This window comes from Arthrobacter sp. NPDC056493 (assembly GCF_042795115.1).
Lineage (GTDB): Bacteria > Actinomycetota > Actinomycetes > Actinomycetales > Micrococcaceae > Arthrobacter.
On the sequence record NZ_JBHTSL010000031.1, the window covers coordinates 1 to 55871 of the forward strand.

The following is a 55871-nucleotide window of genomic DNA, read 5'->3' on the forward strand; positions in this document are numbered from 1 at the left end:
CCTTTAGCCATGGGCTCGGCGTCAGTCAGCTCGGAGCCGGTCAGCCCGGAGCCCGTTTGTCCTACAGTTCCGAGGCCGGTACTCCGACGCCCAAAATGATCGGCTCGCTGGCCGACTGCGAAGCCGCCGGAGCCGCCGGCGCGTTGGCCGCCGCAGGCGCCTTGGCCTCGTGCGAGTGCCCGGCGGCAGCAGCCGGCGAAACTTCGTGGTGTTCCACGGATGTCTCGTTGGCTGCACCCTGGGCACGGCTGGCACTGCGATTGCGGCGCGGCCGTCGGGCGCGGGACGGAGCAGCGGGGCTTTCCACAGGCTGGCCTGCGGCGGGCTGGCTTGCCGACTGCTGCTGCCCTTCCTGGAGGCGGGCCGGCGCGGGAACCTCCCCGGGCGCCTCCTCCTCGGGGGCAACGGGGGCACCGAGGTGGGCGAAGGCTTCCTCCAGGCGGTCCAGCGTCAGGGCCGGCGCTTCCTTGACCGGCTCGTCGCTGTGATCGACAAACGGAAGAACCACTTTTTCGCCACCGAACGTGAGCACTGCGCCAGGCCGTCCGGAGACGCTCTCCGTCTCCGGAGTGCGGTGCACCACGGGGCTTTCCGGTGCAGCGGCCGCGGGCGCGGCAGGCCGGGCAGCCTCACCCGCCGCCGCGGCGCTGTGCGCTGCGTCCTCATGCAAGTGCGCGGCATGGGCCGCTGCCGCGATATTGGCGAGGGCAGCACGGGTCGCTTCAGCCTTGGCGTGGCGTTCTGCTTCCGACGGCTCCGGGTGGTGCGGTGCAGCAGGGGCGGCCGGAGCTGTCTCGGAGGACGGTTGTCCGCCCTTGCCGCGGCGGCGCTTCCGCTCTGTCCGGGCAGGCGGCTGGACCTCGGCACGGTGCACATGGTGCTCTGCGGCCACGGTGTTGGCGCGGCGGTGCTCCACCGGCTCGTCATGGGTGACGACACCCCGCCCGGCACATGCCTCGCACTGCTCGCCGAAGACCTCCAGGAGCCCGGTGCCCATCCGCTTGCGCGTCATCTGCACGAGTCCCAGCGATGTCACTTCGGCCACCTGGTGCTTGGTCCGGTCACGGCCCAGGCACTCCACCAGCCGCCGCAGGACCAGGTCGCGGTTGGACTCCAGCACCATGTCGATGAAGTCGATGACGATGATGCCGCCGATGTCGCGCAGGCGCAGCTGCCGGACAACTTCCTCGGCTGCTTCAAGGTTGTTCTTGGTGACAGTCTCTTCGAGGTTGCCGCCGCTGCCGGTGAACTTGCCGGTGTTGACGTCGACCACCGTCATGGCTTCGGTCCGGTCAATGACGAGGGAGCCGCCGGACGGCAGGAATACCTTGCGGTCCAGTGCCTTGTGGATCTGCTCGTCGATGCGCCAGGCGGAGAAGATGTCCTCGTCCCTGGTCCACTTTTCGAGCCGGCCCACCAGGTCCGGGGCAACGTAGGTGACGTAAGCCTCGATGGTGTCCCACGCTTCGTCGCCGGAGACGATCAGCTTGGAGAAGTCCTCGTTGAAGACGTCGCGCACAACCTTGATGGTCAGGTCCGGTTCGCCGTAGAGCACTTCCGGGGCAAGGACCTTGGTGGACGTCGCCTGGCTCTCAATGCCCTCCCACTGGGCACGGAGGCGATTGATGTCGTGGGTCAGCTCCTCCTCGGAGGCGCCTTCGGCGGCCGTGCGAACAATGACGCCCGCGTCCTCGGGGAGGCGGTCCTTGAGAATGCGCTTGAGGCGGTTGCGTTCGACGTCGGGCAGCTTGCGGGAGATGCCCGTCATGGATCCGCCGGGGACGTACACGAGGTACCGGCCGGGCAGCGAGATCTGGCTGGTCAGCCGCGCACCCTTGTGGCCCACCGGATCCTTCGTGACCTGGACCAGGACGGAGTCGCCGGACTTGAGCGCGTTCTCGATCCGGCGCTGCTTGCCCTCGAGGGTGGCTGCGTCCCAGTTGACTTCACCGGCGTAAAGCACCGCGTTGCGGCCGCGTCCGATGTCGACGAAGGCAGCTTCCATGGACGGCAGGACGTTCTGGACCTTGCCCAGATAGACGTTGCCGATCAGGGAATCCTGCTGCGTCTTGGAGACGAAATGCTCGGCGAGGACGCCGTCTTCCAGGACACCGATCTGGATTCTGTCGTCGCGCTGGCGGACGATCATCTGGCGGTCCACGGATTCCCGCCGGGCCAGGAACTCGGCCTCGGTAATGACGGTGCGGCGGCGGCCGGTGTCCCGCGATTCGCGGCGGCGCTGCTTCTTGGCCTCCAGGCGGGTGGATCCCTTGACGCTGGTCACGCGGTTGCTCGCCGGCGCCTCGCTGATGGCCCGGGGGGCGCGGACGCGGGTGACCGTGTTGGGGGGATCGTCTTCTCCCCCGCCGGTCAGTTCCAGGTCCTGGTCACCGCGGCGGCGGCGACGGCGACGGCGGGACGTCACGCCGTCTTCCGGCTGCCCACCTTCGTCCTCGAGGGCCTCGTCGGAATCGTCTGTTCCCTCATCGCCGTCTGTGATCTCGCGGTCGGTCCGGCTGCGGCCGCGGCGTCCGCGGCTGCGCCTGCGGCGCCGGCCGCCGTCGTCCTCCAGCTCGTCCTCGCCCTCCTCGGCGGCCGCCTCCTCTTTGGCGGGAGCCGCAGGACGGACGGCTGTGCTCAGGTCAGGCGCCTGGAAGATGATCGACGTCACTGATGCCGGTTCCAGGAACAGCGAACCCAGGGGCGACTGCCCGGCGGCCTCGTCTTCAGCCTCTTCCTCGGCAGCGGCTTCCTGTTCAGCGGCTTCCTGTGCAGCGGCTTCCTGTGCAGCCGCCGGTTCGGCGGGGGCTGCTTCGGATGCAGGTGCCGGGGCAGCGGCGGCCTCGGCGGGCGTTTCGGCCTGCCCGCCGGACGGCAGTTCGCTGGCCGTTACGGCAGCGGGCGCCTCTACAGTTTCCGGTGACTCAGCGGGGCTTTCGGCCGGTTCGGTGGCTTTCGGCTTTGTTGCCCGGCGGCGGCGCACAGGCTTGGATTCGGCGGCCGGCGCCTCGGCTGCGGGCGCCTCGGCGGCCGGCTCAGTGGCGGCAGCCTCCGCGTCAGCTTCCGGCACATCGCCTTCCGCCACGGCGGCTTCCGCAAACGCGGGGAGCGGTTCTTCGGCGACCTTCTTCCGGGCGCGGGTCCGGCGGACCGGGGCCTTGGCCGGTGCTTCTGCGGTTTCGGCGGCCGGCTCCGGCACTGCGGCTTCGGGCACGGCGGTTTCAGGCACAGCGGTTTCAGGCACTGCGCCTTCAGACGTCAGTGGCTCCGTGTCCGCTTCCTTAACCTTGGGCGCGGCCTTGCGCCGGGTCCTGGTGGCTTTCTTGGGAGCCTCGGCGGTTTCGCCGGCGGCAGCCGAATCTTCATTAACGGCTATAACCTGGTCATTATCCATATGTGGCAACACTCCTGCCCCTGACGTGCCGCCACATTCGGCACCCATTGGGGCACATATTGTCAAAACCCGCAGGCATTGACAGAAGTCAATTGGATACCAGCAGGCTCGCACCGGCAGTGGGGTGCGGCAGGCCTGACAGGCCGGCGGGATTGTTACTGGAACCCGTTGTTTCTAACAGCCACAACCAGGTGCCGTCCAATGGAAGGTGGGAGGCTGGATCTCTTTCCGAAGCCTGCACCACTGCTCATTGGCGGTCTTGGGAACAAGCCACCGGACTGGAGTTCGAATGTGGTTCGCGCTCCAGCCACGTTTATTCTCTCATATTGCCGTTCAAATAAACTGTAATTGTGTGACAAAGCCGGTCATGCCGCCGTGGGCCCCGGGTACAGGCGGCGTCAAGCTGGCGGCGATACAATCTGGGCAGGAGCACCCCCAGACAAAGGACGCCATCCCATGCCACGCACTTCGCCTTCCACGGGCACGGACTACGAACAGGACCACCAGGCCGGCGCCGGGCCCGCCGCGGCTACGGCCCGTGCCGCCGTACCGGCCACGACACGCGACCGCCCCTTCGGCTGGCTGCTGGTCATCACCGGCGTGGTGGGCTGGCTGGCATCCGGCATCCTGGTGCTGGAAAAGCTTGAGGTCCTCAAGGATCCCAACCACGCCACCGTCTGCGACGTCAACCCCTGGATTTCCTGCGGCCAGGTCATGCAGACGTGGCAGAGTTCAGTCTTCGGCTTCCCGAACATGTTCATCGGGATTGTCGCCTTCGCCATCACGACCACCGTGGGAATGGCCCTTCTTGCCGGTGCCAGGTTCGCCCGCTGGTACTGGCTTGCGCTGCAGGCGGGGATCACCCTCGGCTTCATCTTCGTGGTGTGGCTGTGGTCCCAGGCGCTGTACTCCATCCACATCCTGTGCCCGTTCTGCATGATTGTCTGGGCAGCGATGATCCCGCTCTTCGTCTGGGTCACCGTGCGGAACGTCGTCCACGGCGTGATTCCGGCGCCGGCAGGCCTGGCCCGGATCCTGGGCGACTCCGGCTGGATCATCTCCGCACTGCTGTATGTCGCCGTGATCGCCACGATTTTCTTCGCATTCATCCAGGTGTTCGCCGGCACCTCAGGCTTCTAATCCGAAAGAAAAAAGCGCGAACTGGCAGTCAATGCCCTCAGAATCAGCTTTTGAGGGCGTTAGCTGCCAGTTCGCGCTTAACCTGTCGGAAAGATCAGGCCTGGAACCAGATCTTGATTTCGCGTTCGGCCGAGTCCACCGAGTCAGAACCGTGGACCAGGTTCTGCTGCACCTTCAGGCCCCAGTCGCGGCCGAAGTCGCCGCGGATGGTGCCGGGGGCCGCCGTCGTCGGGTCTGTAGTGCCGGCCAGTGAGCGGAAGCCTTCGATGACCCGGTGGCCTTCGAAAATCGCTGCCACTACGGGACCGCTCAGCATGAACTCCACCAGCGGCTCGTAGAACGGCTTGCCCACGTGCTCCTCGTAGTGCTGCTCGAGCAGTTCCCGGCTGGCGTTGGTCTTCTTGAGTTCGGCCAGGGTGTAGCCCTTGGCTTCGATCCGCCTGAGGATTTCGCCCGTCAGGTTGCGGGTGACGCCGTCCGGCTTGATCAGGACAAGGGTGCGCTCAATGCTCACAGTTGCTCCAATGAGGTTGGTTGTGGGTTTCCCGGTAAGTCTACGGGGTCTGGCCTGAACCTTCAGTGCCAGCGCCTTCAGTGCCAGCGCCTTCATTGCCGGCGGCTTCCGGATGCGCGGCGTCCCATTCAGCCTGCTCGCGTACCCGCTGGGCGGATTCGCGGTCAATCCGGATGCCGGCCCTGATGCCGTACCACCAGGCCAGGGCGAAGAGCGCACCCACGAGGAACATCATGGGCTCCACGAAGCCCGAAAGGATGAGCACCACCTGCAGGACCCAGCCAAGCGCCACGCCCCACGGTTTGGACAGAACGGCACAGGCCAGAATAAGAACCACGCTCAGCCCGATGCCCACGGCGAGGATCAGCGCCGGGGAGATCTCGGCGCGGCGCAGGCCGAACACCGCCAGGGCGGCAAAGAAGACCACGAAGGCCTCCAGCAGCAGGACCGTCGAGGCGAACATGACCTTGGTGGACCGCCGCTTCTTGGGCATGCCCGGACGCCATTCACGCTGGGCCTTGGTGAGCCGCGCCATCAGGCGGCTGCCTTTCCAAGCAGGATGCGGGCGTCCGCCACCAGCGTGATGGAGCCGGTCACCAGCACGCCGCCGGCGAGGTCGTCGTTGGCTTCGGCGCGTTCCACCGCCCACTCCAGCGCGTCATCCAGCTTCTCGGCGATGTGCACATTTTCCTCGCCGAAGCCGAGGTCGACGGCGAGCTCCGCCAGTTCCGCGGCGGGCACCGCCCGCGGGGAGTTGGACTGGGTGAAGCAGAATTCCTCTGCCAAATCGCCCAGTGACTCCTTGAGCTGGCGCAGGATCTCCCCGGCGTCCTTCTCCTTGAGCACGCCCACCACGACCACCAGCTTGCTGAAGCTGAACGCCTCCTGGATTGCCTCGGCCGACGCACGGATGCCGTCCGGGTTGTGGGCCGCGTCCACGATGATGGTCGGGGCCGTCCGCAGGACTTCCAGGCGGCCCGGGGACGAGACGGTGGCGAAGGCCTCCTGCAGGACCTCCAGGGATAGCTCCTTCTCGCCGCCGCCAAGGAATGCCTCCAGCGCTGCCACGGCCACGGCTGCGTTCTCGGCCTGGTGGGCGCCGTGCAGCGGGACCATGAGGTCCGGGTAGCGGCCAGCGAGGCCCTGGACGGTCACCACCTGCCCGCCGACGGCGACCTGCCGGGATTCGACGCCGAATTCCACCCCTTCGAAGCGGAACGGCACCTGCACCTCCTTGGCCTTCTCCAGCAGGACCTGCGCGGCGTCCAGCGGCTGGGCCGCGCTGACGAGGAAGCCGCCGGGCTTGATGATGCCGGCCTTCTCGTAGGCGATCTCCTCGGTGGTGTCACCCAGCAGGTCGGTGTGGTCGAGGGAAATGGGTGTCACCACTGACACCTGGCCGTCGCCCACGTTGGTGGCGTCGGTGATGCCGCCGAGGCCCACCTCCATGATGGCCACATTGACCGGCTGGTCGGCGAACACGGCGAACGCCAGGATGGTCAGGCACTCGAAGTACGTCAGCCGGGGCTGGCCCTCGGCGGTGAGCTCGTCGTCGACGATCTGCAGGTACGGCCGGATCTCGTCCCAGATGCGCACGAACGTCTCGTCGGACACAGGCGCGCCGTCCAGGCTGATCCGCTCCGTCACCTTGGACAGGTGCGGGCTGGTGTAGCGCCCGGTGCTGAGGCCGTGGGCGCGCAGTCCCGCCTCGATCATCCGGGCCGTCGAGGTTTTGCCGTTGGTGCCGGTGATGTGGATGATCGGGTAGGCCTTGTTCGGCTCCCCCAGCACATCCATGGCGCGAAACAGCGGCGCAAGCCGGGGCTCCATCTTGTTTTCCGGCGCCCGGCCCAGCAGCTCGGCGTAGACGCTCTCCACGGAGAATTCGTCGGTCATGGCTTAGTTGGCCTTTACTTTCTCGACAGTGATCTGCAGCTCCGTGCCAGGACCCGAGGAACCGAGATCGAGTTCAACGGTCAGCGTTTCGGTGGTCAGGAGCTGTTCGTATGCCCGGACGGCGTCAAAGACATCCTTCGGAGCCTGAATGATGGTGCGGATCCGGTCGCTGACGTTCAGTCCGGCGTCCTTGCGGGCCTGCTGGACGGCACGGACCATGTCGCGCGCCATGCCCTCGGCCTCGAGCTCGGGAGTGACCTCGGTGTTCAGCACGACGAAGCCGCCGCCCGGCAGGACGGCCGCCGCGCGGGATCCTTCGCCTTCCGCGGCTTCCGCCACGACGGTTTCCAGCGTGTATTCCTGCGGCTCCAGCTCAAGACCGCCCGCGGTGACCACACCGGCGTCGGAAACGGACCAGTCGCCGGACTTGGAGCCCTTGATGGCCAGCTGCACGTTCTTGCCGAGGCGTGGACCGGCGGCACGGGCGTTGACCACGAGCTTCTGTTCGATGCCGAACTCCTCCGGAGAGGCGCTGGCAGCATCCAGCAGACGGACCGAGCGAAGGTTCAGTTCGTCGGCGACGACGGCGGCAAAGCCTTCCAGCGCATCTGCACCGGGTGCCACGACAGTGAGTTCCTGCAGCGGCAGGCGCACGCGGAGGTTGGCGGCCTTCCGCAGCGAGGAGCCGGTGGAGCAGATCTGTTGCACGCGGTCCATCGCCTCGACCAGGGCGGCGTTGGACGGGAACAGGTCCGCGTCGGGCCAGTCGGCGAGGTGGACGGAGCGTCCGCCGGTGAGGCCGCGCCAGATTTCCTCTGAGACGAGCGGCAGCAGCGGGGCGGCCACGCGGCACACGGCTTCCAGGGCGGTGTACAGAGCGTCGAAGGCGTCGGCGTTCTCGTCGAAGAAGCGCTGGCGGCTGCGGCGGACGTACCAGTTGGTGAGCATGTCCAGGTAGCTGCGGAGCTCGTCGCAGGCCCCGGAGATGTCGTAGGTGTCCAGCTGGGCTGTCATGTTCCGGGCAAGGTCGCCGGTGTTGGCCAGCAGGTACTGGTCCAACGTGTCCGTGTAGCCGTCGTACCGCAGCTTCGCGTCGTAGCCGGAGCCGCCGGCAGCGGCGTTCGTGTACAGCGTGAAGAAGCTGTACACGTTCCACAGCGGCAGGATGACCTGCCGGACGCCGTCGCGGATGCCCTGTTCGGTGACCACGAGGTTGCCGCCGCGCAGGATGGGGCTGGACATGAGGAACCAGCGCATGGCGTCGGAACCGTCGCGGTCCAGGACCTCGGAGACGTCCGGGTAGTTGCGAAGGCTCTTGGACATCTTCTGGCCGTCGGAGCCCAGCACGATGCCGTGGCTGATGACATTCCGGAAAGCCGGCCGGTCAAACAGCGCGGTGGACAGGATGTGCAGCATGTAGAACCAGCCGCGGGTCTGTCCGATGTACTCCACGATGAAGTCGGCCGGGTTGTGGGTGTCGAACCAGGCCTCGTTCTCGAATGGGTAGTGCACCTGGCCGTAGGGCATGGAGCCCGAGTCGAACCAGACGTCCAGCACGTCCTCCACGCGGCGCATGACCGACTGGCCCTCTTCGGGGGTGCGGGGGTCGTCCGGGTTGGGTCGGGTCAGCTCGTCGATGAACGGCCGGTGCAGGTCCACCTGGCCGTCCTTGTTCAGCGGCAGCCGGCCGAAGTCGGCCTCGATGTCCGCGAGCGAGCCGTACACGTCCGTGCGCGGGTACTCGGGATCGCTGGACTGCCACACCGGGATGGGGCTGCCCCAGTAGCGGTTGCGGCTGATGGACCAGTCGCGGGCGTTGGCGAGCCACTTGCCGAACTGGCCGTCCTTGACGTTTCCGGGGATCCAGTTGATCTCCTGGTTCAGCTCGGACATCCGGTCGCGGAACTTGGTGACCTCCACGTACCAGGAGGAGACGGCGCGGTAGATCAGGGGGTTGCGGCAGCGCCAGCAGTGCGGGTAGCTGTGCTCGTAGCTGGCCTGGCGGACCAGGCGGCCCTGTGTGCGGAGCACCTGGGTGATGGGCTTGTTGGCTTCGAAGACCTGGAGTCCGACGATGTCGTGCAGGTCGCCGTGGGCGAACAGGTGCAGGAACTTGGCGCCCTCGTCCACGGAGAGGACCACGGGGATGCCGGCCTCTTCACAGACCTTCTGGTCGTCCTCACCGTAGGCCGGGGCCTGGTGGACGATGCCGGTGCCGTCGGTGGTGGTGACGTAGTCCGCCACGAGGAACTGCCAGGCGTTGTGGGTGCCGTATTTTTCCGTGTCGGCGAAGTCGTGCCACAGCGGCTCGTAGGTGAGTCCTTCGAGTTCGGCGCCGGTGTGGGTGGAGGTGACGGCGGCCGCGGCGGCACCGGCGTCGTCGTAGCCGAGGTCCTTCGCGTAGGTGCCCAGCAGGTCTTCGGCGAGCAGGAAGCTGCCGGTGACGGGCGCCTCGGCGGAAGCGGCCTTGACGCCGTTCGGTCCGGCGGGCAGCACGGCGTAGCTGATGGCAGGCCCGACGGCGAGCGCCAGGTTGGTGGGCAGCGTCCAGGGCGTGGTGGTCCAGGCGAGCGCCTGGACGCCGGCCAGCTGCCGCGAGAGTTCCGATTCCCCCGCCTTGACCGGGAACGTCACCGTAACGGTCTGGTCCTGGCGGTTCTTGTAGACGTCGTCGTCCATGCGCAGTTCATGGTTGGACAGCGGCGTCTCGTCCTTCCAGCAGTACGGGAGCACGCGGTAGCCGTTGTACGTCAGGCCCTTCTCGTGCAGTTGCTTGAAGGCCCAGAGCACGGACTCCATGTATTCGACGTTGAGCGTCTTGTAGTCGTTGTCGAAGTCCACCCAGCGAGCCTGGCGGGTGACGTACGCCTGCCATTCGTTGGCGTACTTCATCACGGAGGCGCGGCAGGCGTCGTTGAACTTGTCGATGCCCATGGCCTCGATCTGGGTCTTGTCCGTCATGCCCAGCTGCTTCATGGCTTCCAGCTCCGCGGGAAGGCCGTGGGTGTCCCAGCCGAACCGGCGTTCAACGCGCTTGCCGCGCTGGGTCTGGTAGCGGCCCACCAGGTCCTTGGCGTAGCCGGTCAGCAGGTGGCCGTAGTGCGGCAGGCCGTTGGCGAAGGGCGGGCCGTCGTAGAAGACGAATTCGTTGCTGCCGGGGGCGCCGCCGGGAAGGTCGGCGCTGCGCTGGTCGATGCTTGCCTGGAAGGTGCCGTCCTGGTCCCAGTACTTGAGGATCCGCTCTTCGATCTCCGGAAACCTCACGGAGGCGGACACTCCTGCAGAGGAGCCCGGACCGGACGGGACTGCTGAGGCCTTGGGGTAATACGTCATCTCGACATCCTGGTTTGAGCTGGTGAACAAGTGGAACATTCAGGATGCGAGGACGGCGCGTGTGCAGTCATCCAACAGCGTTGGATAAAACACCACGGCACCGCGGTACCACCTCACTTACCGCCGCCCAGCCCCAAGGGAGTTCGACGACGGCCGCTCATTGCTGCTGTCACGGGCTTACCCGTCCGGTTCTACTGGCCTGGTCCCCTGCGATCGGTTGTCCGCAATGCGGGGCGGGTTTTCTTCCGGAAGCTCACCGGTGATGGCCGGGTCAAAGCTGTTGGCTCCAGTCTAACTGCTGCGGCCGCGGCGGCCATAACCATGCGGGCCCTCGGCCTAGACTCGAGCCATGACTGCTGCGGCCCGGGTGTTGGCACTCTGCATCCTCCTGCCGGTGGCGGGGCTTTCGGTTTTCCGGGCTGTCCCGGCCGAGTGGCCCACCCAGGTGGTCCAGCTGCTGTCCTTCACGCCGTGGCTGGTGATCCCTGCCGCCCTTGCACTCGCCCTGGCGCTGCTGGGCCGGCGGCTCCTGATCACGGCCGCTGCCGTACTGCTCCTGGGAGCCCAGCTTTTCTGGCTGTGGGCGCCGGACGCGGGCAGGTCGGATGCGGGCGGGGCGTTGGCGAGGCCCGCCGAATCCGGCAGCAGCGTTCCGCTGACGGTGATGAGCATCAATTCCCGCTTCGGCAAGGCCGACGCCGCCGAAATTGTCCGGTTGGTCCGGGACAACAGCGTGGAACTGCTCGCCATCCAGGAGCACACCCAGGCACTGGAGGACCGGCTGGCCGCCGAGGGCCTGGGGAGTCTCCTTCCCCACAGGATCAGCAGTCCTGCCGAGAACGGCTCGGGCAGCGCGACGTACTCAAAACACCCCATCCAGGCCATCGGTCTGATTCCCAACACTCCGTTCCAGATGCCGAGCTTCCGGCTGGCCCTGCCCGTTGCCGGTGGCGGCAGTACGGCCGCCACGCTTGAGGTCACGAACGTGCACACCCTCCCGCCGGTGGATGTCCGCGTGGGGCAGTGGCGAAGCGACCTGGAATCCCTGGGCCGGCTGGTGGCGCGCAACGGGGCGAACGCCGTGGGCAACCAGCTGCCACCCAATCAACTCTTACTCGGGGATTTCAACGCCACCTACGACCACTCGGAGTTCCGCAGGCTGCTCGACGGCGGCCCGGGCGGCCGGAAGCTGGTGGACGTCGGCACGGCGTCCGGGGCGCGCTTCACGCCCACGTGGCCGATGGACGGGCAGGCGCTGCCCGGCATCACGATCGACCATGTGATCACCAGTCCGCGCATTCCGGCGTCGGGCTACGCCGTGCACCGCGTCGCCGGAACGGACCACGCGGCCGTGCTGGCCACGCTTGACGTTCCGGTGGACGGCTAGCGGGGCCGGCCAACCGGCTCAGGCCTGCTTGCGGATCAGCTTGTAGGTCGACGCCTGCGCCACCGGGCGGATGACGATCTCGTCAAGGTTCACGTGGTGCGGCGCGCTCACGGCGTAGCGCACGACGTCGGCCACGTCCTCAGCGGTCAGCGGCTTCTCCACGCCCTGGTACACCTTGCTGGCCGCCTCGGCGTCACCCAGCCGGTTGAGGGCGAACTCCTCGGTCTGGACCAGGCCGGGGAGGATTTCAATGACCCGGACGTTGTGCTCGGCCTCTTCCAGCCGCAGCGCCCCGGTCAGGGCGTGCTGGGCGTACTTCGCGGCATTGTAGCCACCCCCTCCTTCGTAGACCGCCAGACCGGCCGTGGATGTCAGGTTCAGGACGGTGCCCTCACCGTTCTCGCGCAGCATCGGCAGGAAGGCGCGGGTCAGCTTCATGGTGCCGAGGACGTTCACCCGGTACATCCAGTCCCAGTCCTCCGTCACGGCCTGGCCCACCCGGTCCGCCCCGCGGGCGCCGCCGGCGATGTTGACCAGCGTGTCGATCCCGCCGGCGGAGGTCACCTCGGCCAGAAGGCGTGCGACGTCCGCGTCCTCGGAAATGTCGGCAGCGAGGGCGACGGCGCCGGTCTCGACTTCCAGCGCGGCCAGCCGTTCCTGGCGGCGGGCGACGGCGTAGACGGTCCAGCCGTCGGCGCGAAGCGCGCGCACGGTGGCCTCGCCAATGCCGGAGCTGGCGCCCGTCACGAGAGCCGCTTTGTTGGTGGACACGTCAGAGCTTGCGGAAACCTCAGTCATGGCACCACCCTAGCGCCAACGGTTGGCGGGCCGGCCCATTGTTTACTTCCGCGAACCGCTTACTCTCCCGGGCCCACAGCTGCCAGGAATTCCAGCAGGACCCTGGCATGGTTCACGTCCGGATCGCGGGCCGCGTACAACAGCGTCACCTTCCCGTGCCGTGCCGCCAGCTCCAGCAGCTGGCCGACGGCCGGGTTGGCGGCCAGTTCGTCCTCATACTGGGCACGGAAATCCTCGAACCGCTCCTGCATGTGGGCGAATTCCTGCCGCAACGGCGGCGACGGCGCGACTTCCTTGAGCCACAGCTCCAGCCGGGCCCGTTCCTTGCTGACCCCGCGCGGCCAGAGCCTGTCCACCAGAACCCGGCAGCCGTCGTCGTCCGCCGGTTCCGCATAGATGCGTTTGATCGCAAAGGAAGCGCCTGCTTTCGCCATAGGCCGCATGCTACTCCCGTCGTCGCGCTGCAGCGCCCGCCGCCGGGCAGGAAACAACTGCCCGGCATGAAACAATTGGGCCATGGCTGAATCAACGCAGGGTACAGACACGCCCGCCACCGCCCCCATCAACGTTCCCGACAAGCCGGCCCTGGAAGGCCTGGAGGCTGCCCTTACGCAGCGCTGGCTCGAGGAAGGAACCTACCGGTTCGACCCCGACACCACCCGGGAGCAGGTCTACTCGATCGACACTCCCCCGCCCACCGCGTCCGGTTCTCTCCACGTGGGCCACATGTTCTCCTTCACGCAGACCGACGTGCAGGCCCGCTACATGCGCATGACCGGCAAGAACGTCTTCTACCCGATGGGCTGGGACGACAACGGCCTGCCCACCGAGCGGCGCGTCCAGAACTACTACGGTGTCCGCTGCGATCCCGCCATCCCATACAACCCGGACTACCAGCCGCCGGCCCAGCCGGCGAAGAACCAGCGGGACTTCGACGTCGTCTCCCGGCAGAACTTCATCGAACTCTGCGAAGAGCTGGCCGTCGAGGACGAAAAGGTCTTCGAGAACCTGTTCCAGACCCTCGGCCTGTCCGTCGACTGGAACCTCACCTACCGCACCATCGACGACACCTCCCGAGCCGTCTCCCAGCGCGCGTTCCTTGCGAACCTGGCCGCCGGCGACGCCTACATGGCCGAGGCCCCCACCCTCTGGGACGTCACGTTCCGCACCGCTGTGGCCCAGGCTGAGCTTGAGGACCGCGAGGTGCCCGGCGCCTACTACCGCTACCCGTTCTTCACCGCCGACGGCGAGAAGATCTTCATCGAGACCACCCGTCCCGAACTGCTCGCTGCGTGCGCCGCCCTGGTGGCAAACCCCGACGACGAACGGTACCAGCCGCTGTTCGGCAAGACGGTGACGTCCCCCCTTTTCGACGTCGAATTGGAGGTCAAGGCCCACCCGCTGGCCAAGGTCGACAAGGGCTCGGGCATCGCGATGGTCTGCACCTTCGGTGACCTGACCGACGTCACCTGGTGGCGCGAACTCCAACTCCCCACCCGCGCGATCGTGGGCCGCGACGGCCGCATCCTCGCCGAGACTCCGGAGTGGATCAGCACGGACGCCGGCCGCGAGGCGTACGCCGCCATCGCCGGCAAGACGGTGTTCTCCGCCAAGGAAGCCGTGGTGGAGCTGCTCACGGCAGCGGACCTGCTCGACGGTGAGCCCAAGAAAATCACCCATCCGGTGAACTTCTTCGAAAAGGGTGACAAGCCCCTTGAGGTGGTCACGTCCCGGCAGTGGTACATCCGCAACGGCGGCCGGGACGAGGACCGCCGCGAACGCCTGATCGGCCGCGGCAAGGACATCGACTTCCACCCGCCCTTCATGCGTTCCCGCTATGAGAACTGGATTGCCGGCCTGAACGGTGACTGGCTGGTCTCCCGCCAGCGCTTCTTCGGCGTGCCGATCCCGGTCTGGTACCCGCTGGACGCCCAGGGCAACCCGGACTACGACAACCCTGTCCTGCCGTCCGACGACCTGCTGCCGGTGGACCCGGCGGCCGACGCGGCACCTGGCTATGACGAATCCCAGCGCGACGTTCCGGGTGGCTTCACCGGGGACGCTGACGTGCTGGACACCTGGGCCACCTCATCCCTGACCCCGCAGATCGTGGGCGGCTGGAGCCGGGACGAAGACCTGTTCGCCAAGGTGTTCCCGTTCGACCTGCGCCCGCAGGGGCACGACATCATCCGCACCTGGCTGTTCTCCTCCGCCGTCCGCGCCGACGCCCTGCAGGACGTCGCGCCATGGAAGCATGCGGCCATTTCCGGCTGGATCCTGGATCCGGACCGCAAGAAGATGTCCAAGTCAAAGGGCAACGTGGTGGTACCGACAGATGTGCTGAACGAATACGGCTCCGACGCCGTCCGTTACTGGGCAGCCTCGGCCAAGCTTGGCGCGGACACGGCCTACGAGATCGCCCAAATGAAGATCGGCCGCCGCCTGGCCATCAAGCTGCTGAACGCCTCGAAGTTCGTGCTGAACCTCGGCGCCACGGAGAACTCGGTGGTCTCCTCGGATCTTTCCGTCCTGACCAACCCCCTGGACCGCGCCCTGCTCGCGCAGCTCTCCGACGTCGTGGCCCAGGCCACCAAGGCGTTCGACAACTACGACTACGCCCGGGCGCTGCAGATCAGCGAGTCCTTCTTCTGGCAGTTCACCGACGACTACGTCGAGCTGATCAAGGACCGCGCCTACGGTGCCGCCGGCGAGACCGAGCAGGCCTCCGTGCTGGCTGCCCTTGCCACCACGCTGGATTCACTGCTGCGCCTCTTCGCCCCGTTCCTGCCCTTCGCCACCGAAGAGGTCTGGAGCTGGTGGCGGGCCGGTTCCGTGCACCGCGCCGCCTGGCCGGCGCCGCTGGAGATCACCGACGGCGACACCGGCATGCTGGGCACCGTCGGTATTGCGCTCAGCGGCATCCGGAAGGCCAAGTCCGAGGCCAAGGTCAAGCAGCGCACCGAGGTCCTGTCGGCGACGATCACGGCACCGGAGGCGCTCGTGGGCCAGCTTCAGGCAGGGCTCGGGGACCTCAAGGCAGCGGCCAACGCGCAGGAGATCTCGCTCAACACGGGCGAGGGCGAGCTCACGGTCAGCGACGTGGAGCTGGCCCCGGCCGAGGAGCCGGCGCAGGCCTAGGAGTCAGCCCGGATGTTTCCGGCCGCCCGGATATTTCGGGCGGCCCGGATGTTTTCGGCCGTCCGGATGTTTTCGGGCAAAGGGGAAGCCCCATCAGCGTTTTGCCGTTGGTGGGGCTTCGACTTTTCGGCTGTCTGGTGACATCTTTGACAGTCTGGCAAGATCCTTGGAAATTTCAGGTCTTCCTACCTTGTCACCGGTAGCCTGCTTCTAACTTTGCCGAAGGCTGCGTTGGAAGCATGTCACTGAATCTTTGGTTCTTGCGTCTCACTTCTTTCGAAGTGGGTAAGGTCTATCTTTGTCCTCCGGTTCCGGATGCGCAAGGGCCCCGGCAGAACTACTCTCATGTAGTTCAGCCGGGGCCCTGAGGCAGGTCAGTCGAAGGCAGGGCTTTCGGTGCGGCTGCGCTTGATCTCAAAGAAGTGCGGGTAGGCCGCGAGCGTCACCGAGGCGTCCCAGATCTTTCCGGCTTCCTCTCCCCGCGGGATACGGGTGAGGACGGGTCCGAAGAACGCGGTGCCGTTGAAGGCGACCACGGGGGTTCCGACGTCCTGCCCCACCAGGGAGATGCCCTTCTCGTGGCTGGCACGCAGCTGCGGATCGTATTCGTCGGAGTCCGCAAAGGCCGCGAGCTCGGCGGGAAGGCCGCAGTCGGCCAGCGCCTTGGCAATGACGATCGACGTGTCCTTCTGGCCGCCGTCATGGATCTGCGATCCCATGGAATCGTAGAGCGGCTTGACCACGTGGTCGCCGTGCTGTTCCTGGGCGGCGATGATGACCCGCACCGGCCCCCAGGCATTGTCCATGGCTTCGCGATACTTCGGATCGAGGTCCCGGCCTTCGTTCAGCACCGAGAGGCTCATGACGTGCCACTCCGTCTGGATGTCACGGACACCTTCCACCTCGCCAATCCAGCGGGACGTGATCCAGGCGAACGGACAGCGGGGGTCGAACCAGAAGTCGGCCTTGTTGACGGCGGTTTCAGACACAGCAAATCTCCTCAGGGAAGTCTTCGGGGTGTGGCGCGCGGCAAAGCAACTGTTAGGGCGCGCTTAAGCCACAGCGCCGGAAAGCGTGGGTTTATTCCGATTAGCGGATTTACTCCGGCTAGGCCGACTTGTTCCGCCGTTTGGCCACGACGTCGTGCGTGATCATGGTGGGCTGCGCCTTCTTGGCCACGACGTCGGCGGTGATGACCACGCTGGCGATATCGTCCCTGCTGGGCAGGTCGAACATGACCGGGAGGAGGACTTCTTCCATGATGGCGCGCAGCCCGCGGGCTCCGGTTCCCCGTTCCAGGGCCTGGTCGGCGATCAGGTCGAGGGCGGCGTCGTCGAACACCAACTCCACGCCGTCCAGCTGGAACATCTTCTGGTACTGCTTCACCAAGGCATTCTTGGGCGTGGACAGGATCTGGATCAGCGCGGGACGGTCGAGGTTGGACACCGTGGTGATCACCGGCAGGCGGCCAATGAACTCCGGAATGAGCCCGAACTTCAGCAGGTCTTCCGGCATCACCTCGCCGTAGGAGTCTGTGTTCTTGACCTCGTTCAGCGGCGCACCGAAGCCGATGCCCTTGCGGCCGGAGCGGGAACCGATGATGTCCTCCAGGCCGGCGAAGGCGCCCGCAACGATGAAGAGGACATTAGTGGTGTCGATCTGGATGAATTCTTGGTGCGGGTGCTTGCGGCCGCCCTGCGGCGGAACCGAGGCAACCGTTCCTTCGAGGATCTTCAGGAGGGCCTGCTGCACGCCCTCGCCCGAAACATCGCGAGTGATGGACGGGTTCTCGCTCTTGCGCGAGATCTTGTCGATCTCGTCGATGTAGATGATGCCTTGTTCGGCCTTCTTGACGTCATAGTCGGCGGCCTGAATGAGCTTGAGGAGGATGTTCTCCACGTCCTCGCCCACATACCCGGCTTCGGTCAGGGCGGTGGCGTCGGCGACGGCGAACGGAACGTTCAGCCGTCGCGCCAGGGTCTGCGCAAGGTAGGTCTTGCCGCAGCCGGTGGGGCCAATCAGGAGAATGTTGGACTTCGCGATCTCAACGTCGTCGTGGTGGACGCCGTCGGCCAGTGCGCCGCTCTTGGGCGCGTGCCCGGCCTGGATCCGCTTGTAGTGGTTGTAGACCGCGACGGCAAGGGAGCGCTTGGCCGGTTCCTGGCCAATGACGTACTCCTGCAGGAAGTCAAAGATCTCGCGGGGCTTGGGCAGTTCAAAACTGCCCAGATCGGCGACTTCCGCGAGTTCTTCCTCGATGATCTCGTTACAGAGCTCGATGCACTCGTCGCAGATGTAGACGCCGGGCCCGGCAATGAGCTTGCGCACCTGCTTCTGGCTCTTGCCGCAGAAAGAGCACTTGAGCAGATCCGCGCTCTCGCCAATCCGAGCCATATGTGAACCCCTTAGTATCTTGCCGCAAGGGCAGCTTTGCACCGGTTGCTGGAATCACGGCCTTACCTCGCGGATCCGGCAATGATTACATCCACTCTAGGTCACATTCGGCCCGAGGGGTGGAAACCGGGCGCCGGTGCGGTTCAAAAATCTAAACCGCACCGGCGTCCGTTACTGCTGTTTACCCGGCATGTGTCCGTATTTAGCGGGCGAGTGCCTGGGGCTTGATCTTGCGGGAATCGAGGACCTGGTCGATCAGGCCGTAATCCTGCGCCTCGGCGGCGGTGAGGATCTTGTCCCGCTCGATGTCGTTGTTGACCTGTTCCGGCGTCCGGCCGGAATGCTTGGCCAGGGTTTCCTCCAGCCAGGTCCGCATGCGCATGACTTCGGCGGCCTGGATCTCCAGGTCGGATGCCTGTCCACCCTGGCCGCCTGACAGCGCCGGCTGGTGGATCAGGACGCGGGCGTTGGGCAGTGCGAGCCTCTTGCCCGGCGTTCCCGCGGCCAGCAGCACGGCCGCGGCACTTGCCGCCTGGCCCAGGCACACGGTCTGGATCTCAGGGCGGATGTACTGCATGGTGTCGTAGATCGCGGTCATGGCGGTGAAGGAGCCGCCTGGCGAGTTGATGTAGAGGGTGATGTCGCGGTCCGGGTCCGTGGACTCCAGCACCAGCAGCTGCGCCATGATGTCATCGGCGGACGCGTCGTCCACCTGGACACCGAGGAAGATGATGCGGTCCTCGAAGAGCTTGGTGTAGGGGTCCTGGCGCTTGAAGCCGTACGGCGTGCGCTCCTCGAACTGCGGCAGAACGTAGCGGCTTGTCGGCAGGTTGCCGGCAGACGATCCGAAATTGTAGTTCATGTTCATTGCTCCTGGATTCAGTTCTGTCTTGCTGCCGGTTAGCTCTGGCCGTTGGATGAAGAGTTCTGGGTTCCGCCGCCGCCCGCGACGGATCCTGCGTGGGCCGAGATCTTGTCGAAGAAACCGTATTCGAGCGCTTCGGTAGCGGTGAACCACTTGTCGCGGTCGTTGTCCTTGAGGATGGTTTCCACGGTCTGTCCGGTCTGGTCCGCCGTGAGCTCTGCCATGACCTTCTTCATGTGGAGGATCAGCTCGGCCTGGATCTTGATGTCCGACGCCGTTCCGCCGATGCCGCCGGAGGGCTGGTGCATCAGGATGCGGGCGTTCGGGGTGGCGTACCGCTTGCCCTTGGTGCCGGAGGACAGCAGGAACTGTCCCATGGAGGCAGCCAGGCCGGTGGCGACCGTAACGACGTCGTTGGGGATGAACTGCATGGTGTCGTAGATGGCCATGCCGGCCGTCACCGAGCCGCCCGGCGAGTTGATGTAGAGGTAGATGTCCTTGTTGGGATCCTCGGCGGAAAGCAGCAGCAGCTGTGAGCAGATGGCGTTCGCGTTCTCGTCGCGGACTTCGGAGCCAAGCCAGATGATGCGCTCTTTCAGCAGGCGGTTGTAGATGTAGTTGTCCTGGGCTGCAGGATCGACGGTTGCCATGCGGGGGGCCGCTGCTTGCTGTGACATTTGTACTTACCTCTCGCTGGTGACGGTGACGTTACTGTTCGACATCACTGAACTTCACTACTTGGACACTAACCGCTTTCGGAGCGGATTTGTTCGTCGGAATCGCGCTGTTCGCTGACGGCGCACGATTGCCCGCGGGAGCTGTACACCGGCCGTTAACGCGCCAGCCCCCGGATCCGAGGACCCGGGGGCTGGCGTCACTGATGCGTGCAGCTGCTAGAACTTCACGGCCGCGGGATCGTCGTTTGCGACGGTCTCGCCGGCTGCTTCTTCAGCTTCGGTTTCTGCTTCGACGGCCGCAGCCTCTTCGCCGCCGGGGCGGACGAAGTCGCTCAGGTCGACCTTGTTGCCCTCGGAGTCGGTGACCTCGGCCTGGCCCAGGACGACGGCCAGCGCCTTACGGCGGCGGACCTCGGAGACCATCATGGGAACCTGGCCGCTCTGGTCGATGATCTGGGCGAACTGGTTCGGGTCCATGCCGTACTGGCTGGCGGTGGTGACGATGTAGTCGATCAGCTCGTTCTGGCTGACGCCCACTTCTTCCTTCTCGGCGATGGCGTCGAGGATGATCTCGTTCTGGAAGGCGCGCTCGGTGTTGGCCTTGACCTCGGCGCGGTGCTCGTCGGTGTCATGTTCGCCCTCACCGTGGGAGTTCTCAGCCTTGAAGTGCTGCTCGAGCTGCTCTTCGACGACGGATTCCGGAACCGGAACCTCAACCAGCTCAACGAGCTTGTCCAGGACCTTGTCGCGGGCTTCGACGCCCTGCTCGACGACCTTGGAGTCGGCGGCCTGCTTGGCGAGGTCTTCGCGCAGTTCCGCCAAGGTGTCGAACTCGGAGGCCAGCTGTGCAAAGTCGTCGTTCGCCTCGGGCAGCTCGCGCTCCTTGACGGACTTGACGACAACCTTGACCTGGGCCGACTCGCCGGCGTGCTCACCGCCCACGAGGGTGGTGTCAAAGATGGCGTCCTCGTCAGCGCTGAGGCCGGTGACGGCCTCGTCCATGCCCTCAAGCATGGTGCCGGCGCCAACCTGGTAGGACAGGCCCGCAGCGGAGTCCACCTCGGCGCCGTCAACGCTTGCCGTGATGTCGATGCTGAGGAAGTCGCCGTCGGCGGCCGGGCGCTCAACGGTCTTGAGCGTGCCGAAGCGGCCGCGCAGCTCGTCCAGGGCCTTGTCGACGTCGGCGTCGGAGGACTCGGCCGCGGCAACCTCGACCTTGATGCCCGAGTAGTCGGGCAGTTCGATCTCGGGGCGGACGTCAACCTCGGCCTGGAACTTCAGCTCACCGTCGGTGGCGGACGGGTCCGGAACCTCGGTGATCTCAACCTCGGGACGGCTCAGGGGGCGAATGCCGGATTCCTGGACAGCAGCCTGGTACCAGCCATTGAGGCCCTCGTTGATGGCAGTCTCCAGGACGTAGCCGCGGCCGACGCGCTGGTCGATCAGCTTGGCGGGAACCTTGCCCTTACGGAAGCCAGGAACCTGGATCTGCGAAGCAACAGTCTTGTATGCCTCTTCGATGCTGGGCTTCAATTCCTCAAAGGGGACCTCAACATTGAGCTTGACCCGCGTGGGGGTGAGGTTCTCGACAGCGCTCTTCACGGTCTAAGTACTCCTGGTTTTGTTGGATGGTTTCTGCAAACGCGTTGTTGTGACCAGGCCTGGGGCCCTGGCCGCAGAGTCGGGGTGACAGGATTTGAACCTGCGACTTCCTGCTCCCAAAGCAGGCGCTCTAGCCAAGCTGAGCTACACCCCGTAATGCACAGGACAGTCTACGTTCATCCCTGCCGCGAATGCACATTTGACACTTGGGGCATGAATTAGGTTTAGTTATATCCGGCTTGAACAGCCGCCGAAGAAAAGCCTAAAGGCCAGTGCCCCAAAAGCCTGCGCCGGAACGCTTTCCTCGGGGACGTAGCTTAATGGTAAAGCCTCAGTCTTCCAAACTGATTACGCGGGTTCGATTCCCGTCGTCCCCTCCATTACAGAAGAGGTCCCTCCGCGAGGGGCCTCTTCTGCGTTAACCATCGTGTCAAAGTGCCCCGTTTCGGTTCGCCTGACGCGGCGGCGCTGAAAGTCGGCTCAGGCAGGCTGCTGGCAGGACGGGCACCAGTAGAGTTTGCGGGCGGCGTGGTCGGCCAGGGCAACCGGGGTGCCGCAGACGCGGCAGGGCTGGCCTTGGCGGCGGTAGACAAAATGCGCCTCCTCCCCCGGCGGAAGCTGATCGCTCCGGGTCCAAAAGCCGGCGGTGGTGGTGATGATCCGCCCGTCGCGGACGCCGTCGGCCATCACCGCCACGGTGTCGTCCCAGAGGAACCCGGCGGCGTCCTCCGTAAGCGCCCGGCCGGGAAGCAACGGGTCGATCCGGCCGCGGAACAGCACTTCGGCCCGGTAGACGTTCCCGACGCCGGCGATCACTTTCTGGTCCATCAGCAGCGTGGCGAGCGGCGTCCGCTTCGCCAGTATGCGCCGGATGAAGTCGTCCCGGCTGCCCGCGGTGTTGTGAAGCGGATCGGGTCCCAGCCTGTCCAGCACGGCTGCCGCCTCGGCGTCCGTGATGGCCGCGCACGTGGTGGCACCGCGCAGGTCAGCCCAGCCGTGGTCACTCACCAAACGGACCCGCACGGCGCCCACCGGCGCCGGCGGGCCGGCGTACCCGGCGGGCGCAGGGCCGGTGCCGTCGCCGGCCAACTCCCGCTCCCCCACCCTGCGGGGCGCACCGATGCTGGACGCCCCGCGGAACTGGCTATCGCCGCCGAAGTCCCAGGCCCCGTAAAGGCCCAGGTGGACGTGCAGCACCAGCCCGTGCTCGAAGTGCAGGAAGAGGTGCTTGCCATGCGCGGCCGCGTGGACCATGGCGTTCCCGTCCAGCAGTGCCGCGCCGGCGGCAAAGCGGCCCTGCGGGCTGCTGACAGCCAGCCGCTCGCCGGCAAACACGTCACCGAACTGGCGGGCAAGCCGGTGGATCGAGTGGCCTTCGGGCACTATTCGACGATCTCGCCGGTGGTTTCGTAGGTGGCGATCTTGCCGATGCGCCGCACGTGCCGCTCGTCGTTGCTGAAGGGCTCCTGCAGGAACGCCTCGATCAGGGACGTGGCCTCCTCAACGCTGTGCTGGCGCCCGCCGACGGCCACGACGTTGGCATCATTGTGCTCGCGGGCCAGCGTTGCGGTGGCGTGGTTCCAGGCGAGGGCTGCACGGACACCCTTGACCTTGTTGGCCGCGATCTGCTCGCCGTTTCCGGATCCGCCCAGCACGATGCCCAGTGCGTGGACGCCGGCCTCCTGGTCCGCCACCACGGCGCGCGCCGCGTTGATGCAGAACGACGGGTAATCGTCCAGGGCGTCGTACTCCCTGGGACCATGGTCCACCACGTCGTAGCCGTTCGCCGTCAGGTGCTTGACCAGGTGGGCGCTCAGCTCCATGCCGGCGTGGTCGGTGGCGATGTGGACCCGCGGAAAGGCAGGGTTTGTTGTCACGGTAGGTTCCGTTCAGTCATGAGCACCGGGGCGCAGCCGGGCTGGTACAGGTCAAATCAACAGATCCAAGAGTACTCGGTGTGCTTGCGCCGGCGAGGTGCCGGCGAGGCCGTTACGCGGTAGCTACGCGTCCGCGTCGCCCTGCGCCGGGGGGCGCGTGTCGCGGCGGGCCCTCGCCGCCACGCGGGTGAGGACCTCCGCGAGAAGGGCCGCCGAGTCGGAGTTTCCGCCGCTGACGGCAAGCCGGTGGCCGTCAGTCTTGCGGACGACGACGGCGGGGCCGCTGCTGACAAGCACCGCTGCGGTTCCGTCGTGGTTGCGGTAACCCCAGCCGCCGTAGTCGGCGGCGCGGACGTCCGCGGGATGCGCGGCGGAGATGGCGGTAGCGGGGACATCAATGACACGCAGGATTCCGGCCAGGAAAACTCGCAGTCCGCTGCGGTCCGCGGTGACCCTGGCGAAGAGGAACGCGGCGCCAACCAGGGCGGCGGCCACCAGCAGGACCCCCAGCCACGGCACTGCGATGGCCAGCAGCGACGCGGGAAACAGGCTGGCGATGGCGATCATGACGAAGACGGAACTGCGGGCGTGTACCCAGAACCGCACGGAATCGGCGGCAAGATCCGGATCCAGTTCCTGTTCCAGCGCCCGTTGCAGGGCACGGTCATCCTCCGGCGTCCACTGGTGGTCCGCCTTGAAGACGAACCCGATGATGACGCCCAGCGCAAGCGCGGCACCGCTGCCAGAAGCCAGGACAATCACATCGACGCTGGATTCCCGGGCGTCCGCCTCTCCGGCCTGGCCAACGAGGGCGGCCGCCAGCACGGTGGTGACGAAAAGGCTCACCGTCAGCCCCGCGCCCATCATGATCCGGCGCATCACCGTGGGCCGGGAAAGGGGCACGGACTGCAGCAGCACCAGCCAGCCTGTGACAACGATCAGGGCAGCCCCGCCGCCCACGAAGGCGGCGAACGGCGCGAAGGCTGTGCCGCCGTCGTTGTTCCACATGACCGCCAGCGGCTCCGGCAGATCCGGCCGCAACAGCAGGGCACACACAGCAAATGCGACAGCAAGGAGTACGGGGAAGCCGGCCGCGAACCGCAGCGCCTTGGTGTCCACAGCATCGAGGATCTTTCCCATGCCTTAACGCTACCCCCGCGCCCGCCGGCCTGGAGAGAGGTCCCGCAGCGAACGGGCCGCAGAAGTGAGCCAGATAACTTGCCAAGCGGCGCCGAAATGAAACAATGGCTTCACAGTGATGCAATCCGCGCGTGAACACCGCGCAGCAGCCGCGGGCCGGGCCAGTCCGGCCACCACAACCTCTGGAGGCACAACCTTGCCAGGCATGAATCTGACCCGCGCCGAAGCGCGCGAGCGCGCCGCCCTGATCGCCGTCGACTCCTACGATGTCAGCCTGGACCTGACCACGGGCGGGACCGTCTTCGGTTCCACCACCACCGTCAGGTTCACGGCGACGCCCGGATCTTCGACGTTCATCGACGCCGTGACGGACGCTGTCCACAGCGTGACGCTGAACGGCCGCGAACTGGACCCAGCCGAGGTGTCCGACGGCGTCCGGATCCAGCTGCCCGGCCTGGCTGCGGACAACGAGCTGACCGTGGTGGCGGATGCGCCCTACATGAACACCGGCGAGGGCCTGCACCGCTTCGTGGATCCGGTGGACGGCGAGGTGTACCTGTACACGCAGTTCGAGGTCCCGGACTCGCGCCGGATGTTCGCGGTCTTTGAACAGCCCGACCTCAAGGCCGCCTTCCGGTTCCGCGTCACCGCCCCCTCGCACTGGGACGTCATCTCCAATTCACCGACGCCGGAGCCGGAAGCGGCTGCCCCGGGGGACGACGGCGGAGCCCGCTCGGTCTGGGACTTTGCGCCCACGCCACGCCTGTCCTCGTACGTCACCGCACTCATCGCCGGGCCCTACCAGTCGGTGCGCAGCGACGTCACGAGCTCGGATGGCCGCGTCGTGCCGCTGGGCGTCTTCGCGCGCAAGTCCCTCATGCAGTACCTGGACGCGGACAACATCTTTGAGCTCACGCGCCAGGGATTCGAGTTCTTCGAGGCCCAGTTCGGCTGCCCCTACCCGTTCGAGAAGTACGACCAGCTGTTTGTGCCGGAGTTCAACGCCGGCGCCATGGAGAACGCCGGAGCGGTGACCATCCTCGAAGGCTACGTTTTCCGCGGCAAGGTCCCGGAGGCGCAGGTGGAACGCCGGGCCATCACCGTGCTGCACGAGCTGGCCCACATGTGGTTCGGCGACCTCGTGACCATGCGCTGGTGGAACGATCTCTGGCTCAACGAGTCCTTCGCCGAATACATGTCGCACCTGGCCGCGGTGGAGAACACCAAGTTCCAGAGCGCGTGGACCACGTTCGCCTCGGTCGAAAAGTCGTGGGCCTACCGCCAGGACCAGCTCCCGACGACCCATCCGATCTTCGCCGAAATCAACAACCTGAATGACGTCGAGGTGAACTTCGACGGCATCACCTACGCCAAGGGCGCCTCGGTGCTGCGGCAGCTTGTGGCCTGGGTGGGGCCGGACAAGTTCATGGCCGGCGTGCGTGAATACTTCGCCAAGCATTCCTGGCGGAACACCGAGCTGGGTGACCTGATGGTCGAGCTGGAGAAGGCCAGCGGACGCGACCTGGACCAGTGGGGCCGCCTGTGGCTGGAAACGGCCGGCGTGAACTCGCTGAAGCCGGAACTGGCCGTGGACGCGGACGGCACCATCACGTCCTTCGCCATCCTGCAGTCCGCGGTTGCCGAGCAGCCCACCATCCGGCCGCACCGCCTGGCAGTGGGGTTCTACGACCTCACCGGTGAGGGCACGCTGGAGCGCGTGCACCGCGAGGAGCTGGACGTCGACGGCGAACGCACCGAGGTGCCGGAGCTGGCCGGACTCAAGCGGCCGGATCTGATCCTGCTCAACGACGATGACCTCGCCTACGCCAAGGTGCGCCTGGACGAGCAGTCCCTGGCCACCGCCACCGCTCACCTCAAGGATTTCCGGGAGAGCCTGCCGCGGACCCTGGTGTGGGGCTCGGCCTGGGACGCGGCAAGGGACGGCGAAAGCCCTGCCCGGGGATACGTCGACCTGATCCTGGCCAACATCGCCTCCGAGTCTGATTCGTCGGTGATCCTGGTACAGCTGCGGCAGCTTGCCACCACGCTCACCTTCTACGTGGCCGGGGAGCACCGCGAAGCCGCCACCGTTGCCGCCGTCGACCGTCTTTGGGAACTGGCTTCGGACGTGCCGGGCGGTTCCGACGCCCAGCTGCAGTTCATCAAGTCCTTCGCCCTCCTGGCCCGCAGCGCGCAGCAGCTGGATCAAATCGCCGGCCTGCTGGACGGCTCGCTCACCCTGGCCGGGCTGGCCGTGGACCAGGACCTCCGGTGGGAGCTGGTGGCAGCCCTCGTTGCGGGCGGCCGGCTGGGCCGGGCGGACGTCGACGCCGAACTGGAGCGGGACAACACCTCCAGCGGCCAGAACGCGGCCGCGCTGGCCAAGGCTGCCATCCCCACCCCGGAAGCCAAGGCGGAGGCCTGGGAGTCGATCGTGGTCAAGGGCGATCTCTCCAATGCCATCCAGGCCTCGGCTGTCGCCGGCTTCACGCGGGTGCTGGACACCGCCCTGCTGGAGCCGTACGCGGAGAAGTACTTCGAGGCCGTGCCCGGCATCGTCGCCGATCGGACATTTGCCCTGGCTCAGCAAATCGTCCTGGGACTCTACCCGGCGCAGCTGACCAGCCAGGCGACTGTGGACCGGACCGACGGGTTCCTGGCGTCGCTGCCGGAGGAGAGCGCTGCGCTGCGCCGGATGATGCTGGAAAACCGCGACGGCGTGGCCCGGGCGCTGCGGGCCCGCGCGGCGGATGTCCAGGCCTGACCAGTGGCGCTCGACGAACACCAATACGCGCTGACGGTCCGCTGGACCGGCAACCTTGGAAGCGGGACGTCGTCCTACCGGGGATACTCCCGGGACCACGACATCGAGATTCCGGGGCTGCCGGTCCTGCAGGGCTCGGCCGACCCCACCTTCCACGGCGACCGTTCCCGGTATAACCCCGAACAGCTGCTGCTGACGGCCCTGGCGCAGTGCCACATGCTCTCCTTCCTGCACGTTGCGGTGAGGCATGGCGTGGTGGTTCTGTCCTATGAGGACAACGCCACCGGCTTGCTCCGGCTGAACCGGGACGGCAGCGGCCAGTTCGAAACCGTCACCCTCCGCCCGCAGGTGGCGGTTGCGGATCCGGGGCACCTTGCGCTGGCGGAACAGATGCACCAGGAGGCCAACCAGGTGTGTTTCATAGCCCGCAGCGTAAATTTCCCCGTTCTGCACGCTCCTGTTACCACAGCCGGAAGTCCATAGCCAGCGGCAGACCCCGCTAGGCTTAAAGGCGACCAAAGAGCAGCCGGTCTCCCCGGTAAGCGTGGAGACCGGCCGCCGCCGGACAGCAGCAAGGAGCCTTCCTGCAGATGTACAGCATGTTCACAACGCCCTCGGCCTCACTGGAGCCCACCGGACTTGACCTGGCCGGCGTGGCCATCAGCCTCGGCGCAGGCATCGTCCTATGGCTGATCGCGAGTTTCCTGATCGCCAGGATCACCCGTCGGGTGGCGAACGGCACGTCGCTGTTCAAGAAACCGCACTTCCGCTGGGTGGCGCCGGCGCTGCGCGCCCTGGACCATGAGCGGCGCGTCCAGCGGGCCCAAACGATCGGCTCGTTGCTGAAGAGCGGCATCGGCGTGGTCATCGCCGTCATCACCTGCATCTACATGCTGAAGAACCTGGACGTCGACGTGGCGCCGCTGCTGACCAGCGTGGGAATCCTGGGTATCGCCATCGGCTTTGGTGCCCAGCAGCTGATCAGGGACTTCCTTGCCGGCATCTTCATCACCATCGAGGACCAGTACGGCATCGGCGACACCATTGAAACCAGCGAAGTGATTGGCGTGGTGGAGTCGATCGGGCTGAGGATCACGCGCGTCCGCGACGAGAACGGCGCCATCTGGTACCTCCGCAACGGTGAGATCCTCCGCGTGGGCAACCGCTCGCAGGGTAACTACGTCCCGCCTGCAGAGCCTGAAGTGACTGCCGCCGAAGCCGAGCACGCACCCCAGCAGAAGGCCGGAGAATAGCCATGACCATCCCATCGCTCCCCACCCCGCCGGAGCCGGGCGTCCGCAAGCCGCTGATGCGCAACGACCCCTTCAGCCAGCCCGGGTACACGGACAACTTTTACGACGCCGTGGGCGGCCACGAGACATTCGTGAAGCTCATTGACGTTTTTTACGACGGCGTGGCCACCGATCCGCTGCTGCGGCCCATGTATCCGGAAGAGGACCTGGGGCCGGCCAAGCGGCGGTTCCTGATGTTCCTGGAGCAGTACTGGGGCGGCCCCACCACCTACGGCGAGGAACGCGGCCATCCCCGGCTGCGGATGCGACACATGCCGTTCCGGGTGACGCCCGAAGCGAAGGACCGCTGGCTGCACCACATGCGGGCGGCGGTCGATTCGCTGGACCTGCCGCCGCTGCATGAGGGCACGCTGTGGGACTACATGGAACGCGCTGCGCTCTCCATGGTGAACAGCCCGTCCGACGCCTAGGCTAAAGCAGCCCGGCGCCCGTCCGTGCCAGCACGTGTCCGCGGCTGCCGCTGAGCCGGAACCAGCGCCCCGAACGGTAAAGCTTTTGTTCGTCCTCGCCGAGGAATCCCAGGGTGAGGGCGGCAAAAGCCACTCCGGCCGGCACCCCGTGCCGTTCCGCCAGCCCCCGCCCCCAGACGGCGGCCCGGGCATTGTTGACGATCACGGCTCCGGGTTTGTCCGGGACAATACCGGCCACCTCGGCGATGCCGTCTTCGGCAACCTGCCGCAGTTCGGCGTCGGGCACTGAATCCACCAGTTCCCAGCCGCTGCGCGGCGCGCCCACGCCGGCCCATGATTCGGTGACGGTCGACGGCGGGACCGGAAGATCGGCGTCGTTCTCCCCTGCCCGGGCCAGCCGGTCCAGGACCGCGGCGAGCGGAACCGTGACGTCAATAGCGGACGGGTCTGCCAGCCCCATGGTGCGCAGGCCGAGGATCGTTGGGGTGGACTCCCCCAGGATCCGGGGCCGGAGGACGCAGACGTAGGCGGCCAGTACCGTGCCGGCTGCCTGCAGGCGGATGGCCCCGTCATCGATGGCCTTGGCGCGGGTGACAAAGGTCTTCAGATCGGCGAGGTCGCGGGGGTCAGCGAAGCGGAAAGACTGGGTAAGGAGATCAGACACGTTAAGAACACTACCGGCTGGGGCTCGGTTGAGCGGTGCCGGGGCGCCGTCTAGAGTCAAACCATGACTGAAGCGGACGCCGGATTGCAGGCCTTGCCCACGAACCACCCCACGAACTCCCTCCTCGACCTGCTGGACCTCGGCGAGCTGGAAGGCGCCCGCACCGACGAGGACATTTTCATGGGTCCGTCGCAGCGCCAGCCGCACCAGCGTGTCTTCGGCGGCCAGGTCCTGGCCCAGTCCCTGATTGCGGGAATGCGCACCGTGGACGAGGACCGCACCGTCCATTCCATGCACGGCTACTTCCTCCGGCCCGGGGACGCGAACAAACCCATCACGTTCGGGGTACAGCGCCTGCGGGACGGCCGCTCGTTCTCTGCGCGGCGGGTCCACGCCTATCAGGACGGGACACCGATTCTCTCCATGATCGCCTCGTTCCAGGCAAGCGATGAGGGCATTGAGCACCAGTCCGAGATGCCTGCCGGCATCCCCGATCCGGAGACCCTGCCCAGCACCGCAGACCTGCTGGGCAAGTTCGACCACCCCGTCGCCCGGCACTGGGCGTACGAACGGCCCTTCGACATCCGCCATGTGGATCCCGCCCTGTATGTGGCCGCTACGGGGAAAAAGGAAGCACGCAACGCCGTGTGGATGAAGACCTTCAGCCCCATGCCGGACAACGCCAACACGCACCGCGCCGCGCTGGCCTACGCCAGCGACTACACACTGCTCGAGTCGATCCTTCGCAGGCACGGGCTGAGCTGGATCACGCCGGGCATGAGCGTGGCGAGCCTCGACCACGCCATGTGGTGGCACCGTCCCGTGCGCGTGGACGAGTGGCTCCTGTATGTGCAGGAATCACCCAGCGCCCAGGGGGCGCGCGGACTCGCCACCGGCAAGATCTTCAACCGCGAGGGACTGCATGTGGCGTCCGTCGCGCAGGAGGGCATGGTCCGGGTGCCAACGGACATCAAGAGCAAGGTGGCCGGTGCCGTCCAGACCAAGATCATGCAGCACCAGATGCGCAAGGCCTGACTGGCTCCTGATACGAAAAGGCCGGCCCCGGGGTTCATTGATCCCGGGTCCGGCCTTTTTCGTACTCAGCGCGACTAGTCGCGGGTCAGGCGGCGGTGCGTGACGCGGTGCGGCTTGGCGGCGTCGGGGCCGAGGCGCTGCACCTTGTTCTCCTCGTAGGATTCGAAGTTGCCCTCAAACCAGTACCACTTCGACGGGTTCTCCTCGTCACCTTCGTAGGCGAGGATGTGGGTGGCCACCCGGTCCAGGAACCAGCGGTCGTGGGAGACCACGACGGCGCAGCCGGGGAACTCCAGCAGCGCGTTTTCCAGGCTGCTGAGGGTTTCGACGTCGAGGTCGTTGGTCGGTTCGTCAAGCAGGAGCAGGTTTCCGCCCTGCTTGAGGGTCAGAGCCAGGTTCAGGCGGTTGCGCTCACCACCGGAGAGCACACCTGCCTTCTTCTGCTGGTCCGGCCCCTTGAACCCGAACGCCGCGACATAGGCGCGGGACGGCATTTCGACGTTACCCACCTGGATGAAGTCCAGGCCGTCGGACACGACCTCCCACAGGGTCTTGTTGGGGTCGATACCGCCGCGGCTCTGGTCGGCGTAGGAGATCTTGACCGAGTCACCGATCTTCAGCTCGCCGCCGTCGAGGGGCTCGAGGCCCACGATGGTCTTGAACAGCGTGGACTTACCCACACCGTTCGGGCCAATAACGCCGACAATGCCGTTGCGCGGCAGGGAGAAGGACAGCCCGTCGATCAGCGTGCGGTCGTCGAAGCCCTTCTGCAGGTTCTTGGCTTCGAGGACCACTCCGCCAAGACGCGGTCCCGGCGGGATCTGGATCTCTTCGAAGTCCAGCTTCCGGGTGCGGTCTGCCTCGGCGGCCATTTCCTCATAGCGTGCCAGACGTGCCTTGGACTTGGTCTGCCGGCCCTTGGCGTTGGAGCGGACCCATTCGAGTTCCTCGGAGAGCCGCTTGGCCTGCTTGGCGTCCTTCTTGCCCTGGATTTCCAGGCGGGCGCGCTTCTTCTCCAGGTAGGTGGAGTAGTTGCCCTCGTAGGGGTACAGGTGGCCGCGGTCGACCTCGGCGATCCATTCCGCGACGTGGTCCAGGAAGTACCGGTCGTGGGTGACGGCGAGAACGGCGCCCTCGTAGGAGGAGAGGTGCTGTTCCAGCCACAGCACGCTCTCGGCGTCGAGGTGGTTGGTGGGCTCGTCAAGCAGCAGGAGGTCCGGCTTCTGCAGGAGCAGCTTGCAGAGCGCCACACGGCGGCGCTCACCGCCGGAGAGCAGGGTGACATCCGCGTCGGCCGGCGGGCAGCGGAGGGCGTCCATGGCCTGCTCGAGCTGGGAGTCCAGGTCCCAGGCGTCGGCGGAGTCGATGGCTTCCTGCAAGTGGCCCATCTCCTCGAGGAGTGAGTCGTAGTCCGCGTCAGGGCTGGCCATCTCCTCGGAGATCGCGTTGAAGCGCTGGATCTTGCCGAAGATCTCGCCAACGCCTTCCTGGACGTTGCCCAGGACGGTCTTCTCCTCGTTCAGCGGCGGCTCCTGCAGCAGGATGCCAACGCTGTAGCCGGGGCTCAGCCGGGCTTCGCCGTTTGAGGGGGTGTCCAGGCCGGCCATGATTTTCAGGATGGTGGACTTACCGGCACCGTTGGGGCCAACAACACCGATCTTGGCGCCCGGGAAGAAGGACATGCTTACGTCATCGAGAATAAGTTTTTCGCCAACAGCCTTTCGGGCCTTGGTCATTGTGTAGATAAATTCCGCCATGGTTCCAAATCTAGTGGGTTGGCGGGCATATCTCACATTCGCGTCAGGTCCGGCATTCCCGTCAGGCCGGGGCGCCTACGAAGCACTTCCCGTTCGACAGCGCCGGAAGAACGGCCACCGTCACCTTTCCGTCGCGGATCTGGCCGATCACGCATTCGTTGGCCTGGACGGCCGCCGCTTCCATGGAATCCACCTCGAGCCCGGTGGGCGTGCGGCCCGCCGAGACCTCCAGGCTCCGCGCCGGAACGCCTGCCGCCGTGAGCGCCGCGGCAATGTCCGCCGTGGCAGGCTTGGGATTGGCTGCCACTACCTGTCCCAGGACGTCAGTCATGGTCCGCTGCAGCGCGGCCGTGGCCCCGGCAGAGGCGGAGGCCGTGGCGGCGGACGCAGGCGCCGAAGCCCCCGCCGACGTCGGTGCCGACTGCGATGCCGACTGCTTGGCAGCCTGTGTTCCCGCGGCCTGTCCTTCCGCCGCCTGATTGACGGTGGCCTGGTCGCCCGGTGCCGTACAGGCGGCGAGCACCGACAGCAATGCAACCGCCAGTGCGAGCCGGCTGGCAACCACCTTGGTATTTTCTAGGGCACCAGTTGCCTTGCCGCGGAATGCCGTGTTCCGCCGGAGTGTCATCGCTCGCATCACGCTGCCATTCTGCCATGCGGCACCGCCAGGGAGTGCGGCACCGCCAGGGGGTGCGGTGCCGCACGCCACCGGCGTTCAGGCAGCGGCTCCGGTAAGTTCTCCCGTTTCGCGATCAAGCTCCAGCTCGTCGCCGGCGTCGTCGAGGAAGATTCCTGCCGCGGCCGCATCCTCATCGGCCTCGTCATCGTCCTCCCGGCCATCGTCAGCTCCGTCCTGGCCCGCGCCGGAGGGGCCCGAAGTGTTTCGATCGCCGTTCGCGGGACCGAATCCGTCGGCGGCCTGCGGGTTGCCGGAATTGCGGATGAAGTTGGCGGTGCCCCACTTGAGGTCGTGGCCCACAGCATCCGCATCGATCTCGGCGTCGTGGTAGACGCGGCCTTCCTTCTCCCAGCTGCGCATCTTCAGTTTGCCCACGATGATGACGCGCTGGCCCTTCTTGATGCTGCAGCCCATGTTTCCGGCCAGCTGCCGGTATCCCTGGACGGTGAACCAGTTGATGTTGCCGTCCACCCAGGCGTTGGCGGTCTTGTCGAACCGCCGTTCGGCGGAGCCGAGACGGAACGAGGCGGTGGGGACGCCTCCCGGGGTGGTGGAACTGCGGATCTCCGTGGCAACGAAGCCCCGGACGGTAATGGTGTCGGTCATCTTGGTGTCCTGTCTCGAAGTGTCATGCCCTAGCAGGCATTTCAAGCATCAACCGGCAACAGATGGACAGCGAGAGCCGACGTTCCGTATGTGGAAAACTATGGCCGCACGGCTTGTGACGCGATGGTAAAACTGCCAGGTGCCTGACGCTGGTGGCGCGCAAGTCAATGTAGACTTTTTAGGCGCCAGCAATGTGCCAGCCAGGCATTGCCCCAGTAGCTCAGGGGATAGAGCAGCGGCCTTCTAATCCGCCGGTCGGGGGTTCGATTCCCTCCTGGGGCGCATTTGTGATGAGTCGGGACATCCCTTACGGATGCGTGCCGGCTTCATGGACACCCCGGTCTTCGGACCGGGGTGTTTTTCTTTGCGCAGCCGGAGTTGCAAAGCATGCTTACTGTTGCGGGTGGGCTGTGCCTATGATCGGACTGGACCCCGGCCGTGCGATGAGGCGGGCGAATCTGGACCAGCAGTCAAGGAAGGAACACCCGCATGCACAGCCAGCCGGGCGAAAGCCCCGCCGATCCGGGGACATCCCGCCCCGCAAACCCCGCGGACGGTCAGCCCGGCCCCGCAGCGCCCACCGAACTGCCACGGGCAGGAGCGGGCGCCGGTCCTGGCGCGGCGGGCCGCCATCCCGGAACGGCCGCCATCCCGGGCTACGACGCAACCACGTCACCGCGGCCCGGCGTGGCAGAGCCCGAAAGGCGCGTGACCCGCGCCGGGATGATCTGGGCGGCAGTGGCCTCGGCCTTGGTGGTACTGGTACTGCTGATCATCTTCATCCTGCAGAACCAGGAGCTCGTCCAGGTGAAGTTCTTCGGCCTCGAAGGCGCGGTTTCGCTCGGGGTGTCCCTTTTCATCGCGGCAGTGGGCGGCGGTGTCCTCGTCGCGATGGCCGGGGCTGCCCGGATCATCCAGCTGCGCGCTGCCGCCCGCCAACGGAGGGTACAGGCCGGCCGAAAACGGTAAGCCACAGGCCGGGCGCGGGGCAATCAGTCCTCCAGGTACTCCTTGAGGTTGCCCAGCACCATGCCCCAAAGTTTTTCCGACTCCACGGCCTCGCCATCACTCTTGTTGTTGCCCTGGGTGATGCTGACCCGGGTGCCCTCCGCCACAGGCTGCAACCCGTACTCCACGGTGTGGTAGTTCTCCGGCTCGTCGGGCAGTCCCGACAGGGGGCTGTAGTGGGTGATCCGCAGAAGTTCGTTGGGGCGGGCCTCCAGCACGGTCCCCCTGTCCTTGTACGACTTGCCCTGCCACTCGCCCTCGAACGTCACGGGGTCACCTTCCCGCCAGGTGGATGTGACGTGTGTGCCGAGAAAGTACTCCTTGACGTCGGCCGGATCGGTCAGCGCCCGCCAAACCCGCCCGGGCTGTGCGGCGACGACAATGCTTGCCTCGGCGTCCCTGAATTGCTTGTCCATGGTTTCCCCTCCTGGCGCCACCCTACCTGCGGAAAGGCGGCGAAGTAAGGGCACAATGGCGGGTTCAGGCGAAGGGCAGCACCAGGTCCGCGTAGCGGTCCTTCATCCTGGCCAGGACGTCGTTGCCGTCGGCGTCCCAGATCTCCTGGTTGAAGATTTCCACCTCGATGTCGCCGGTGTAGCCGGCATCCCGCACCCAGGTGCCGATCGTGGCAAAGTCGATCACGCCGTCGCCCATCATGCCGCGGGAGAGCAGCGCGTCGGCCGCGATCGGCAGGTTGAAATCGCACACCTGGTAGGAGGCGATCCGGTTCTCCCGGCCGGCACGCTCGATCTGGGCCTTCAGCTCCGGGTCCCACCAGACGTGGAAGGTGTCGACGGCGACCCCCACCGCCCGGGCATCGTACGGCGCCGCCAGGTCCAGGGCCTGCCCCAGCGTGGAAATGAGCGCACGGTCGGCGGCGTACATCGGGTGCAGGGGTTCCAGCACCAGGCGGACACCATGTTCGACGGCGAACGGGACAAGGTCCTCGAGCCGGTCAGCCACGCGCCGGCGGGCAGCGACGACGTCCCTCTCCCCCGGCGCCAGACCCCCGACCACGAGGAACAGTTCCTGAGTATCCAGCGCAACGGCCTCCAGGACCGCGGCCCGGTTGTCCGCGAGCGCTGCCGCCTGACCGTCGGCGTCCGGGGCCGTCAGGAACCCGCCGCGGCACAGCGAGGAAACCCGCAGCCCGGCGTCCTTGATCAGCTTCGCCGCCTTGTCCAGCCCGGCCTCGGCGACGATGTCGCGCCAGGGGCCGATGGCGGGAATGCCCGCGCGGACGCAGCCGTCAACAGCCTCGGCAAGCGTCCATTTCTTGGTGGTGGCGCTGTTGAGGGACAGGCGTGAAAAGGGGGACGGTTCTGGATTGAAGGTCATACTCCCACTCCGTTGATGCGAAGGAAATCGGACATCCGGAACGCTGCGAGGGCTGGGTCCTTCAGCAGCCCGGCCTCGTCGGCCAGTTCGAAGGTCCTGGCCAGGTGCACGACGGAGCGGCCCGAGTGCAGGCCGCCAACCATCTGGAAGCCCGGCTGCTTGCCGTTGAGCCAGGACATGAACGCGATCCCGGTCTTGTAGTAGAACGTGGGGGCGCTGAAGATGTGTTTGCCCAGTTCCCGGGTGGAATCGAGGATGGCGCGCGCTTTGGCGGCATCTCCGGCGTCGTAACTCTGCAGCGCCGCGGACGCTGCCGGATAGATTGCCGCGAAGATTCCCAGCAGGGCATCCGAGTGGAGGGTGCCGTCACCGTCGATCAGTTCCGGATAGTTGAAGTCGTCCCCGGTGTAGAGCCTCACACCCACGGGAAGGCTGGCGCGGAGTGCGACTTCATGCGAAGCATCCAGGAGGGACACCTTGACGCCATCCACCTTGTCCGCGTTTTCGCGGATGAGCGAGAGGAACGTCTCCGTGGCGGCCGGGACGCTGTCCGAGCCCCAGTAACCGGCCAGTGCGGGATCGAACATAGTGCCAAGCCAGTGCAGGATGACGGGCTGCTCAGCCTCCTGCAGCAGCGTGGTGTAGACCTTCAGGTAGTCCTCGGGACCGGACGCCACCTGGGCCAGCGCCCTGGAGGCCATGAGGATCACCTTGGGTCCGGCCTCGCTGACGACGGCGACCTGCTCTCGGTAGGCGGCCAGCACAGCCTGCAGCCCGGCTTCGCCGGAGGGCAGCGCGGCGAGGTCCAGCTGGTCGGTGCCGGCGCCGCAGGACACTAGGTCCCGGACCGTCATGCCGGCCGTGGCCGTCCCGCCGGCGGCGACCACGGAGGCCGCCTCCGCCCCGGTGCGCTTGATGAGCTGCTGGGTGGCGGCCCAGTCCAGGCCCATGCCCCGCTGGGCGGTGTCCATGGCATCGGCAACGCCGAGCCCGTAGGACCACAGCTCATGCCTGTAGGCCAGGGTGGCCTCCCAGTCGAGACGCGCCGGGGCGCCCGGGGTGTTGTCAGCGGTGACCTCGGGGATGACATGTGCGGCCGCGTAGGCCCTGCGCGATGTCAGCGGCGCCGCCGGTTTGGCCCAGGTGGTGGCGGAGCCGAGCCGGTACTCGCGGGTGCCGCCGTCGGAAGTGGGAAGGATCAGTGAAGTCATCAGAGCGTGATCTCCGGGATGTCGATGGTGCGGCGTTCGTCGCTGGACTGCAGGCCGAGCTCGGCAAGCTGCACGCCGCGGGCTGCGGAGAGCAGCCCGAAGCGGTGTTCGCGTCCGGCGACGGCGTCCCGCAGGAACTCCTCCCACTGCAGCTTGAAGCCGTTGTCCAGCTCGGCGTTGGCCGGGACTTCCTGCCACTGGCTGCGGAAGGATTCGGTAACCGGAAGGTCCGGGTTCCATACCGGCTTCGGGGTGTGGGCACGCTGTTGCGCGACGCATTTGTTCAGGCCGGCGACGGCGGAACCGTGCGTGCCGTCGATCTGGAACTCGACCAGCTCGTCACGGTAGACCCGGACGGCCCAGGAGGAGTTGATCTGGCCGATGACGTCGTCTCCGCCGGGTGTCTGCAGCTCGAAGATGCCGTAGGAGGCGTCGTCCGCTGTTGCCTTGTACTCCTTGCCGGCTTCGTCCCACCGGGTGGGGATGTGGGTGGCGGTCTTGGCGTTGACGCTCCTGACCTTGCCGATGATGCCTTCCAGGACGTAGTTCCAGTGGCAGAACATGTCCGTGGTCATTCCGCCGCCGTCCTCCTTGCGGTAGTTCCAGGACGGGCGCTGGGCCGCCTGGACGTCGCCCTCGAAGACCCAGTAGCCGAATTCGCCGCGGATGGAGAGGATCCGGCCGAAGAAACCTTCATCCACGAGGCGGCGCAGCTTGACCAGGCCAGGCAGGTAGAGCTTGTCGTGCACGACGCCGGCGGTGACCCCTGCCTCCTTGCCGATGCGGGCCAGCTCGATGGCCTCCGCCAGGGTTTCCGCCGTCGGCTTCTCGGTGAAGATGTGCTTGCCGGCCCGCATGGCCTTCTTCAGGGTTGCGGCGCGCAGGCTGGTCATGGAGGCGTCGAAGACGACGTTGACGGTGGGGTCGTTGATCACACCGTCCAGGTCGGTGGTCCATTCCGAGATCTTGTGCAGCTCCGCCAGTTCGCGGATTTTCGCTTCGTTGCGTCCAACGAGGATCGGCTCCACCTGGACCTTGGTGCCGTCCTCCAGGGTGAAACCGCCGGCGTCGCGGATCGGGAGGATGGAGCGCAGCAGGTGCTGGCGGTACCCCATCCGGCCGGTAATGCCGTTCATGGCGATACGGATCGTCTTTGTTTCGAAGCCCATGAGTCCTCATTCAGTGGTGGTGGTCAGCAATTCGGGAAAGCGCATTCCCGCTTCTTCCATAGTGCAGAATCGCAGCCGATATGGCAAGCGCTTTCCTGGGTTTTCTCCAACTGCGATAATGTGGGCATCAGCCGAGTTTCCCGACGCCGGGGCCTGTTGAAGAGGAGTTGCGCCTGTGGCTGCAAGCACGCTGACCGAAGTGGCCCGCCTGGCCGGAGTCTCCCCTGCTACCGCCAGCCGCGTCCTGAACGGTTCGGCCAGGACCCCCGGACCTGACATCGCGGAACGTGTGCGAAAGGCCGCGGACTCCCTGGGCTACATCCCCAACGCCCAGGCCCAGGGCCTCGCGAAGTCCAGCTCGGGCCTCATCGGGCTCATTGTGCACGACATTGCCGACCCCTACTTCGCAGCCATCGCCCGCGGCGTCCAGGCCGCGGCCCGGCACCAGAACAAGATGGTTTTGCTCGCCACCACGGCGGGCAGCCCCGCAGACGAGCGTGCGGCCGTGGCAGCCTTCGCAGCCCGCCGCGCGGACTCGATAGTGATCGCGGGATCGCGGTCCGCACGGACCGCCGACAGGCAGGGCAACGCCGACCTGGCCGCCGAGCTCGACCGCTACTGCCGCAACGGCGGCATGGTGGGCGTGGTGGGGCACGCCGTTGTGGGCGCCGAATCCGACGAGGGCTATCACGTGGTTGAGGTTCCCAACGAGGAGCTCGCCGCCGAACTCGCCCGGGAACTGGCCGCATCGCATGCCGGGGAGTTTGTGATCATCGCCGGCCCGGAGGGCCTCCTGACCTCGGACGACCGGGTGCGGGGCTTCCAGCGCGGCCTGGCGGAAGCCGGACTGCCGCCGGCAGAGGTCCTGCACACCGGGTTCGACCGCACCGGAGGTTACGAGGCGGGCCTCGGGCTCGCCGCCCGCATCGGCGAACATGGCGGACACGGTGGGGCCGGTTCCGGAACGGCCGGACAGCCACGGCTCTGCATCTTCGCCGTCAACGACGTCATGGCAATCGGGGCCGCCGCCGCGCTGCGTTCCAGAGGACTGCGGATTCCCCGGGACGCTGCCATCGCCGGCTTTGACGACATCGAAACCCTGCGTGACTTCCGGCCGGCCCTCTCCACCGTCCGCCTGCCGCTGGAGGAAATCGGCAGGCTGGCAGTTCCCGGCGCGGATTCCGGCCTGCATGAAGCCGCCGCCGTCACCGTCACCGGCGAGGTGACACTCCGCCGGAGCACCGAGCCTGCCGGCGAACCGGCTTCCTGGCCATAGGAAAGACAGGCCCGCCACATTACAGTTTCGGCGCGGCGAGGGAAGGCGGGCATGACAGAACTTTCACCGGAACCAGCGGACGGCATCACCACCGCCGCCGCTGAGTGGCCCGCCGTCGAGCAGCTGTTCGGGGTCCGAGGTGAACCCGCACGCTGCTGGTGCCGGTTCTTTGCCCTGCCGGGCGCGGGCTTTGCGTCGACGCCGCCCGCTGACCGCAAGGCACAGCTGAAGGACAAGTTCGACGGCGGCGGGCCGGCACCGGGGGTCCTCGCGTACCGCGGCGGCTCCGCCGTCGGCTGGTGCGCCGTGGAACCGCGCGGGTGCTACCCCCGGATTCTCCGTTCCCAGGTGTTCAGGGCGGCCGGCCCCGCAGTCGCCGACGACGCCGGCCCCGGGAGCGTATGGTCGGTGAGCTGTTTCGTCGTCGCCCCCGGCCACCGGCGCAGCGGTGTGGCAGCAGCACTGCTGGCCGCCGCCGTCGGCCACGCACGCGCCAACGGTGCCGCCGTCGTGGAGGGGTATCCGGTGGATCCTGCCCAGCGGCCGAAGGCCGGACCGCCGGACCTCTACCAGGGCACGCTCGGCCTGTTCCTGGCCGCCGGGTTTGAGGTGGTCAGTGACGCTGTTCCCGGGCGCGCGGTTGTGCGGCTGAAGGTGGGATGACCCTGGCCAGATCCGGGGCGTATCCCAGGAACGCAGGCTTGGCGCCGGCGTCGGCGGTGGTGGCGGCAGCAACGCCGTCGGGCTCCTTCAGCGCAACGCCCGCCGCGGCGGCCTTGCGGACGGCAGCGGCAACGGCAACGGCGGCCGCTGTCACGGCCCGGGCTTCCTTGGACCGGCTATCTTGGCAGCATGGCAAATGAAGCGGTGCTGGCGTTGATTCGTTCCGAACTGCGGGCGGCGGCGGACCCCGTCCGCGGCGCCGCGGCGCAGGCCTACATGAAATCCGCAACGCCATCCCTCGGCGTCCGTGTGCCCGAGGTGCGCAGGACAACCAAGGCGGTGGCCGCTGCCCATCCCTTCGAAACCGCCGAGGACCTGCGGTCAACGGTTCTTGTCCTGTGGCGTGAAGCCCGCTACAGGGAGGAACGGTACGCCGCGATTGACCTGACCGGGCTGCGGAGCGTGGCGGGAGACCCGAGGATGCTTCCGCTGTATGAGGAAATCATCCGAACGGGCTCATCGTGGGATTACGTGGACGGGGTGGCCCACCGGATCGGCGCACTGCTCAAGGTCCACCGGGAGGAAATTACCCGTACTTCTCCAGTGGAGTGTCGATCGGGACTTCTGGATCCGGCGGGCATCGATCACGGCCCAGCTGGGAGCCAAAGTCCAGACGGACACCCGGCTGCTCACCGCCGTCATCGAGGCGAACATGGCCGACAAGGAATTCTTCATCCGCAAGGCCATCGGGTGGGCGTTGCGTGAGTACGCCAAAACCGACCCGGAATGGGTCCTGGAGTTCGTAACACGGAACAGCCCGTCCCTCAGCCCACTCTCGCGCAGGGAGGCCCTGCGAAACGTCCCCGTCGGATAAATCTTCCGGTCAGATAACAGGGCGTGTGGTGACAGGCTGGTCCGCCTTGCTGAACAGCAGCTTGGTGCTGCGGTCCAGGAAGATCAGGTACAGCGCAAACAGCAGGGCGATGATGGCGGCAGCATTGCGGGCAAGTGCCAGGGCGAGGCCAAGGTCGTCGGTCTGCAGGTAGGGGAAGACTTCCAGCTGGTCGGAGATGGCGTAGACCATGAAGAACGAGACGATGAAGTAGAGGGCCTTGACCTGCCAGTCGTCACGGATGCCCGTGACCGCGAACAGCGGGATCAGCCACACCACATACCAGGACTGGATCATGGGCGCGAGCACCACGACCGCGGCGAAGGCGAGTGTCAGGCGGCGCATGAGGCGGTCGTGTTCGCCCCGGAAAATCTGCCAGGCGACGATGCCTACGGCGAGGAGCTTGCCGGCGTCGTAAACCCATTTGGCCAGCCCCCAGCCGTCCAGGCTGAATGCGTTGGCGATGGACGCGATCACCAGGCCGAGCAGCCCGACGGGGGCGTACCAGATCCAGACACTGCCGGGCGCCGAGAGGCCGTTGATCCACCCGAACCCGAAGCCATTCACCAGGCTCATGGCGTAGAGCAGGGCAAGGCTGATTCCGGCCGTCAGGCCCCAGAACACAAACTTCCTGGCCCAGCTGGCCCCCTTGCCGGCCCAAAGCAACCCGATAAACGGGAGGAACACCACGGTGATCGGCTTCACCGCGATGGAGGCCGTGACGAGGATGATGCCGAAGATGACCCGGCGTGTGGCGCAGTAGTACAGGCCTGCGAGGGCCAGTCCGATCATCAGCGCATCGTTGTGGACGCTGGCGATGAAGTTGGTCAGGAACAGCGGGTTCGCCGCTGTCAGCCAGAGGGCCCGGTTCGGATTGACCCCGTGCAGCTCGGCGAGCTTCGGGACGTAGACGATGCAGAGCACCACGCCGGCCAGCGCAGCGAGGCGGAACAGCATGATGCTGGCTTCGGGGTGGACGTTGGTGGACCAGACCACGAACTGCTCGATCCACAAAAACACCTGGCCATAGGGAACCGGGGCCTCGGTCCACATCTTGTCCGCGCCCAGCTGGAAGTAGTTGGACAGCGCCGAGATGCCGTTCTCGTACGGGTTGAAGCCCTCGACCATCAGGCGGCCCTGGCCAATGTACGCGTAGACGTCACGGCTGAACAGCGGGACGGTGAACATCATGGGCAGGCCCCACGCCGCGATGGCCTGGAGCGTGGCCTTGCGGGCATCCCCGCCCCACACATGGACGTGCTGGCCAAGCCTGAGCCAGGCCCGGACCAGCAGCATCCCGCCCACCGCAAGCAGCACGATGGAGAGCCCGACGCCGAACGCCTCGGTGCGCATCCAGATAAACAGGGGCATCCGCCGCAGCTCCGAAACCGGCGCCAGCCAGCCGACGCCGACCGATCCGATGAGCAGGAACATGGAACCGATGAAACCGGAGAGGATCGGTGAGCGGGGGTTGTCCACTTCCGGCCGGGCCGGGTCCGTGGAAGTGCCGGTGGCCGTTTCCCCTATCGCAGGCACAGGCGCCGTCATCTCAGGATCGTCCAATCTCTTCTGCGCCTATCTGTTAGGCATATCTCTTCTGGGCGTACTGCCCCGTCTGCAGCCAAGCTGGGCGGCCGGCCAATTGGGGCGGCGCCGGGGACGCGGCCGCCGCAATGAGGCGTTGCCGCGTACCCGAAATATTAGCATCGGAGCGCCTCTCCGCGGCTTGCACGCGGCTAAACGGTAGGCTGAACGGGTGCCTATTACTAACGAACGCATCGTCTGGATCGACTGCGAAATGACCGGCCTCGACAGCGTCAACGACGCCCTGATCGAGGTCGCGGCCCTGGTGACCGACTCGGAACTCAACATCCTCGGCGACGGGGTGGACGTGGTGATCAAGCCGGACGACGCCGCCCTCGCGCAGATGAACGACTTCGTGCGGGACATGCACACCCGGTCAGGTCTGCTGAACGAGCTTCCGGCCGGCAAAACGATGGCCGAAGCCGAGGCCCTGGTGCTGGACTACATCCGCAAGTGGGTTCCGGACCCCCGCAAGGCGCCCCTCGCCGGCAACTCGGTGGGAACGGACCGGGTCTTCCTTGCCAGGGACATGCCGTCGGTGGTGGAGCACCTGCACTACCGCATCATCGATGTCAGCACCATCAAGGAACTGTCCCGGCGCTGGTATGCGCGCGCCTACTTCCAGGCGCCAGCCAAGCACGGCGGCCACCGCGCCCTCGGGGACATCAAGGATTCCATCGACGAACTCCGGTACTACCGGGAAGCCGTCTTCGTGCCCGCCCCGGGACCGGACAGCGCCACGGCCCAGAAGATCTCCCAGCGCATCTCAGCGTCGCCCTCTGCCGTCGACCAGCAGGCTCCGGAAAGCGCCACGCCGCCCACAGCGCAGCAGTCCGGAATGTAATCTGCGCCACGTTTGAGGAAAATTTTGCCGAAACAGCCAAAAGTGGCAAAAGCATCCCCCAACAGCAGGTAAGCTATTTGTCGTTGCCTTTTCGGAAGGCCGGGAAACCGGACAGTCCGCAGGGCACATGGTGGGCGTAGCTCAGTTGGCAGAGCGCCTGGTTGTGGTCCAGGAGGTCGCGGGTTCAACCCCCGTCGCTCACCCGCACCGAGGACGGCAGTTTATTGCCGGCCAGCAACAAAGGCCGTACCGGTTACCCGGTACGGCCTTTGTTGGTTTTCACCCCTGCCGGCTCCCGCCGGCGGCAAAGCGCCGAAGGAACCTCCTGACATGACCGTTCTGCCCATCACCATCTGGGGTGAGCCGGTGCTGCACCGCCGGGCTGCTGAAGTGGAGGAGTTCGACGACGGGCTTCGCCAGCTGATTGCCGACATGTTCGAAACCAACGACAAGGCAAACGGCGTCGGACTGGCCGCACCGCAAATCGGTGTGGGCAAGCGGATCTTCGTCTACAAGTACGAGAACGAGGACGGCGCTCCCCCGGCTGGCGCCGTGGTCAATCCCGTACTAACCCTCTCCAAGGTCTCCGGGGCACTGCCGGATCCGGACGAGGAAGTTGAGGGCTGCCTCTCCTTCCCCGGCGAACAGTATCCGCTCAAGCGCGCCGAATGGGTCCGGGTGCAGGGCTTTGACGGCCACGGAAAGCCGGTGGACTTCGAGGCGACGGGATGGTTTGCCCGCATCATCCAGCACGAATACGACCACCTGGACGGCAAGCTGTACGTCAACCGCCTCATCGACAGGTATGCTCGCAAGGCGATGAAGCAGGCCAAGAAGAGCGGCTGGGGCATCCCGGGCCTGACCTGGATGCCGGGCGTCGACCCGGACCCGTTCGGGCACTGATACCGGCGCGGTCCCGGCCGTTGCCTTCCCGCGCTGCGGCCCTACCGGGGCACCACCGTCTGCTGCTGCGGGCACGAATCCAGCACGCGGTCCATGGCGTCCTTCTCCGGCTGGGTGACCCAGAGGCCGTACGCTGTCTTCACCGAAATCTGCCGCGCCACGTAGTGGCACCGCAGCGCCTTGTTCTTCGGCAGCCACGTGGCGGCGTCCGACGCGCTTTTCTCCTGGTTGGCGTCACCGTCCGCGGCAATGAGATTGAGCGGATCGTTGGCAAGGTTTTGCCGCTGCTGCGCCGTCAGCTGCTGGGCCCCCTTCTGCCAGGCATCGCCAAGCGCGACGACGTGGTCGATCTGAATGTCCTTGCTGGAAGCACCGCGGACAAACCTGACCACAAGACCCACGTATGGCTCATGCACGGTGCCGGCGGCGACCTTGCACTTTGATCCCTTGGTAAACGCAACGTCGTATAGGTCCCGGCGCAGGATGTCGTTGCGCGTGTCGCAGCCGTTGTGGTCGGCGTCCTGCCAGGCCTGGCCGAACGCGGACCGGTCATAGTCGCTGCCGGATGCCCTGCCTTTCACGGCCAGTGCTTCCAGTGCGGCGGCTGCGCCGCCCCGCGGCACCGGGTATGGAGATGTCACGGGCTTCATCCAGGCGGCATCGAACACCGGCGCCTCGCTGGGTCCCGACACGGCAGGCTCGGCCGCGATGAACTGGCCTGCGGTAAAAAACCACACGGTGGCGGTGACCGCAGATGCAGCGGCGGCACCGAGCACCGCCCAGGCCTGCCGGGAGCGGCGGCGGGCACGCCGGTAGCCAGCCCAACTGAGGCTCAACGGGGCGTTCCCGGGCCTTGGGAGCCCCGGGCTGGTTGTGGGTACACAACCAGGAGCCTAGGCGAAACCATCGCCGCTGTGCCGGTATCCACAGTGTGGAGGACAGGTGCCCTGTGGAGGGCTGGTCACCTACTGCTCGCGCATGACCCGGTGAAGATCGGTGTTGGCGAGATCAAGCAGCCGCTCCAGCTGGGCCACCCTGTCATCGCCGATTTCCCCTGCCGCATGTGAGGTGCGCGCCTGGTCCAGAAGCCGTTGAGCTTCCTTCTGATTGGCCTTTGCAACATCGAGGGCGTGTTCCAGGGTTGTTTCATGCTGGAGTGTCGGGTTCTGTTCCATGACACAAGTTTGTGCCCGTTTTCCGGCTGATTCCAGAGAATTACCCGGGAAGTTCCCGGGAACGGGTCAGCCCCGCCGGCACAGGTGTGCCGACGGGGCTGACGGAACGCTTCAGTTAGACCGAGGCTGCCACGGCCAGGACCGGGGCGGCGTCCTTTTCGGAGTCCTTGGCGGGGAAGGCCGGCGGGTTGACACCCGCCATTTCCTCCATGACGCGGACCACCTGGCAGCTGTAGCCGAACTCGTTGTCGTACCAGACGTAAACAACCAGGTTCTTGTCGTTGGCGATGGTGGCGAGGCCGTCAACGATGCCGGCCCGGCGGGAACCCACGAAGTCGGTGGAGACGACCTCGGGCGAGTCGATGTAATCGATCTGCTTGCGCAGGTCCGAGTGCAGCGACATCTCGCGCAGGTAGTTGTTGACCTCGTCCTTGGTGGTGCCGCGTTCCAGGTTCAGGTTCAGGACGGCGAGGGAGACGTCCGGGGTGGGCACCCGGATGGAGCTGCCGCTGAGCTTTCCCTGCAGTTCGGGCAGCGCCTTGGCCACGGCCTTGGCGGCACCGGTCTCGGTGATCACCATATTCAGCGCGGCGGAGCGGCCGCGGCGGTCGCCCTTGTGGAAGTTGTCGATGAGGTTCTGGTCGTTCGTGAACGAGTGGACGGTCTCGACGTGGCCGTGGATCACGCCGTACTTGTCGTTGAGCGCCTTCAGGACCGGGGTGATGGCGTTCGTGGTGCAGGAGGCTGCCGTCACGATCCGGTCGGCATCGGTGATGTCGCGGTGGTTGATGCCGTGCACGATGTTCTTCAGCTCGCCCTTGCCCGGCGCGGTCAGCAGGACACGGGCCACCCCCTTGCTCAGCAGGTGCTGGCCAAGGCCCTCCGCGTCGCGCCAGCGGCCGGTGTTGTCCACCACGAGGGCATTGTTGATGCCGTAGGCGGTGTAGTCGATGGTGGCGGGGTTGTCTGAGTAGATGACCTGGATCTGCACGCCGTTGGCCGTGATGGTGTTGGCCTCGGTGTCCACCTTGATGGTGCCTTCGAAGGAGCCGTGCACGGAGTCGCGGCGCAGCAGGCTGGCCCGCTTGGTCAGGTCGTTGTCGGAGCCGCGCCGGACCACGATGGCCCGCAGCCGCAGGCCGTGGCCGCCGCCGGCCTTTTCGATGAGGAGGCGCGCCAGGAGCCGGCCGATGCGGCCGAAGCCGTAAAGCACGACGTCGGTGCTGGTGCGGTCGTCAGCGCCACGCTTGCCCACGATCTCGGCCAGTTCGGCCCGGAGGAATTCCTCCAAAGTCAGGTCGCCGCCGTCGGACTTGAACTTCTGGTTCAGGCGGGCGATGTCGATGGCAGCGGCACCCAGGTCCAACTGTGCCAGCGTGTTCAGCAGCGGCGCCGTCTCCTCCAGGAGCAGCTCATCCTTGCTCATCCGGCGCGCGAAGCGGTGCGCCTTGAGGATGTTCATGGTGGACTTGTTGATCAGGCTGCGGCCGTGGATGGAGGTAACCACGTTGTTTTCACGGTACAGCCGGCCGATAACCGGAATCATGGCCTCGGCGAGCGCCTCCCGGCCCATCCACGTATCAAGACAAGAATCTGACGTCTGGCTCACAGAACTACCTTCCTTGGTTCAACCGGCTACGTCCTCGTAAACCGGATGGCAGCCACTGGAAGTTATCCAGGGCAAGCTGGCACCGGCAGGGTTTCGGTCTACCCCGGATGCCGTTGACCGTGCAAAGAAAAACCGCCGGCTGCGAACGCAGATCCGGCGGTAGAACTTCTACGTTCACCATCCATTCTAGGGCGGCCCCGGAGCCTGAAACGCCCGGGAGCCCGTGAAATCACTCACACCGGAGGTGAGGCCTGCTCTGTGTACGCCGGCGCACGATGCGGCATTGTTATCGACGCAATCCCGGCAACCACTATCCGCGGGCCTTCGCGGGGCCATATGCTGGCGGCCCTGACGGCGATGCACTCGTAAAAAGCCGTCTGCGAGAGAAAGGCCAAACGATGTATGAAATGGTCGCCCTGGGAGCCGGGAGTGCATGGCAACGCCCAACCAACCGCACACCCGGATGCACGTGTGCACCCTGGCGGTACAGCCCGCAGCATCCCCGCCCCACCAACCCGGACTGTCCCAGTCACGGAGTTCCTGGCCAGGACGCAGCCTGACGCAGGGGAGCGGTCAGGTGAGTGGATGGGTTGACCGATACGCCGGGTTCTGTGCTCCCGCGCCGTTGCCAACACGGGAGTAGCGGCCATCCATCTACGAACGCCGTTGCCGACGCCCTCCAGCGGCCTACCCGGACACTCGGGCGGGCAGCCCTCGAACGTGTCCTGTCTGGCCTTGCTCCGGGTGGGGTTTACCTAGCCTTCCCGGTCACCCGGGAAGCTGGTGGTCTCTTACACCGCCGTTTCACCCTTACCTGCTTCGTGCCGCTTTCAAATCGGCGCGACGCAGGCGGTCTGTTTTCTGTGGCACTGGCCTGCGGGTTACCCCGAGTGGGCGTTACCCACCACCCTGCCCTGTGGAGCCCGGACGTTCCTCGAGCCACTTGCGTGGCGCGCGGCCGCCTGGTCAACCCATCCGCAGTCCAGTTTACGGGCTTTCCAGCGGCCCCCGGACACGCGCCGGTTCCGGGGGCTAAGATCGGGAAATGGACCAGTCGTCCTTTCCGCGGCCGTCCTTTCCACGGCGACGCATGCTGCAGCTGGCGGGAATCGCTGCCGGACTGACTGCCGCGACGTCAGCCTGCACGGCCCCGCCCCCGCCGGTTCCCGGCCCGACGGCGGGAACAACGGCTTCGGCGGGAACAACGACGGCGGCCATCCCGCCCGCTCCCCCGGCATCCGTGCAGCCTTCCACAGTGCCGACATCCACAGTGCCGACTTCCACAGTGCCGACTTCCGCGGTGTCGACCCGGACCGGCGGATTTGTCTCCCGGTTCCGTCCCGCTGTCATCACACACTGGTCCCTGGCGGTGCCGCTTCCGGAGCAGGCCAACCAGCTGCTGCCGGTGGCGATCTTCCTGCACGGGCGCGGCGGCAGCAACGAGGTTCTGTTGCGCGACCTCGCAGCGGACCGGGCTCTGCAGCGTCACCTGGACGACGGCGGGCCGCCCTTTGCGGTTGCCGCCGTGGACGGCGGCGACTCCTGGTGGCATGCCCGCGCCGACGGCAGCGACACGCAGTCAATGCTGGCAGAGGAGTTCCTGCCGTTCCTGGGCGAGCAGGGGCTGGACCTCGGAAAGGTCGGCATCTTCGGCACGTCGATGGGAGGGTTCGGCGCCCTCCTCCTGGCGTCGCGGGGCCGGGTCTCCGGACTTCGCGCCGTTGCGGCCATGAGCCCGGCCGTCTGGTCCAGCTATGAGGAGGGCATGCAGGGTACCTTTGACGGCCCGGCTGATTTCGGGGCGAATAACGTTTTTGCGCTCCGGCCGAGGCTTGCAGCGATTCCGAAACGGATCGACTGCGGCAGCGGGGATGATCTGGCCTCCACGGTACGCCAGTACCGCTCGGGGCTTCCCGGCCGGGTGGAGGGCGGCTTTCGGCCCGGCGGCCACGACGCCTTGTACTGGCGTTCCATCCTTCCGGACGTGCTGGACTTCCTGGGCCGTTCCCTGGGCTGAACCCACCCACGCCGACGGATCCGCGCCGCATCTGATCCCGCCCCCGGCCGGTAGGATCGTACGGTGCTGATTCTGCTCCCCCCGTCCGAAGGCAAGACTCCACCCGTCCGCGGCGACGCCATGGACTGGGCTTCGTTGAGTTTCCCCGTGCTGAACACCTACCGGGCCAAGGTGCTCGACGCGCTGGGGACAGTCAGTGCGCACGAGGACGCCCTCGCCCTGCTGGGCGTCGGAGCCTCTCTTAAGGACGACGTCGAACGCAACACCCGGCTCCACGCCGAACCGGCGGCGCCGGCACACCAGGTGTATTCCGGCGTGCTGTACGACGCCCTCGGCTACAAGTCGATGACGCCGGCCCAGCGGCGCCGGGCGGATGAATCGGTGCTGGTCATCTCCGCACTGTGGGGCGCCATCCGGTTTGCCGACTCCGTGCCCGCCTACCGGCTGTCCATGGCAACGGCACTGCCCGACGTCGGACGCCTTGCCTCATTCTGGAAACCGCAGCTGACCGATGCACTCGGCGACATTGCCGGCGGCCGGCTCCTGGTCGATTGCAGGTCCAGCACCTATGCAGCCGCGTGGACTCCCCCGCCGGCAGACACCGTGACGGTCAACGTGTTCACGGACATGAACGGCGTGCGCAAGGTGGTCAGCCATTTTGCCAAGCACACCCGTGGCGAGCTGGCCCGGCACCTGCTGACGCGGCGGGGCAAGGCCCCGGCGACGCCGGAGCAGCTGCGGAAAGCGGCGGCCGAGAAGTGGCGGGCCGAACTCGTTCCGGGCACGGCACGCAAGGCCCACGCCCTCAACATCGTCCTGCCCAACTAACTGGCAATAGATGTCGTTTTGAGCCCGCAAAACGACATCAACTGCGAGTCAGTTGGGCGTGGGGGTCAGACCCACTCGGCGGATCGCACCAGGATGCAGCCGGAGTCGGGGCAGAACACGATGTCGTCCTCGGCGGCGGCCTTGATCTCGGCCAGGTCGCCGGGGCTCAGCTGCATGCCCGACCCTTCCGAGGTGCCATGGAAGAGCCTCGCCGCGCCCACTCCGCGGCGGGCCAGCGTCTTCTCGTAGACCGCAAGCATTCCGGTGTCCAGCCCCGCGGCGAAGCCCGTCCGCTTGCCGGCCACCTCATTCTCCTCGGCGGCGACCTCGGCCAGCGCGGCGTCGAGCTCGGCCCGGATCCCGCCGAACGAGCCCTGGATGTCGTCCACGATAGTCTGCTGCGCCGCCTGCCGTTCGCGCAGGCCGTCCAGCCGTTCCAGGACCTCCAGTTCAACGTCCTCCAGGTCAGACCGGCGCTTGTTGAGCGAGGCAATGTCCTTCTGCAGGGCGACGAGGTCCTTGGACAGGCCGGTACCGCTGTTGAGCCTGGCCTCGTCCCGTTCGATCCGGGTTGCCACCTGCTCCACATCCGCCTCGGCCCGCTTCAGTTCCGCTTCGGCGTCGTGGACGGCGAGTTTCGCGGCTCCCAGTTCCCCGTTGGCAACGCCAAGGGCGGCCTCAAGATCGATGATCCGGGGATCAGCCTCAAGGCTGCGGCGGCGGTTGGAGAGTGACTTCAGCCGGGCGTCCAGGCCCTGGAGCTCGAGCAACTTCAATTGTTCCGCCGGTGCTGCCTTGGCCACGTTTTACCTCCGCTTGATCCCATCCGGCCCGGGGCCGGCACCCCTGTGGGGTCTTCTAGACTCTAGCGCCTAACGCGCTCCCCAGCCTCGCTGCGCATCCCCACCGGCTCCCAAACCTCGCTGCGCTCGGCGCGGGCCCCTCGCCGGCGTGGGCCCTGCGACGGACTTCGCGCGCCAGGCTTAGCCGGGAGTGAGTATGAAGTCCCACGGGTCGCTGTTGGTGGTGCTGACCCGGACTTCGACGTCGAGGCCCTGGTCAGCGAGCACATTGCCCAGCGCCTCGGCGGCGGCCGGCAGCCACAGCCATTCGCTGGCGAAGTGCGAGACATCGATGAGGTAGGGACGGCCGTTCACGGCAGCCTCCCTGGCTTCGGATGCCGGGTGGTGGCGCAGGTCTGCGGTGACGTACAGGTCTGCGTTGCTGGCCCGGACCGCGTCGAAGAGGGAATCCCCTGCCCCGCCGCACACGGCAACCCGCTGTACGAGTCCGTCCTTGTCCCCGGACACGCGCACTCCGCCGGCCACCGAGGGGAGGATGCCGAAGACCCGTGCAGCAAACTCCCCCAGGGTGATTGACTCGTTGAGGTCCCCGACGCGCCCGATGCCTTCCTCCGGAAGGCCGTCGGCCGCCGGGGTCAGCGGCGATACGTTCTCCAGGCCCAGGGCGTCGGCCAAGACGTCGGAAACGCCGCCCACCGCTGAGTCGCCGTTGGTGTGGACCGTCAGCAGTGCCGTGCCGGACTCGATGAGGCGGTGGACCGCACGGCCCTTGGCTGTGTTGGCGGCAACCGAGGTGACACCCTTGAGGAGCAGCGGGTGATGGGTGATGAGCAGTTCCGCGCCCCACTCGATGGCCTCGTCGATGACCTCAAGCGTAGGGTCCACGGCAAACATGACGCGCGTGACTTCGGCGGACGGATGGCCGGCCACGAGCCCCACCTCGTCCCATGCCTCTGCAAGTGACTCCGGCCAGAGCTCCTCCACGGCCAGCATGAGCTGCCCCAGCGTTGCAGCGGCGGGTGACTCCGCGGCGTCGGGAGCGCCTTCCGGTTCCGCTGCAACGTCACTGTTCACAGGTTCCATACTCATATTTTTACCCTACAGTCGCCTCTGGCCTCTGCCCGGCATGTGACTCTAGGGTGGGCTGGGGGAATCATTACAGTGGCCCGGGGAATCATCGGCGCCTGCGAACCATTGAAGAGGACATGAAAACTTTTGTGCTTGGCGGGGGCTGCTTCTGGTGCCTGGACGCCGTCTACCAGAAAACGAAGGGCGTTACGTCGGTGGTTTCGGGATACACCGGCGGCCACGAACGCGACCCGGACTACTATTCCGTCTGCTCCGGCACCACGGGGCACGCGGAAGTGGTTGCCGTGACCTTCGATGAGGAGGTCATCCCGGCCGAGGTCATCCTCGACATGTTCTTCGCCCTGCACGACCCCACCACGCGCAACCGCCAGGGGTACGACGTCGGCACGCAGTACCGCTCGTCAATGTTCTATGAGACCACCGAGGAAAAGATCCTCTTCGAGGAGGCGATCGAACGGAACCAGGCACTATGGTCCCGGCCGATTGTGACCGAGGTCAGCCGGCTCCCTGTGTTCTATCCGGCGGAGAACATTCACCAGAACTACTACGCCAAGTTCCCGGAGCAGGGGTATTGCCAGGTCATTATTAACCCGAAGCTGGCCAAGGCACGGAAATATTACTCTGCATGGCTTAATGCTTAGCAGGGGCACTGACCCCATCGTTAGGCTGACCAAAGTATTCCCTCCTGAGAGATAGGCGCAAGTACACATGGCACGGATCTACGACGATGTAACACAGCTGGTGGGCGGCACCCCGCTGGTCAAGCTCAACCGCCTGACGGAAGGCCTGGACGCCACCGTTGCGGTGAAGCTTGAGTTCTACAACCCGGCCAACAGCGTCAAGGACCGTATCGGCGTCGCCATCATCGACGCAGCGGAGAAGTCCGGCGCACTGAAGCCCGGCGGAACCATCGTCGAAGGCACCTCCGGCAACACCGGCATCGCCCTGGCCATGGTGGGCGCAGCCCGCGGCTACAAGGTCATCCTGACCATGCCGGAAACCATGTCCACCGAGCGCCGTGTCATGCTCCGCGCCTTCGGTGCCGAGATTGTGCTGACCCCGGGCTCCGAAGGCATGCGCGGCGCCGTGGAGAAGGCCCAGGAAATCGTGGCCAACACCGAGAACTCCATCTGGGCCCAGCAGTTCGCCAACGAAGCCAACCCGGAGATCCACCGCAAGACCACGGCCGAGGAAATCTGGGAAGACACCGACGGCAAGGTGGACATCTTTGTCTCCGGCATCGGCACCGGCGGAACCATCACCGGCGTCGGCCAGGTCCTGAAGGAGCGCAACCCCGGCGTCCAGATCGTTGCCGTGGAACCCAAGGACTCCCCCATCCTCAACGGTGGTGCACCGGGCCCGCACAAGATCCAGGGCCTTGGCGCCAACTTCATCCCGGAACTCCTGGACACCAATGTCTACGACGAGGTCCTGGACGCCACCCTGGAGGACTCCGTGGCCGTGGCCCGCGAGCTGGGCGTGAAGGAAGGCATCCTCGGCGGCATCTCCTCCGGCGCCATCGTTTGGGGCGCCCTCGAACTGGCCAAGCGCCCGGAGAACGCGGGCAAGCTGATCGTGGCGGTCGTCTGCGACTTCGGTGAGCGTTACATCTCCACCGTGCTCTATGACGACATCCGCGGCTAGACCTTAGCCAGCTGCATTCCGTTTCCTGTAGAAAGATCTTTGTGGGTTTCTTCGCAAGACTTAAGGAAGACCTCGACGCCGCCCGGTCCCACGACCCGGCGGCTCGAGGTTCTTTTGAGAACTTTTTCGCGTACTCAGGGCTACACGCCATCTGGGCGCACCGCCTGACGCACAAGCTGTGGCAGAATCCGTCCACCCGGTTCCCGGCCCGGCTCATCTCGCAGCTCACCCGCTTCCTCACCGGCATCGAGATCCATCCCGGTGCCACCATCGGACGCCGCTTTTTCATCGACCACGGCATGGGTGTGGTCATCGGCGAAACGGCCGAGATCGGCGAGGACGTCATGATCTACCACGGCGTGACCCTCGGCGGCCGATCGCTCGCCAAGATCAAACGCCACCCCACCATCGAGGACCGCGTCGTGATCGGCGCCGGCGCCAAGATCCTGGGCCCCATCACCATCGGCCGGGACAGCGCCGTCGGGGCGAACGCCGTCGTGGTCAAGGATGCTCCGCCCGAGTCCATCGTCACGGGCATCCCGGCAAGCTGGCGCCACCGCGATGCTCAGCGCGAGACCAAGCCCGCCGTGGACCCGGCAGAGTACTACATCGAATACCGGATCTGACCCTGTTCTTAGGGCCGGATGTGCCCATTGGCTCCGGTTGTGCCCTTTGGGTCCGGCCGCCTCAGCGGGCGATGCGTTTCAGTACCGCCGTTACCGCGAGGTCGTAGACCCGGTCGGGCAGGAGCCGCCGCAGCGCCGTGATGGCGCGGGCGCCCCTGCCCACCGGGTAACGCGTCCGGGGACGGGCCGCCGTGGCTGCCAGCAGCACCGCACCGGCGACGACGTCGGGCTGGGTGGACGTGGCGGGCCTTTCCGTGGACGCCAGCACGGCTGCCATGTCCCTGGCTTGGGCCGCGTACGGCCCGCCGCCTGAGCTCGCCAGCAGCCCGTCGGCCGCAATCCCGCCCCACTCCGTAACGGTGCTGGCGGGTTCGATGATGGACACCCTGATCCCGTGCGGCTTCAGTTCCAGCCGCAATGCATCGCTGAGCCCTTCAACGGCGAACTTGGTGGCGTGGTACCAGGTGCCCAGCGGCTCATAGAACTTCCCTCCGATGGAGGAGATGTTGATAATCCTGCCCCGCCCTGCTGCACGCATTGAAGGCAGGACCAGCTGCGTCATCCGCGCCAGGCCAAAGACATTCACGTCGAACTGCCTGCGGCCCTCCGCCAACTCCATCTCCTCCAGGGCACCGAAGGAGCCGAAGCCGGCGTTGTTCACCAGGACATCGATCCGGCCCTGCTCCTGAAGCACCGCTGCCACCAGGCTTTGCATGGACGCGTCGTCCGTGACATCCAGTGCCCGAACTTTGATCCCGAGCGCCTTGAGCGGTTCCATCCTGTCCACCCGCCTGGCGCCGGCGTAGACGGTGAATCCGTTGGCGCTGAGCAGCTTGGCCGACTCGAATCCGATGCCGGTGGAGGCTCCGGTGACAATCGCTACGGGCTGTGGCACTCGGCACTCCTCGGGGTAATTCGGCTCAGGGCGGATCGGCGTCGTCGTCGTAAGAACGGCTGGAGCCGGACACACGAACGGCCGGCACCTCCCAGACTATCCGGGAGGGCCGGCCGTTCATGTGTTACACCGCGGGTGTGGCTAGTGGGTGTCCACTGCCTCGATCTCGGACTTGTCCTCGCCCCAGAGGGTGTGGAACGTGCCCTCGGCGTCGATGCGGCCGTAGGTGTGGGCACCGAAGAGGTCGCGCTGGCCCTGGATCAGGGCAGCGGCGACGCGCTCGCGGCGGAGGCCGTCGTAGTAGGCCAGCGAGGAGGAGAACACCGGCACCGGGATGCCCAGCTGGACAGCGGTAGCGACCACGCGGCGCCAGGCCGGAAGGGCTTCTGCGATGGCCTTGGTGAAGGCCGGGGCGAACAGCAGGTTGGCGGGCTTCTCGTCGGCAGCGTAGGCCTTGGTGATGTCCTTGAGCAGTTCGGCGCGGATGATGCAGCCGGCGCGCCACAGGGAGGCGATCTCGTCGAGCTTGAGGTCCCAGCCGTACTCCTTGGCGGCCGAGGTCAGCATGTCCAGGCCCTGGGCGTAGGAGACCAGCTTGGAGGCGTACAGTGCCTGGCGGACGTCCTCGACGAAGGTTTCCGGGATCTCGACGGCGATTTCCTCGCCGGCCAGCAGTTCCTGGCCGAGCTTGCGCTGCCCGGACTGGGAGGACAGAGCGCGGGCGAACACGGACTCCGCGATGCCGGAGACCGGTGAACCCAGCTCGAGGGCGGAGATAACGGTCCAGCGGCCGGTGCCCTTCTGGCCTGCGGCGTCCACCACGACGTCGACGAACGGCTTGCCGGTCTTGGCGTCCACGTGACCCAGGACCTCGGCGGAGATTTCGATCAGGAACGAGGACAGCTCGCCCTTGT

General features: G+C 66.4%; 51 protein-coding genes, 4 tRNA genes, 1 other RNA gene and 1 pseudogene (1 of these 57 running past the window's edge). 22 read left to right on the forward strand and 35 right to left on the reverse strand.

Going from position 1 to position 55871, the window contains the following annotated elements; translation table 11 throughout:
• Positions 1 to 61: 61 nt before the first annotated feature.
• Positions 62 to 3394 carry an Rne/Rng family ribonuclease gene (locus ACFQ50_RS13515; protein ID WP_377996057.1) on the reverse strand — a complete coding sequence of 1111 codons (3333 nt, stop codon included), beginning with the start codon at positions 3392 to 3394 and terminating at the stop codon, positions 62 to 64.
• Positions 3395 to 3850: 456 nt separating this feature from the next.
• On the opposite strand from ACFQ50_RS13515, the gene ACFQ50_RS13520 reads away from it, so the two are divergent.
• On the forward strand, positions 3851 to 4534 hold the full coding sequence (locus tag ACFQ50_RS13520) for a vitamin K epoxide reductase family protein (RefSeq protein WP_377996058.1): 684 nt from the start codon (positions 3851 to 3853) through the stop codon (positions 4532 to 4534).
• Between the two features lie 94 nt (positions 4535 to 4628).
• On the opposite strand, the gene ndk is transcribed toward ACFQ50_RS13520, so the two are convergent.
• From ndk to ileS, 4 genes are read right to left on the reverse strand one after another with little or no spacing between them, the layout of a single operon-like run.
• On the reverse strand, positions 4629 to 5048 hold the full coding sequence (gene ndk, locus ACFQ50_RS13525) for a nucleoside-diphosphate kinase (protein WP_377996059.1): 420 nt from the start codon (positions 5046 to 5048) through the stop codon (positions 4629 to 4631).
• A 40-nt stretch (positions 5049 to 5088) separates the two neighbouring features.
• Complete coding sequence (locus ACFQ50_RS13530; RefSeq protein WP_377996060.1) at positions 5089 to 5583, reverse strand: DUF4233 domain-containing protein; 495 nt, start codon at positions 5581 to 5583, stop codon at positions 5089 to 5091.
• Positions 5583 to 6944, reverse strand: coding sequence for a bifunctional folylpolyglutamate synthase/dihydrofolate synthase (locus ACFQ50_RS13535; protein ID WP_377996061.1), 1362 nt, complete (start codon positions 6942 to 6944; stop codon positions 5583 to 5585). The genes ACFQ50_RS13530 and ACFQ50_RS13535 overlap by 1 nt, the downstream gene beginning before the upstream one ends.
• 3 nt (positions 6945 to 6947) lie before the next feature.
• Positions 6948 to 10277 (reverse strand): isoleucine--tRNA ligase, encoded by a 3330-nt coding sequence (ileS, locus tag ACFQ50_RS13540; RefSeq protein ID WP_377996062.1) that lies wholly within the window; start codon positions 10275 to 10277, stop codon positions 6948 to 6950.
• 349 nt (positions 10278 to 10626) lie between these two features.
• On the opposite strand from ileS, the gene ACFQ50_RS13545 reads away from it, so the two are divergent.
• Positions 10627 to 11664 carry an endonuclease/exonuclease/phosphatase family protein gene (locus tag ACFQ50_RS13545; protein ID WP_377996063.1) on the forward strand — a complete coding sequence of 346 codons (1038 nt, stop codon included), beginning with the start codon at positions 10627 to 10629 and terminating at the stop codon, positions 11662 to 11664.
• 18 nt (positions 11665 to 11682) lie between these two features.
• Here the strand turns inward: ACFQ50_RS13545 and ACFQ50_RS13550 are convergent, their stop codons facing one another.
• Complete coding sequence (locus ACFQ50_RS13550) at positions 11683 to 12462, reverse strand: SDR family oxidoreductase (RefSeq protein ID WP_377996064.1); 780 nt, start codon at positions 12460 to 12462, stop codon at positions 11683 to 11685.
• Positions 12463 to 12521: 59 nt separating this feature from the next.
• Positions 12522 to 12896: a DUF488 domain-containing protein gene (locus ACFQ50_RS13555; protein ID WP_377996065.1), complete on the reverse strand. Its 375-nt coding sequence runs from the start codon at positions 12894 to 12896 to the stop codon at positions 12522 to 12524.
• Between the two features lie 82 nt (positions 12897 to 12978).
• Here ACFQ50_RS13555 and valS point away from each other — a divergent pair, with 82 nt between their 5' ends.
• Positions 12979 to 15600, forward strand: coding sequence for a valine--tRNA ligase (gene valS / locus ACFQ50_RS13560; protein WP_377996066.1), 2622 nt, complete (start codon positions 12979 to 12981; stop codon positions 15598 to 15600).
• A gap of 374 nt (positions 15601 to 15974) precedes the next feature.
• Here the strand turns inward: valS and ACFQ50_RS13565 are convergent, their stop codons facing one another.
• The 6 genes from ACFQ50_RS13565 to ACFQ50_RS13590 all read right to left on the reverse strand — a co-directional run bounded on the left by ACFQ50_RS13565 (position 15975) and on the right by ACFQ50_RS13590 (position 21292).
• Positions 15975 to 16589 carry a DsbA family protein gene (locus ACFQ50_RS13565; RefSeq protein WP_377996067.1) on the reverse strand — a complete coding sequence of 205 codons (615 nt, stop codon included), beginning with the start codon at positions 16587 to 16589 and terminating at the stop codon, positions 15975 to 15977.
• A 118-nt stretch (positions 16590 to 16707) separates the two neighbouring features.
• Positions 16708 to 17994 (reverse strand): ATP-dependent Clp protease ATP-binding subunit ClpX, encoded by a 1287-nt coding sequence (gene clpX, locus ACFQ50_RS13570; protein WP_377996068.1) that lies wholly within the window; start codon positions 17992 to 17994, stop codon positions 16708 to 16710.
• A 202-nt stretch (positions 17995 to 18196) separates the two neighbouring features.
• On the reverse strand, positions 18197 to 18856 hold the full coding sequence (locus ACFQ50_RS13575) for an ATP-dependent Clp protease proteolytic subunit (RefSeq protein ID WP_236803665.1): 660 nt from the start codon (positions 18854 to 18856) through the stop codon (positions 18197 to 18199).
• A 38-nt stretch (positions 18857 to 18894) separates the two neighbouring features.
• Positions 18895 to 19509: an ATP-dependent Clp protease proteolytic subunit gene (locus ACFQ50_RS13580; protein ID WP_377996106.1), complete on the reverse strand. Its 615-nt coding sequence runs from the start codon at positions 19507 to 19509 to the stop codon at positions 18895 to 18897.
• A 243-nt stretch (positions 19510 to 19752) separates the two neighbouring features.
• Complete coding sequence (gene tig / locus ACFQ50_RS13585; RefSeq protein WP_377996069.1) at positions 19753 to 21138, reverse strand: trigger factor; 1386 nt, start codon at positions 21136 to 21138, stop codon at positions 19753 to 19755.
• 79 nt (positions 21139 to 21217) lie between these two features.
• A tRNA-Pro gene (locus ACFQ50_RS13590) sits at positions 21218 to 21292 on the reverse strand.
• A 152-nt stretch (positions 21293 to 21444) separates the two neighbouring features.
• On the opposite strand from ACFQ50_RS13590, the gene ACFQ50_RS13595 reads away from it, so the two are divergent.
• A tRNA-Gly gene (locus ACFQ50_RS13595) sits at positions 21445 to 21518 on the forward strand.
• 100 nt (positions 21519 to 21618) lie between these two features.
• On the opposite strand, the gene ACFQ50_RS13600 is transcribed toward ACFQ50_RS13595, so the two are convergent.
• The 3 genes from ACFQ50_RS13600 to ACFQ50_RS13610 form a co-directional block, all read right to left on the reverse strand.
• Entirely contained in the window at positions 21619 to 22521 is a 903-nt protein-coding gene (locus ACFQ50_RS13600; protein ID WP_377996070.1) for an Fpg/Nei family DNA glycosylase, read from the reverse strand.
• Positions 22521 to 23015 carry a ribose-5-phosphate isomerase gene (locus tag ACFQ50_RS13605; RefSeq protein WP_377996071.1) on the reverse strand — a complete coding sequence of 165 codons (495 nt, stop codon included), beginning with the start codon at positions 23013 to 23015 and terminating at the stop codon, positions 22521 to 22523. The genes ACFQ50_RS13600 and ACFQ50_RS13605 overlap by 1 nt, the downstream gene beginning before the upstream one ends.
• A gap of 123 nt (positions 23016 to 23138) precedes the next feature.
• Positions 23139 to 24155 (reverse strand): hypothetical protein, encoded by a 1017-nt coding sequence (locus ACFQ50_RS13610; RefSeq protein ID WP_377996072.1) that lies wholly within the window; start codon positions 24153 to 24155, stop codon positions 23139 to 23141.
• A 205-nt stretch (positions 24156 to 24360) separates the two neighbouring features.
• Here ACFQ50_RS13610 and pepN point away from each other — a divergent pair, with 205 nt between their 5' ends.
• From pepN to ACFQ50_RS13630, 4 genes are all read left to right on the forward strand, one after another.
• Entirely contained in the window at positions 24361 to 26919 is a 2559-nt protein-coding gene (gene pepN, locus ACFQ50_RS13615; RefSeq protein WP_377996073.1) for an aminopeptidase N, read from the forward strand.
• 3 nt (positions 26920 to 26922) lie between these two features.
• Complete coding sequence (locus tag ACFQ50_RS13620; protein WP_377996074.1) at positions 26923 to 27402, forward strand: OsmC family protein; 480 nt, start codon at positions 26923 to 26925, stop codon at positions 27400 to 27402.
• Positions 27403 to 27509: 107 nt separating this feature from the next.
• Positions 27510 to 28172: a mechanosensitive ion channel family protein gene (locus ACFQ50_RS13625; RefSeq protein WP_377996075.1), complete on the forward strand. Its 663-nt coding sequence runs from the start codon at positions 27510 to 27512 to the stop codon at positions 28170 to 28172.
• A gap of 2 nt (positions 28173 to 28174) precedes the next feature.
• Complete coding sequence (locus ACFQ50_RS13630) at positions 28175 to 28642, forward strand: globin (protein ID WP_377996076.1); 468 nt, start codon at positions 28175 to 28177, stop codon at positions 28640 to 28642.
• A 1-nt stretch (position 28643) separates the two neighbouring features.
• Here ACFQ50_RS13630 and ACFQ50_RS13635 read toward each other — a convergent pair whose 3' ends face one another.
• Positions 28644 to 29306: a hypothetical protein gene (locus tag ACFQ50_RS13635; protein ID WP_377996077.1), complete on the reverse strand. Its 663-nt coding sequence runs from the start codon at positions 29304 to 29306 to the stop codon at positions 28644 to 28646.
• Positions 29307 to 29369: 63 nt separating this feature from the next.
• Between ACFQ50_RS13635 and ACFQ50_RS13640 the strand changes: the two genes are divergently transcribed.
• The gene (locus ACFQ50_RS13640; protein WP_377996078.1) at positions 29370 to 30341 is read left to right on the forward strand and encodes an acyl-CoA thioesterase; all 972 of its coding nucleotides are present in this window, start codon (positions 29370 to 29372) and stop codon (positions 30339 to 30341) included.
• Between the two features lie 74 nt (positions 30342 to 30415).
• Here the strand turns inward: ACFQ50_RS13640 and ettA are convergent, their stop codons facing one another.
• The 3 genes from ettA to ACFQ50_RS13655 all read right to left on the reverse strand — a co-directional run bounded on the left by ettA (position 30416) and on the right by ACFQ50_RS13655 (position 33383).
• Positions 30416 to 32098 carry an energy-dependent translational throttle protein EttA gene (gene ettA / locus ACFQ50_RS13645; protein WP_377996079.1) on the reverse strand — a complete coding sequence of 561 codons (1683 nt, stop codon included), beginning with the start codon at positions 32096 to 32098 and terminating at the stop codon, positions 30416 to 30418.
• 61 nt (positions 32099 to 32159) lie between these two features.
• Positions 32160 to 32663 (reverse strand): DUF6993 domain-containing protein, encoded by a 504-nt coding sequence (locus ACFQ50_RS13650; RefSeq protein ID WP_377996080.1) that lies wholly within the window; start codon positions 32661 to 32663, stop codon positions 32160 to 32162.
• Between the two features lie 150 nt (positions 32664 to 32813).
• On the reverse strand, positions 32814 to 33383 hold the full coding sequence (locus tag ACFQ50_RS13655; RefSeq protein WP_377996081.1) for a single-stranded DNA-binding protein: 570 nt from the start codon (positions 33381 to 33383) through the stop codon (positions 32814 to 32816).
• A 209-nt stretch (positions 33384 to 33592) separates the two neighbouring features.
• Here ACFQ50_RS13655 and ACFQ50_RS13660 point away from each other — a divergent pair.
• Positions 33593 to 33665, forward strand: a tRNA-Arg gene (locus ACFQ50_RS13660).
• A 207-nt stretch (positions 33666 to 33872) separates the two neighbouring features.
• Positions 33873 to 34352 (forward strand): lipopolysaccharide assembly LapA domain-containing protein, encoded by a 480-nt coding sequence (locus ACFQ50_RS13665; RefSeq protein ID WP_377996082.1) that lies wholly within the window; start codon positions 33873 to 33875, stop codon positions 34350 to 34352.
• Between the two features lie 23 nt (positions 34353 to 34375).
• Here the strand turns inward: ACFQ50_RS13665 and ACFQ50_RS13670 are convergent, their stop codons facing one another.
• From ACFQ50_RS13670 to ACFQ50_RS13685, 4 genes are all read right to left on the reverse strand, one after another.
• Complete coding sequence (locus ACFQ50_RS13670) at positions 34376 to 34807, reverse strand: SRPBCC domain-containing protein (RefSeq protein ID WP_377996083.1); 432 nt, start codon at positions 34805 to 34807, stop codon at positions 34376 to 34378.
• 64 nt (positions 34808 to 34871) lie between these two features.
• Positions 34872 to 35729, reverse strand: a complete 858-nt coding sequence (locus ACFQ50_RS13675; protein ID WP_377996084.1) for a sugar phosphate isomerase/epimerase family protein — start codon at positions 35727 to 35729, stop codon at positions 34872 to 34874.
• The gene (locus ACFQ50_RS13680) at positions 35726 to 36940 is read right to left on the reverse strand and encodes a dihydrodipicolinate synthase family protein (protein ID WP_377996085.1); all 1215 of its coding nucleotides are present in this window, start codon (positions 36938 to 36940) and stop codon (positions 35726 to 35728) included. The genes ACFQ50_RS13675 and ACFQ50_RS13680 overlap by 4 nt, the downstream gene beginning before the upstream one ends.
• Positions 36940 to 38109, reverse strand: a complete 1170-nt coding sequence (locus tag ACFQ50_RS13685; protein ID WP_377996086.1) for a Gfo/Idh/MocA family protein — start codon at positions 38107 to 38109, stop codon at positions 36940 to 36942. Before ACFQ50_RS13685 ends, ACFQ50_RS13680 begins: the two co-directional genes overlap by 1 nt.
• A gap of 175 nt (positions 38110 to 38284) precedes the next feature.
• Between ACFQ50_RS13685 and ACFQ50_RS13690 the strand changes: the two genes are divergently transcribed.
• Both ACFQ50_RS13690 and ACFQ50_RS13695 read left to right on the forward strand, forming a co-directional pair.
• The gene (locus tag ACFQ50_RS13690) at positions 38285 to 39385 is read left to right on the forward strand and encodes a LacI family DNA-binding transcriptional regulator (protein WP_377996087.1); all 1101 of its coding nucleotides are present in this window, start codon (positions 38285 to 38287) and stop codon (positions 39383 to 39385) included.
• Positions 39386 to 39436: 51 nt separating this feature from the next.
• Positions 39437 to 40048, forward strand: coding sequence for a GNAT family N-acetyltransferase (locus ACFQ50_RS13695; protein ID WP_377996088.1), 612 nt, complete (start codon positions 39437 to 39439; stop codon positions 40046 to 40048).
• On the opposite strand, the gene ACFQ50_RS13700 is transcribed toward ACFQ50_RS13695, so the two are convergent.
• Positions 39999 to 40202: a hypothetical protein gene (locus ACFQ50_RS13700; RefSeq protein WP_377996089.1), complete on the reverse strand. Its 204-nt coding sequence runs from the start codon at positions 40200 to 40202 to the stop codon at positions 39999 to 40001. The two genes, ACFQ50_RS13695 and ACFQ50_RS13700, sit on opposite strands and share 50 nt — an antisense overlap.
• A 35-nt stretch (positions 40203 to 40237) precedes the next feature.
• Here ACFQ50_RS13700 and ACFQ50_RS13705 point away from each other — a divergent pair.
• Positions 40238 to 40922: pseudogene (locus tag ACFQ50_RS13705) on the forward strand (DNA alkylation repair protein).
• A 9-nt stretch (positions 40923 to 40931) separates the two neighbouring features.
• Here the strand turns inward: ACFQ50_RS13705 and mptB are convergent.
• Positions 40932 to 42488, reverse strand: coding sequence for a polyprenol phosphomannose-dependent alpha 1,6 mannosyltransferase MptB (gene mptB, locus ACFQ50_RS13710; RefSeq protein WP_377996090.1), 1557 nt, complete (start codon positions 42486 to 42488; stop codon positions 40932 to 40934).
• A gap of 250 nt (positions 42489 to 42738) precedes the next feature.
• Between mptB and orn the strand changes: the two genes are divergently transcribed.
• The 3 genes from orn (at position 42739) to def (ending at position 44271) form a co-directional block, all read left to right on the forward strand.
• The gene (orn, locus tag ACFQ50_RS13715) at positions 42739 to 43368 is read left to right on the forward strand and encodes an oligoribonuclease (RefSeq protein WP_377996107.1); all 630 of its coding nucleotides are present in this window, start codon (positions 42739 to 42741) and stop codon (positions 43366 to 43368) included.
• Between the two features lie 130 nt (positions 43369 to 43498).
• Positions 43499 to 43571: transfer RNA gene (locus ACFQ50_RS13720), tRNA-His, on the forward strand.
• A gap of 127 nt (positions 43572 to 43698) precedes the next feature.
• Positions 43699 to 44271, forward strand: coding sequence for a peptide deformylase (gene def / locus ACFQ50_RS13725; protein ID WP_377996091.1), 573 nt, complete (start codon positions 43699 to 43701; stop codon positions 44269 to 44271).
• Positions 44272 to 44312: 41 nt separating this feature from the next.
• Here def and ACFQ50_RS13730 read toward each other — a convergent pair whose 3' ends face one another.
• From ACFQ50_RS13730 to ACFQ50_RS13750, 5 genes are all read right to left on the reverse strand, one after another.
• On the reverse strand, positions 44313 to 45107 hold the full coding sequence (locus ACFQ50_RS13730; RefSeq protein WP_377996092.1) for an HNH endonuclease family protein: 795 nt from the start codon (positions 45105 to 45107) through the stop codon (positions 44313 to 44315).
• Positions 45108 to 45236: 129 nt separating this feature from the next.
• Positions 45237 to 45446, reverse strand: a complete 210-nt coding sequence (locus tag ACFQ50_RS13735) for a hypothetical protein (RefSeq protein WP_377996093.1) — start codon at positions 45444 to 45446, stop codon at positions 45237 to 45239.
• A gap of 115 nt (positions 45447 to 45561) precedes the next feature.
• Complete coding sequence (locus tag ACFQ50_RS13740; RefSeq protein ID WP_377996094.1) at positions 45562 to 47055, reverse strand: glyceraldehyde-3-phosphate dehydrogenase; 1494 nt, start codon at positions 47053 to 47055, stop codon at positions 45562 to 45564.
• A 582-nt stretch (positions 47056 to 47637) separates the two neighbouring features.
• Positions 47638 to 48029: RNase P RNA component class A (gene rnpB, locus ACFQ50_RS13745), an RNA gene on the reverse strand.
• 58 nt (positions 48030 to 48087) lie between these two features.
• Positions 48088 to 48339: a hypothetical protein gene (locus ACFQ50_RS13750; protein WP_377996095.1), complete on the reverse strand. Its 252-nt coding sequence runs from the start codon at positions 48337 to 48339 to the stop codon at positions 48088 to 48090.
• 16 nt (positions 48340 to 48355) lie between these two features.
• Between ACFQ50_RS13750 and ACFQ50_RS13755 the strand changes: the two genes are divergently transcribed.
• Both ACFQ50_RS13755 and ACFQ50_RS13760 read left to right on the forward strand, forming a co-directional pair.
• On the forward strand, positions 48356 to 49072 hold the full coding sequence (locus ACFQ50_RS13755) for an alpha/beta hydrolase (RefSeq protein ID WP_377996096.1): 717 nt from the start codon (positions 48356 to 48358) through the stop codon (positions 49070 to 49072).
• A 63-nt stretch (positions 49073 to 49135) separates the two neighbouring features.
• Positions 49136 to 49900, forward strand: a complete 765-nt coding sequence (locus tag ACFQ50_RS13760) for a YaaA family protein (RefSeq protein WP_377996097.1) — start codon at positions 49136 to 49138, stop codon at positions 49898 to 49900.
• 65 nt (positions 49901 to 49965) lie between these two features.
• Here the strand turns inward: ACFQ50_RS13760 and ACFQ50_RS13765 are convergent, their stop codons facing one another.
• Positions 49966 to 50703 (reverse strand): zinc ribbon domain-containing protein, encoded by a 738-nt coding sequence (locus tag ACFQ50_RS13765; RefSeq protein ID WP_377996098.1) that lies wholly within the window; start codon positions 50701 to 50703, stop codon positions 49966 to 49968.
• Between the two features lie 180 nt (positions 50704 to 50883).
• Entirely contained in the window at positions 50884 to 51786 is a 903-nt protein-coding gene (locus ACFQ50_RS13770; protein WP_377996108.1) for a Nif3-like dinuclear metal center hexameric protein, read from the reverse strand.
• Positions 51787 to 51908: 122 nt separating this feature from the next.
• Here ACFQ50_RS13770 and msrA point away from each other — a divergent pair, with 122 nt between their 5' ends.
• The 3 genes from msrA to epsC all read left to right on the forward strand — a co-directional run bounded on the left by msrA (position 51909) and on the right by epsC (position 54062).
• The gene (msrA, locus tag ACFQ50_RS13775; RefSeq protein WP_377996099.1) at positions 51909 to 52433 is read left to right on the forward strand and encodes a peptide-methionine (S)-S-oxide reductase MsrA; all 525 of its coding nucleotides are present in this window, start codon (positions 51909 to 51911) and stop codon (positions 52431 to 52433) included.
• Positions 52434 to 52500: 67 nt separating this feature from the next.
• The gene (gene cysK / locus ACFQ50_RS13780) at positions 52501 to 53436 is read left to right on the forward strand and encodes a cysteine synthase A (protein ID WP_377996100.1); all 936 of its coding nucleotides are present in this window, start codon (positions 52501 to 52503) and stop codon (positions 53434 to 53436) included.
• A 41-nt stretch (positions 53437 to 53477) separates the two neighbouring features.
• The gene (gene epsC / locus ACFQ50_RS13785) at positions 53478 to 54062 is read left to right on the forward strand and encodes a serine O-acetyltransferase EpsC (protein WP_377996101.1); all 585 of its coding nucleotides are present in this window, start codon (positions 53478 to 53480) and stop codon (positions 54060 to 54062) included.
• Between the two features lie 61 nt (positions 54063 to 54123).
• On the opposite strand, the gene ACFQ50_RS13790 is transcribed toward epsC, so the two are convergent.
• Together ACFQ50_RS13790 and gndA are read right to left on the reverse strand one after the other, a co-directional pair.
• Positions 54124 to 54957, reverse strand: a complete 834-nt coding sequence (locus ACFQ50_RS13790) for an oxidoreductase (protein ID WP_377996102.1) — start codon at positions 54955 to 54957, stop codon at positions 54124 to 54126.
• Between the two features lie 141 nt (positions 54958 to 55098).
• Positions 55099 to 55871, reverse strand: partial view of an NADP-dependent phosphogluconate dehydrogenase gene (gene gndA / locus ACFQ50_RS13795; protein WP_377996103.1) — the 3' portion only. The gene runs 664 nt beyond the window's last position; 773 of the gene's 1437 nt are visible here — the last part of the coding sequence; its start codon lies beyond the right edge, outside the window; it ends in the stop codon at positions 55099 to 55101.

What these genes read in the sequence shown, in the direction of transcription:
- ACFQ50_RS13625 (WP_377996075.1), top strand. Translation starts at nt 27,510, where the DNA reads ATGTACAGCATGTTCACAACGCCCTCGGCCTCACTGGAGCCCACCGGA.
- ACFQ50_RS13685 (WP_377996086.1), bottom strand. Translation starts at nt 38,109, where the DNA reads ATGGGCTTCGAAACAAAGACGATCCGTATCGCCATGAACGGCATTACC.
- ACFQ50_RS13530 (WP_377996060.1), bottom strand. Translation starts at nt 5,583, where the DNA reads ATGGCGCGGCTCACCAAGGCCCAGCGTGAATGGCGTCCGGGCATGCCC.
- ACFQ50_RS13555 (WP_377996065.1), bottom strand. Translation starts at nt 12,896, where the DNA reads ATGGCGAAAGCAGGCGCTTCCTTTGCGATCAAACGCATCTATGCGGAA.
- clpX (WP_377996068.1), bottom strand. Translation starts at nt 17,994, where the DNA reads ATGGCTCGGATTGGCGAGAGCGCGGATCTGCTCAAGTGCTCTTTCTGC.
- ACFQ50_RS13580 (WP_377996106.1), bottom strand. Translation starts at nt 19,509, where the DNA reads ATGGCAACCGTCGATCCTGCAGCCCAGGACAACTACATCTACAACCGC.
- ACFQ50_RS13535 (WP_377996061.1), bottom strand. Translation starts at nt 6,944, where the DNA reads ATGACCGACGAATTCTCCGTGGAGAGCGTCTACGCCGAGCTGCTGGGC.
- ACFQ50_RS13735 (WP_377996093.1), bottom strand. Translation starts at nt 45,446, where the DNA reads ATGGAACAGAACCCGACACTCCAGCATGAAACAACCCTGGAACACGCC.
- ACFQ50_RS13575 (WP_236803665.1), bottom strand. Translation starts at nt 18,856, where the DNA reads ATGAACTACAATTTCGGATCGTCTGCCGGCAACCTGCCGACAAGCCGC.
- ACFQ50_RS13665 (WP_377996082.1), top strand. Translation starts at nt 33,873, where the DNA reads ATGCACAGCCAGCCGGGCGAAAGCCCCGCCGATCCGGGGACATCCCGC.
- mptB (WP_377996090.1), bottom strand. Translation starts at nt 42,488, where the DNA reads ATGACGGCGCCTGTGCCTGCGATAGGGGAAACGGCCACCGGCACTTCC.
- ileS (WP_377996062.1), bottom strand. Translation starts at nt 10,277, where the DNA reads ATGACGTATTACCCCAAGGCCTCAGCAGTCCCGTCCGGTCCGGGCTCC.
- ACFQ50_RS13670 (WP_377996083.1), bottom strand. Translation starts at nt 34,807, where the DNA reads ATGGACAAGCAATTCAGGGACGCCGAGGCAAGCATTGTCGTCGCCGCA.
- def (WP_377996091.1), top strand. Translation starts at nt 43,699, where the DNA reads ATGACCGTTCTGCCCATCACCATCTGGGGTGAGCCGGTGCTGCACCGC.
- ACFQ50_RS13695 (WP_377996088.1), top strand. Translation starts at nt 39,437, where the DNA reads ATGACAGAACTTTCACCGGAACCAGCGGACGGCATCACCACCGCCGCC.
- ettA (WP_377996079.1), bottom strand. Translation starts at nt 32,098, where the DNA reads ATGGCGGAATTTATCTACACAATGACCAAGGCCCGAAAGGCTGTTGGC.
- ACFQ50_RS13550 (WP_377996064.1), bottom strand. Translation starts at nt 12,462, where the DNA reads ATGACTGAGGTTTCCGCAAGCTCTGACGTGTCCACCAACAAAGCGGCT.
- ACFQ50_RS13675 (WP_377996084.1), bottom strand. Translation starts at nt 35,729, where the DNA reads ATGACCTTCAATCCAGAACCGTCCCCCTTTTCACGCCTGTCCCTCAAC.
- ACFQ50_RS13770 (WP_377996108.1), bottom strand. Translation starts at nt 51,786, where the DNA reads ATGGAACCTGTGAACAGTGACGTTGCAGCGGAACCGGAAGGCGCTCCC.
- ACFQ50_RS13640 (WP_377996078.1), top strand. Translation starts at nt 29,370, where the DNA reads ATGACTGAAGCGGACGCCGGATTGCAGGCCTTGCCCACGAACCACCCC.
- ACFQ50_RS13520 (WP_377996058.1), top strand. Translation starts at nt 3,851, where the DNA reads ATGCCACGCACTTCGCCTTCCACGGGCACGGACTACGAACAGGACCAC.
- ACFQ50_RS13610 (WP_377996072.1), bottom strand. Translation starts at nt 24,155, where the DNA reads ATGGGAAAGATCCTCGATGCTGTGGACACCAAGGCGCTGCGGTTCGCG.
- ACFQ50_RS13655 (WP_377996081.1), bottom strand. Translation starts at nt 33,383, where the DNA reads ATGACCGACACCATTACCGTCCGGGGCTTCGTTGCCACGGAGATCCGC.
- ACFQ50_RS13680 (WP_377996085.1), bottom strand. Translation starts at nt 36,940, where the DNA reads ATGACTTCACTGATCCTTCCCACTTCCGACGGCGGCACCCGCGAGTAC.
- ACFQ50_RS13545 (WP_377996063.1), top strand. Translation starts at nt 10,627, where the DNA reads ATGACTGCTGCGGCCCGGGTGTTGGCACTCTGCATCCTCCTGCCGGTG.
- pepN (WP_377996073.1), top strand. Translation starts at nt 24,361, where the DNA reads ATGAATCTGACCCGCGCCGAAGCGCGCGAGCGCGCCGCCCTGATCGCC.
- cysK (WP_377996100.1), top strand. Translation starts at nt 52,501, where the DNA reads ATGGCACGGATCTACGACGATGTAACACAGCTGGTGGGCGGCACCCCG.
- msrA (WP_377996099.1), top strand. Translation starts at nt 51,909, where the DNA reads ATGAAAACTTTTGTGCTTGGCGGGGGCTGCTTCTGGTGCCTGGACGCC.
- ACFQ50_RS13515 (WP_377996057.1), bottom strand. Translation starts at nt 3,394, where the DNA reads ATGGATAATGACCAGGTTATAGCCGTTAATGAAGATTCGGCTGCCGCC.
- orn (WP_377996107.1), top strand. Translation starts at nt 42,739, where the DNA reads ATGACCGGCCTCGACAGCGTCAACGACGCCCTGATCGAGGTCGCGGCC.
- ACFQ50_RS13630 (WP_377996076.1), top strand. Translation starts at nt 28,175, where the DNA reads ATGACCATCCCATCGCTCCCCACCCCGCCGGAGCCGGGCGTCCGCAAG.
- valS (WP_377996066.1), top strand. Translation starts at nt 12,979, where the DNA reads ATGGCTGAATCAACGCAGGGTACAGACACGCCCGCCACCGCCCCCATC.